Annotated in this window: 63 protein-coding genes, 1 tRNA gene and 1 other RNA gene (1 of these 65 running past the window's edge); 19 read left to right on the plus strand and 46 right to left on the minus strand. The window is 73.3% G+C overall.

Annotation, left to right across the window (positions count from 1 at the left end; genetic code table 11):
- The 3 genes from G6553_RS12625 to G6553_RS21230 form a co-directional block, all read left to right on the plus strand.
- Positions 1-749 (plus strand): hypothetical protein (locus tag G6553_RS12625; protein WP_166193260.1); only part of this gene is annotated, 749 nt, incomplete at its 5' end.
- A 205-nt stretch (positions 750-954) separates the two neighbouring features.
- Positions 955-2,187, plus strand: a complete 1,233-nt coding sequence (locus G6553_RS12630) for a hypothetical protein (RefSeq protein ID WP_166193263.1) — start codon at positions 955-957, stop codon at positions 2,185-2,187.
- 25 nt (positions 2,188-2,212) lie between these two features.
- Positions 2,213-2,833 (plus strand): class F sortase, encoded by a 621-nt coding sequence (locus G6553_RS21230; RefSeq protein WP_166193266.1) that lies wholly within the window; start codon positions 2,213-2,215, stop codon positions 2,831-2,833.
- A 56-nt stretch (positions 2,834-2,889) separates the two neighbouring features.
- Here G6553_RS21230 and G6553_RS12640 read toward each other — a convergent pair whose 3' ends face one another.
- The 8 genes from G6553_RS12640 to G6553_RS12675 form a co-directional block, all read right to left on the minus strand.
- A complete protein-coding gene (locus tag G6553_RS12640; protein WP_166193269.1) occupies positions 2,890-3,996 on the minus strand; it encodes an SGNH/GDSL hydrolase family protein in 1,107 nt (368 codons plus the stop codon).
- 223 nt (positions 3,997-4,219) lie between these two features.
- Positions 4,220-6,658 carry a penicillin acylase family protein gene (locus tag G6553_RS12645; RefSeq protein WP_166193272.1) on the minus strand — a complete coding sequence of 813 codons (2,439 nt, stop codon included), beginning with the start codon at positions 6,656-6,658 and terminating at the stop codon, positions 4,220-4,222.
- 43 nt (positions 6,659-6,701) lie between these two features.
- A complete protein-coding gene (locus tag G6553_RS12650) occupies positions 6,702-7,001 on the minus strand; it encodes a co-chaperone GroES (RefSeq protein WP_166193439.1) in 300 nt (99 codons plus the stop codon).
- 32 nt (positions 7,002-7,033) lie between these two features.
- A complete protein-coding gene (locus G6553_RS12655) occupies positions 7,034-7,285 on the minus strand; it encodes a DUF3618 domain-containing protein (RefSeq protein WP_166193275.1) in 252 nt (83 codons plus the stop codon).
- Entirely contained in the window at positions 7,282-8,127 is an 846-nt protein-coding gene (locus G6553_RS12660; protein ID WP_242680390.1) for an ABC transporter ATP-binding protein, read from the minus strand. The genes G6553_RS12655 and G6553_RS12660 overlap by 4 nt, the downstream gene beginning before the upstream one ends.
- Positions 8,124-8,816, minus strand: coding sequence for a cobalt ECF transporter T component CbiQ (gene cbiQ / locus G6553_RS12665; protein WP_166193278.1), 693 nt, complete (start codon positions 8,814-8,816; stop codon positions 8,124-8,126). The genes G6553_RS12660 and cbiQ overlap by 4 nt, the downstream gene beginning before the upstream one ends.
- Positions 8,817-9,224 carry a PDGLE domain-containing protein gene (locus G6553_RS12670; protein ID WP_166193281.1) on the minus strand — a complete coding sequence of 136 codons (408 nt, stop codon included), beginning with the start codon at positions 9,222-9,224 and terminating at the stop codon, positions 8,817-8,819.
- On the minus strand, positions 9,221-9,907 hold the full coding sequence (locus G6553_RS12675; RefSeq protein ID WP_166193284.1) for an energy-coupling factor ABC transporter permease: 687 nt from the start codon (positions 9,905-9,907) through the stop codon (positions 9,221-9,223). Before G6553_RS12675 ends, G6553_RS12670 begins: the two co-directional genes overlap by 4 nt.
- A 103-nt stretch (positions 9,908-10,010) precedes the next feature.
- On the opposite strand from G6553_RS12675, the gene bcp reads away from it, so the two are divergent.
- Both bcp and G6553_RS12685 read left to right on the plus strand, forming a co-directional pair.
- Positions 10,011-10,487 carry a thioredoxin-dependent thiol peroxidase gene (bcp, locus tag G6553_RS12680; RefSeq protein WP_166193442.1) on the plus strand — a complete coding sequence of 159 codons (477 nt, stop codon included), beginning with the start codon at positions 10,011-10,013 and terminating at the stop codon, positions 10,485-10,487.
- A gap of 47 nt (positions 10,488-10,534) precedes the next feature.
- Positions 10,535-10,616 (plus strand) — tRNA-Leu (locus tag G6553_RS12685).
- Positions 10,617-10,646: 30 nt separating this feature from the next.
- Here G6553_RS12685 and G6553_RS12690 read toward each other — a convergent pair.
- Entirely contained in the window at positions 10,647-11,045 is a 399-nt protein-coding gene (locus G6553_RS12690; protein ID WP_166193287.1) for a hypothetical protein, read from the minus strand.
- Between the two features lie 256 nt (positions 11,046-11,301).
- Here G6553_RS12690 and G6553_RS12695 point away from each other — a divergent pair, with 256 nt between their 5' ends.
- Together G6553_RS12695 and G6553_RS12700 are read left to right on the plus strand one after the other, a co-directional pair.
- Positions 11,302-12,099 carry an SDR family NAD(P)-dependent oxidoreductase gene (locus tag G6553_RS12695; protein ID WP_166193289.1) on the plus strand — a complete coding sequence of 266 codons (798 nt, stop codon included), beginning with the start codon at positions 11,302-11,304 and terminating at the stop codon, positions 12,097-12,099.
- A gap of 45 nt (positions 12,100-12,144) precedes the next feature.
- Positions 12,145-13,032, plus strand: coding sequence for a bile acid:sodium symporter family protein (locus G6553_RS12700; RefSeq protein WP_166193292.1), 888 nt, complete (start codon positions 12,145-12,147; stop codon positions 13,030-13,032).
- A 148-nt stretch (positions 13,033-13,180) separates the two neighbouring features.
- On the opposite strand, the gene rdgB is transcribed toward G6553_RS12700, so the two are convergent.
- The 4 genes from rdgB to G6553_RS12720 all read right to left on the minus strand — a co-directional run bounded on the left by rdgB (position 13,181) and on the right by G6553_RS12720 (position 16,331).
- The gene (gene rdgB / locus G6553_RS12705; RefSeq protein ID WP_278249582.1) at positions 13,181-13,810 is read right to left on the minus strand and encodes an RdgB/HAM1 family non-canonical purine NTP pyrophosphatase; all 630 of its coding nucleotides are present in this window, start codon (positions 13,808-13,810) and stop codon (positions 13,181-13,183) included.
- A complete protein-coding gene (gene rph / locus G6553_RS12710; RefSeq protein ID WP_166193295.1) occupies positions 13,803-14,531 on the minus strand; it encodes a ribonuclease PH in 729 nt (242 codons plus the stop codon). Before rph ends, rdgB begins: the two co-directional genes overlap by 8 nt.
- Positions 14,532-14,595: 64 nt before the next feature.
- Positions 14,596-15,399 (minus strand): ABC transporter permease, encoded by an 804-nt coding sequence (locus G6553_RS12715; protein WP_166193298.1) that lies wholly within the window; start codon positions 15,397-15,399, stop codon positions 14,596-14,598.
- Entirely contained in the window at positions 15,396-16,331 is a 936-nt protein-coding gene (locus G6553_RS12720) for an ATP-binding cassette domain-containing protein (protein WP_166193301.1), read from the minus strand. Before G6553_RS12720 ends, G6553_RS12715 begins: the two co-directional genes overlap by 4 nt.
- Before the next feature lie 131 nt (positions 16,332-16,462).
- Between G6553_RS12720 and G6553_RS21775 the strand changes: the two genes are divergently transcribed.
- The gene (locus tag G6553_RS21775) at positions 16,463-17,629 is read left to right on the plus strand and encodes a histidine kinase (RefSeq protein ID WP_166193304.1); all 1,167 of its coding nucleotides are present in this window, start codon (positions 16,463-16,465) and stop codon (positions 17,627-17,629) included.
- Positions 17,626-18,309, plus strand: coding sequence for a response regulator transcription factor (locus G6553_RS12730; protein WP_166193307.1), 684 nt, complete (start codon positions 17,626-17,628; stop codon positions 18,307-18,309). The genes G6553_RS21775 and G6553_RS12730 overlap by 4 nt, the downstream gene beginning before the upstream one ends.
- A gap of 60 nt (positions 18,310-18,369) precedes the next feature.
- Here G6553_RS12730 and G6553_RS12735 read toward each other — a convergent pair whose 3' ends face one another.
- Positions 18,370-19,143: an MBL fold metallo-hydrolase gene (locus tag G6553_RS12735; RefSeq protein ID WP_166193310.1), complete on the minus strand. Its 774-nt coding sequence runs from the start codon at positions 19,141-19,143 to the stop codon at positions 18,370-18,372.
- Between the two features lie 173 nt (positions 19,144-19,316).
- On the opposite strand from G6553_RS12735, the gene G6553_RS12740 reads away from it, so the two are divergent.
- A complete protein-coding gene (locus G6553_RS12740) occupies positions 19,317-20,369 on the plus strand; it encodes an alkaline phosphatase family protein (protein WP_166193313.1) in 1,053 nt (350 codons plus the stop codon).
- 21 nt (positions 20,370-20,390) lie between these two features.
- Here G6553_RS12740 and G6553_RS12745 read toward each other — a convergent pair whose 3' ends face one another.
- From G6553_RS12745 to G6553_RS12765, 5 genes are all read right to left on the minus strand, one after another.
- A complete protein-coding gene (locus G6553_RS12745) occupies positions 20,391-21,503 on the minus strand; it encodes a DUF3152 domain-containing protein (protein WP_166193316.1) in 1,113 nt (370 codons plus the stop codon).
- Positions 21,494-22,441: a pyridoxal-phosphate dependent enzyme gene (locus G6553_RS12750; RefSeq protein ID WP_166193319.1), complete on the minus strand. Its 948-nt coding sequence runs from the start codon at positions 22,439-22,441 to the stop codon at positions 21,494-21,496. Before G6553_RS12750 ends, G6553_RS12745 begins: the two co-directional genes overlap by 10 nt.
- A 32-nt stretch (positions 22,442-22,473) precedes the next feature.
- The gene (locus G6553_RS12755) at positions 22,474-23,037 is read right to left on the minus strand and encodes an NYN domain-containing protein (RefSeq protein ID WP_166193322.1); all 564 of its coding nucleotides are present in this window, start codon (positions 23,035-23,037) and stop codon (positions 22,474-22,476) included.
- A 60-nt stretch (positions 23,038-23,097) separates the two neighbouring features.
- Positions 23,098-23,373 carry a MoaD/ThiS family protein gene (locus G6553_RS12760; RefSeq protein WP_166193325.1) on the minus strand — a complete coding sequence of 92 codons (276 nt, stop codon included), beginning with the start codon at positions 23,371-23,373 and terminating at the stop codon, positions 23,098-23,100.
- A gap of 76 nt (positions 23,374-23,449) precedes the next feature.
- On the minus strand, positions 23,450-23,884 hold the full coding sequence (locus G6553_RS12765; protein WP_166193328.1) for a M67 family metallopeptidase: 435 nt from the start codon (positions 23,882-23,884) through the stop codon (positions 23,450-23,452).
- Positions 23,885-23,977: 93 nt separating this feature from the next.
- Between G6553_RS12765 and gdhA the strand changes: the two genes are divergently transcribed.
- Positions 23,978-25,315, plus strand: a complete 1,338-nt coding sequence (gene gdhA, locus G6553_RS12770; protein ID WP_207619725.1) for an NADP-specific glutamate dehydrogenase — start codon at positions 23,978-23,980, stop codon at positions 25,313-25,315.
- Positions 25,316-25,422: 107 nt separating this feature from the next.
- On the opposite strand, the gene G6553_RS12775 is transcribed toward gdhA, so the two are convergent.
- The 3 genes from G6553_RS12775 to clpS are packed head-to-tail and all read right to left on the minus strand — an operon-like array spanning position 25,423 to position 26,757.
- Complete coding sequence (locus G6553_RS12775) at positions 25,423-25,890, minus strand: NUDIX domain-containing protein (RefSeq protein ID WP_166193334.1); 468 nt, start codon at positions 25,888-25,890, stop codon at positions 25,423-25,425.
- A 34-nt stretch (positions 25,891-25,924) separates the two neighbouring features.
- Positions 25,925-26,515, minus strand: coding sequence for a DUF2017 domain-containing protein (locus G6553_RS12780; RefSeq protein WP_166193337.1), 591 nt, complete (start codon positions 26,513-26,515; stop codon positions 25,925-25,927).
- Positions 26,512-26,757, minus strand: a complete 246-nt coding sequence (gene clpS, locus G6553_RS12785) for an ATP-dependent Clp protease adapter ClpS (protein WP_347565692.1) — start codon at positions 26,755-26,757, stop codon at positions 26,512-26,514. Before clpS ends, G6553_RS12780 begins: the two co-directional genes overlap by 4 nt.
- A gap of 91 nt (positions 26,758-26,848) precedes the next feature.
- Here clpS and G6553_RS12790 point away from each other — a divergent pair, with 91 nt between their 5' ends.
- From G6553_RS12790 to G6553_RS12810, 5 genes are all read left to right on the plus strand, one after another.
- Positions 26,849-28,171 (plus strand): nicotinate phosphoribosyltransferase, encoded by a 1,323-nt coding sequence (locus G6553_RS12790; RefSeq protein WP_166193343.1) that lies wholly within the window; start codon positions 26,849-26,851, stop codon positions 28,169-28,171.
- A gap of 22 nt (positions 28,172-28,193) precedes the next feature.
- Complete coding sequence (locus G6553_RS12795; protein WP_166193346.1) at positions 28,194-28,751, plus strand: isochorismatase family protein; 558 nt, start codon at positions 28,194-28,196, stop codon at positions 28,749-28,751.
- A complete protein-coding gene (locus tag G6553_RS12800) occupies positions 28,744-29,529 on the plus strand; it encodes an enoyl-CoA hydratase-related protein (protein ID WP_242680392.1) in 786 nt (261 codons plus the stop codon). The genes G6553_RS12795 and G6553_RS12800 overlap by 8 nt, the downstream gene beginning before the upstream one ends.
- A gap of 186 nt (positions 29,530-29,715) precedes the next feature.
- Entirely contained in the window at positions 29,716-30,213 is a 498-nt protein-coding gene (locus G6553_RS12805; protein ID WP_166193349.1) for a helix-turn-helix domain-containing protein, read from the plus strand.
- The gene (locus G6553_RS12810) at positions 30,210-31,472 is read left to right on the plus strand and encodes an MFS transporter (protein WP_347565688.1); all 1,263 of its coding nucleotides are present in this window, start codon (positions 30,210-30,212) and stop codon (positions 31,470-31,472) included. Before G6553_RS12805 ends, G6553_RS12810 begins: the two co-directional genes overlap by 4 nt.
- 15 nt (positions 31,473-31,487) lie before the next feature.
- Here the strand turns inward: G6553_RS12810 and G6553_RS12815 are convergent, their stop codons facing one another.
- Positions 31,488-32,015 carry a DUF1697 domain-containing protein gene (locus G6553_RS12815; protein WP_166193352.1) on the minus strand — a complete coding sequence of 176 codons (528 nt, stop codon included), beginning with the start codon at positions 32,013-32,015 and terminating at the stop codon, positions 31,488-31,490.
- Between the two features lie 19 nt (positions 32,016-32,034).
- Entirely contained in the window at positions 32,035-33,273 is a 1,239-nt protein-coding gene (hppD, locus tag G6553_RS12820; RefSeq protein ID WP_166193354.1) for a 4-hydroxyphenylpyruvate dioxygenase, read from the minus strand.
- Between the two features lie 82 nt (positions 33,274-33,355).
- Between hppD and G6553_RS12825 the strand changes: the two genes are divergently transcribed.
- Positions 33,356-33,841: an Lrp/AsnC family transcriptional regulator gene (locus G6553_RS12825; RefSeq protein ID WP_166193357.1), complete on the plus strand. Its 486-nt coding sequence runs from the start codon at positions 33,356-33,358 to the stop codon at positions 33,839-33,841.
- 92 nt (positions 33,842-33,933) lie between these two features.
- Here G6553_RS12825 and G6553_RS12830 read toward each other — a convergent pair whose 3' ends face one another.
- The 5 genes from G6553_RS12830 to G6553_RS12850 form a co-directional block, all read right to left on the minus strand.
- Positions 33,934-34,581 (minus strand): helix-turn-helix domain-containing protein, encoded by a 648-nt coding sequence (locus G6553_RS12830; protein WP_166193360.1) that lies wholly within the window; start codon positions 34,579-34,581, stop codon positions 33,934-33,936.
- A gap of 224 nt (positions 34,582-34,805) precedes the next feature.
- On the minus strand, positions 34,806-36,578 hold the full coding sequence (locus tag G6553_RS12835) for a DEAD/DEAH box helicase family protein (protein ID WP_207619733.1): 1,773 nt from the start codon (positions 36,576-36,578) through the stop codon (positions 34,806-34,808).
- A 65-nt stretch (positions 36,579-36,643) separates the two neighbouring features.
- Positions 36,644-36,916: a DUF3039 domain-containing protein gene (locus tag G6553_RS12840; protein ID WP_166193366.1), complete on the minus strand. Its 273-nt coding sequence runs from the start codon at positions 36,914-36,916 to the stop codon at positions 36,644-36,646.
- Between the two features lie 79 nt (positions 36,917-36,995).
- Positions 36,996-37,553, minus strand: coding sequence for a YqgE/AlgH family protein (locus G6553_RS12845; protein ID WP_347565689.1), 558 nt, complete (start codon positions 37,551-37,553; stop codon positions 36,996-36,998).
- A gap of 159 nt (positions 37,554-37,712) precedes the next feature.
- The gene (locus G6553_RS12850) at positions 37,713-38,276 is read right to left on the minus strand and encodes a hypothetical protein (protein WP_166193372.1); all 564 of its coding nucleotides are present in this window, start codon (positions 38,274-38,276) and stop codon (positions 37,713-37,715) included.
- 132 nt (positions 38,277-38,408) lie between these two features.
- Between G6553_RS12850 and G6553_RS12855 the strand changes: the two genes are divergently transcribed.
- A complete protein-coding gene (locus G6553_RS12855) occupies positions 38,409-39,122 on the plus strand; it encodes a TetR/AcrR family transcriptional regulator (RefSeq protein ID WP_166193375.1) in 714 nt (237 codons plus the stop codon).
- 35 nt (positions 39,123-39,157) lie between these two features.
- On the opposite strand, the gene G6553_RS12860 is transcribed toward G6553_RS12855, so the two are convergent.
- The 11 genes from G6553_RS12860 to G6553_RS12910 all read right to left on the minus strand — a co-directional run bounded on the left by G6553_RS12860 (position 39,158) and on the right by G6553_RS12910 (position 50,476).
- Entirely contained in the window at positions 39,158-40,174 is a 1,017-nt protein-coding gene (locus G6553_RS12860; RefSeq protein ID WP_166193378.1) for a DUF3048 domain-containing protein, read from the minus strand.
- Between the two features lie 157 nt (positions 40,175-40,331).
- Positions 40,332-41,099, minus strand: coding sequence for a 3-oxoacyl-ACP reductase FabG (gene fabG / locus G6553_RS12865; RefSeq protein ID WP_166193381.1), 768 nt, complete (start codon positions 41,097-41,099; stop codon positions 40,332-40,334).
- 69 nt (positions 41,100-41,168) lie between these two features.
- On the minus strand, positions 41,169-41,600 hold the full coding sequence (locus G6553_RS12870; RefSeq protein ID WP_166193384.1) for an HIT family protein: 432 nt from the start codon (positions 41,598-41,600) through the stop codon (positions 41,169-41,171).
- Positions 41,600-43,030 (minus strand): M15 family metallopeptidase, encoded by a 1,431-nt coding sequence (locus tag G6553_RS12875; RefSeq protein ID WP_166193387.1) that lies wholly within the window; start codon positions 43,028-43,030, stop codon positions 41,600-41,602. Before G6553_RS12875 ends, G6553_RS12870 begins: the two co-directional genes overlap by 1 nt.
- 120 nt (positions 43,031-43,150) lie before the next feature.
- Positions 43,151-43,855, minus strand: a complete 705-nt coding sequence (locus G6553_RS12880; RefSeq protein WP_166193390.1) for a winged helix-turn-helix domain-containing protein — start codon at positions 43,853-43,855, stop codon at positions 43,151-43,153.
- A gap of 2 nt (positions 43,856-43,857) precedes the next feature.
- On the minus strand, positions 43,858-44,637 hold the full coding sequence (gene pstB, locus G6553_RS12885) for a phosphate ABC transporter ATP-binding protein PstB (RefSeq protein ID WP_166193393.1): 780 nt from the start codon (positions 44,635-44,637) through the stop codon (positions 43,858-43,860).
- Between the two features lie 21 nt (positions 44,638-44,658).
- Positions 44,659-45,729: a phosphate ABC transporter permease PstA gene (gene pstA, locus G6553_RS12890; protein WP_166193454.1), complete on the minus strand. Its 1,071-nt coding sequence runs from the start codon at positions 45,727-45,729 to the stop codon at positions 44,659-44,661.
- Between the two features lie 16 nt (positions 45,730-45,745).
- Positions 45,746-46,678 carry a phosphate ABC transporter permease subunit PstC gene (gene pstC / locus G6553_RS12895; RefSeq protein ID WP_347565691.1) on the minus strand — a complete coding sequence of 311 codons (933 nt, stop codon included), beginning with the start codon at positions 46,676-46,678 and terminating at the stop codon, positions 45,746-45,748.
- 130 nt (positions 46,679-46,808) lie between these two features.
- Complete coding sequence (locus G6553_RS12900) at positions 46,809-47,918, minus strand: phosphate ABC transporter substrate-binding protein PstS (RefSeq protein ID WP_166193399.1); 1,110 nt, start codon at positions 47,916-47,918, stop codon at positions 46,809-46,811.
- A gap of 144 nt (positions 47,919-48,062) precedes the next feature.
- A complete protein-coding gene (locus tag G6553_RS12905; RefSeq protein ID WP_166193402.1) occupies positions 48,063-49,100 on the minus strand; it encodes a hemolysin family protein in 1,038 nt (345 codons plus the stop codon).
- Positions 49,100-50,476 (minus strand): hemolysin family protein, encoded by a 1,377-nt coding sequence (locus G6553_RS12910; RefSeq protein ID WP_166193405.1) that lies wholly within the window; start codon positions 50,474-50,476, stop codon positions 49,100-49,102. Before G6553_RS12910 ends, G6553_RS12905 begins: the two co-directional genes overlap by 1 nt.
- 249 nt (positions 50,477-50,725) lie before the next feature.
- On the opposite strand from G6553_RS12910, the gene G6553_RS12915 reads away from it, so the two are divergent.
- Complete coding sequence (locus tag G6553_RS12915) at positions 50,726-50,965, plus strand: hypothetical protein (RefSeq protein ID WP_166193408.1); 240 nt, start codon at positions 50,726-50,728, stop codon at positions 50,963-50,965.
- 131 nt (positions 50,966-51,096) lie between these two features.
- Here G6553_RS12915 and G6553_RS12920 read toward each other — a convergent pair whose 3' ends face one another.
- The 6 genes from G6553_RS12920 to G6553_RS12945 form a co-directional block, all read right to left on the minus strand.
- Entirely contained in the window at positions 51,097-51,963 is an 867-nt protein-coding gene (locus tag G6553_RS12920) for a sigma-70 family RNA polymerase sigma factor (RefSeq protein WP_166193411.1), read from the minus strand.
- A gap of 141 nt (positions 51,964-52,104) precedes the next feature.
- On the minus strand, positions 52,105-52,674 hold the full coding sequence (locus tag G6553_RS12925; RefSeq protein WP_166193414.1) for a hypothetical protein: 570 nt from the start codon (positions 52,672-52,674) through the stop codon (positions 52,105-52,107).
- Between the two features lie 195 nt (positions 52,675-52,869).
- Positions 52,870-53,240, minus strand: a transfer-messenger RNA (tmRNA) gene (gene ssrA, locus G6553_RS12930).
- Positions 53,241-53,330: 90 nt separating this feature from the next.
- The gene (locus G6553_RS12935; RefSeq protein WP_166193416.1) at positions 53,331-53,972 is read right to left on the minus strand and encodes a maleylpyruvate isomerase family mycothiol-dependent enzyme; all 642 of its coding nucleotides are present in this window, start codon (positions 53,970-53,972) and stop codon (positions 53,331-53,333) included.
- Positions 53,973-54,050: 78 nt separating this feature from the next.
- Positions 54,051-54,551 (minus strand): hypothetical protein, encoded by a 501-nt coding sequence (locus tag G6553_RS12940; RefSeq protein ID WP_166193418.1) that lies wholly within the window; start codon positions 54,549-54,551, stop codon positions 54,051-54,053.
- On the minus strand, positions 54,548-55,145 hold the 3' portion of the coding sequence (locus tag G6553_RS12945) for an amidohydrolase family protein (RefSeq protein ID WP_166193421.1). It continues 323 nt past the right edge of the window; only the last 598 of its 921 coding nucleotides appear in the window; its start codon lies beyond the right edge, outside the window — the gene reads right to left on this strand; its stop codon occupies positions 54,548-54,550. The genes G6553_RS12940 and G6553_RS12945 overlap by 4 nt, the downstream gene beginning before the upstream one ends.

Raw genomic sequence — 55,145 nt, forward strand, 5'->3', positions numbered from 1 at the left:
CCTCGACGACGACCGGCCCCGACCCCGTCGTCGTGCCCGACCCGGTCGTCGTCGAGGACACCGAGAACGACCCGGCCGTCGACCCGCACGGCAACTTCGACTGGAACTGGCGCTACGCCGACCCGTCCTGCTACGGCCTCTTCGTCCCCTACCCGTCGAACATCCCCGACGGGCAGTCGAACGACGTCAACGTCCGCGTGTGGACCGACACCGCCGGCGAGGTGACGCTGAACTACCACAACAACGAGGCCACCTGGGCGGGGAACCAGGAGTTCGTCTACAGCCAGCACAAGAACTGGCCGGCCGGCGTCGGTGAGTACGCCGTCGTCTGGACCCAGGTCGGCGGCAGCAACTACCACTACGGCGAGAAGTTCCACCAGGAGCCGGCCAAGGCGCCGCTGACCTGCCGGATCAACGACGACGGCGACCCGGAGACCTACGACGTGCCGCTCGCCGTCAGCGACATCGAGGGCTGGCGCGCCAGCGCGATGACCGTCCGCAAGGGCGCCACCGCTCCGGCCGCCCGCGTCACCGTCCAGCAGCCGGGTCTCGAGACCCTCGCCCTGCAGCGCTACCAGGCGGGCCGCAGCTGGAGCACCGTCAGGACCATCACGCCGGGCAGCCGCACGACCACGGTCGTCTTCCCGCGCGAGAGGAAGAAGGGCACCTACCGCTACCGCCTGGTGCTCCCCGGCTCGGAGGCGACGACCGGCGCGACCACGAAGGCGTTCACCGTCCGGGTCCGCTGACCGTCCGTTGACTGCCACCGCGAGGTGGCCCACGAGCCACGAGGGCCGGTTCCCCGGGGGGAGGACCGGCCCTCGTGCCGTGCCCGGGGACGTCGGCACGAGGGCGGACCCGTAACCCCGCCGACGTGCGGCCGTTGGAGGACTGGACCACTGTCGATATCGGGGCCGCGACCCGGGTGGGCGCGCGGCGAGGGAGCCACACACCGTGATCACACGTCGTACCGCCGCGCGGATCGCCGCCGCGACCACCGCCAGCTCGCTCGTGCTGCTGACCGGCGCACCCGCGCTGGCCGCCGAGGACCCGGTCGCGCAAGCCAGCGCCACCGCCCTGCGACTCACGATCGGGGGCACGCCCGCCGACTCCGGGACCTACCGGGTCACCAACGACAGCAAGCGGCAGCGCACGACGGGTAGCGACAGCCCCGCGATCTCGGTACTGACGGGCCAGGACTTCATCCAAGCCGGCACGTTGGCGCAGAAGGCGCGCACCCAGGTCGAGGACGGCCGAGGCGCGTCCGCGGCCTGCTCCGGCCTGGCTGGCGACGGCGCGGTGCTGCTCGAGGTCGACGAGGGCAGCTGCCTGCGCCCGGGCGAGAACCTCGAGCTGAACGCCGGGAACCTCGACCTCTCGAACCTCCAGATCATCCGGTCCGACTTCCTCGCTGGGTTCGACCAGCAGCTCCAGGACGCCCTCGCGCCGGTCCTCGACCCGCTGCTCGCCGGCCTCCAGACGGCGCTCGAGCAGGTGCTCACCGCCGCCGACGCCGCGATCGTCCTCGACCTCGGCGCGATCCAGAGCTTCTGCGTCGCCCGCCCGGGCGAGGTCAGCGGCGGCACCACGCTCGCCGGTGCGGGCGCCTCGCTCCGCCTCGCCGGCCAGGAGGTCGACCTCGTCGACCTGCCGGCCGACCCCGCCCCGAACACCAAGCTCGTCACCGACCTCGGCGAGGTCGTCGACCTCCTCCTTCAGGCGCTGCGCACGCAGTTCACCGAGGCCATCGACGGCGCCCTCGGCCCGCTCGCCCAGGTCATCGACCAGGCCGAGGTGCTCACCTCCGCGCTCGGCACGGTCGGCGAGCAGCTCGCGCCGCTGGAGGACAACGTCCTCGACGTCACGCTCAACAAGCAGGAGCGCGGGCGCGACCGGATCGACGTCACCGCGCTGGACCTGCGGCTGCTGCCCGCCGCCGCCAGCTTCGGCGTCGAGCTGCTGAACGTCGAGATCGGCCACAGCAGCTGTGGTCCGAACGGGCGCGTCCAGCCCGACGAGCCGGACGAGCCGAACACCCCGGCCCCGCAGCCGGAGGAGCCGCAGGTGCCGACCTCGGTGCCGGCCGGCAGCGACGGCTCCGCGCTGGGCACCGGCGGGCTGGTCGCGCTGCTCGTGGCCGCGCTGGGCGCCGGCGTCGCCGCCACGCGTCGTACGCTCCGCTCCTGAGCCGCCCGGACCGACCGAGCCGACCGTGACCAGCGCCGACGACACCGAGCCCGGGCCGGGCGCGCGCCGGGAGGCGGTACGCCGCCGGGTCGCCGCGATCGCCCACGGCGTCTGGGCCGGGGTGCTGGTGCTCGCCCTCGGGCTCACCGTCACCGGCGCGGTGCTGCCGGAGGGCGAGTCCGCGGCGCGGTCGTACGTCGCGCCGGCGCCCGCGCAGCCGATCCGGCTGAAGATCCCCGCGCTCGACATGGTCGCGCCCGTCGTGCCCATCGGCATGCGGCCCGGCCGCGTGCTCCAGCCGCCGGCCGACCCCGACCAGGTCGGCTGGTGGGACGTCAGCGCCCGCGCCGGCGCGCGCCGTGGGCAGACCGTGGTCACCGGCCACACCGTGCACACCGGCGGCGGGGCGCTCGCCCGGGTGCCGTCCTTGGAGCGTGGTCAGCGCGTGCTCGTGGTGAGCCGCAAGGGCACGGTCCGCTACCGCGTGACCGCCGTGCAGGTCATGAGCCGGGCCACGCTCGCCGAGCGCGCCGAGGCGCTCTTCGGCCAGGACCACGGCCGGGGCCGGCTGGTGCTCGTGACCTGCTCGGACTGGAACGGCTCGTACTTCGAGAACAACGTGGTCGTCCTCGCCCGGCCCCTCTGAGCGTCAGCCGCTCCGAGGGGACGGGCGCCGACGGGCGGTGGGTCCGTGCCCCGGCCTCAGTCGTGGGCCGCGGACCAGCGACGCCAGGCGTCGACGACCTCGGCGCGACGCTGCGGCGTGAGGGGGCGGGTGACGGCGTCGTCCGCGCGCAGCGGGGTGGCCCGGCGGCTCGCGGTCCGGCCGTCCGTCAGCTGGCGGTACACCTCCTGCGCCATCGCCCGCATGCCGCGGCCGAACGGGTGGAAGTTCGCCGCCCGCAGCGGGTTGAGGGTCTTGCCGTTGATCCAGGCCTGGCCGCCGGCGCACGCGTCGTGGCCGCGGGAGGCCGGGTAGAGGTCGACGTACGTCGCGCCGTTGCTCGCCGCGGCGAGCCGCAGCGAGCGGTTGAGCCGACGCTCCACCTTGTTGCCCCAGGCGTAGTCGCCCTTGGCGAAACCGACCGCGGAGCAAGCGCCCTTCGCCGGGAGCAGGCGCGGGTAGCCGACGACCACGAGCGCCGCGGTGGGCGCCCGGCGCGCGACCGTGCGCAGCACCTTCTCCACGTCCTTGCGGATGCGGTCCGCGTCGCGGACCTTGGTGTCCACGCCCTTGGCGTTGGTGAAGTGGCGGCGGCAGGGCGCACCGTTCGGGGCGAGCGCGGCGACCTCGCCGCACACCTCGATCATCGAGCCGAACAGTCCGTAGTCGTTGCCCCCGATGCCGATCGTGACCAGGTCGGTCTCGTCGGTCAGCACGTCGACCTGCGGCGCCGGCGCCGGGCCGGGGATGATCGTCTCCTGCCGACGGGTGGTCAGGTCGGCGGTCTCGGCGCCGGAGCACGTCACGTCGAGGTACGACGCGGCGCCGAGGTGGCGAGCGAGGTACGCCGGGTAGTTCGCGGTCGAGCGGATGCAGCCCAGCGGGTCCAGCCGCAGCAGCGGGACGAGCGGGCCGGCGCTGTAGGAGTCCCCGAGCGCCACGTAGTCCAGCGGCTCCTCCGCGTCGACGTCGACCACGGCGCGGGTGCCTGCCGCGGCGGACGCGGCGGGTGCCGACGCGGCCGGGGCCGGGCCGGCGACGGTCAGGGTGCCCGCGGCGGTGGCGGCGAGGACGGCGGTGCTGGCGAGCGCGGCGCGCAGGCGGCGTACGCGTGGGCTGCGGATGGTGGCAGGTGCAGACGGCATGGACTTCCCTCCCGAGGAACCGCCCGGAGTCACGACCGGGCGGAGTTGACGAGTGTCAACCTAGTGGTCCCCGTCACCTTTGTTACCGGCAGGTTCGCCAGGCGGGAGCCCGATCTTCCGGGCCTCTGCACCTCCTTCTGGGCCTCTGCACCTCCTTCTGGGCCGATGCATCGGCCCAGAAGGGTGCGCGTACCACCTCTTGGTGGTACGCGCACCCCACCTCTCAGCCGCCCGAGACGACCTTCCGCCGGACAAGGTCGCGCCGGACCTGGGCGTCGGTCCAACGGAAGCGGACCCACTTCTCCTGGGCGAAGAGGCGGGTCTGGTCGGAGGACCACGGGGAGGTGGGGTCCTCGGACTGGCCGTAGGTGAGGATCGTGCGCGCGTCGAGGCGGCCGCCCGGCAGGTAGCTGATCGCCTGGATGTGCGAGGAGCCGTAGGTGATCGGCTTGTACCGCCCCGCCTGGGTCACGTTGCGCGAGGAGAGCACGTTGGCGTTGCCGAGGTCGTCGCCGTCGCCGCCGCCCAGGCCGATGGCGGGGGCGCCGCGGTCGCCGGCGACCTGGAGCGAGCCCCACCGCGCGTCGAAGGGAACGCCGGCCTTCCGCACCGCGGCGATGGCGTCGGCCATCGCCTGCACGACGCCGGGGTTGGCCCAGTTGAGGCCGCGCGGGGTGTTGAGCGGGTCGGCGGCGCTGAACGGCACCGTCCAGACCGTGTCGACCAGGTCCAGCGGCAGCGCGGGCAGCCGCTCCACGAAGGCCTCGAAGAGGTGGACGCCGCGGGAGTCGCGGTCCGAGCGGCCGTCCCACGTCCGCAGCGCCGCGCACGCCTCGGTCTCCCCCGTCAGCGAGCAGACGCGGTCGAGGGCACCGTCGGCACGCATCACCTCGGCGGCCATCACCCGGTTCTCGTGCTGGTGACCGCGGAAGCTGGCCGGCGTCTCCTTGCGGCCCTTGGCGAGCCGACGGGCGACGTAGTCGGCGACGACCCGGGTGCGCATGGTCCGCTCGCACCGCTCGCAGCCGATGATGCTCGGGAAGCCCTCGAGGCGCGAGGCCGGGTTGGGCAGCCAGTAGGAGTCGTTGGCGTTCATCACCCAGTCGCGGCGCACGACCGACGGCAGGTTCCGCGGGCCGAGGATGCCGGGCCGCTGGGCGTCGGCGTCCGTGCCCCACGCGCAGTCGCTCTCCGCGCGGGTGCCGTCGAGCCCGGGCAGGCCGGCGACGGTGTCGATGATCCGGCCGACCACGGTGAGGCAGCGCTGCTCCATGGCGTTGGTGACGTGCGGGACGACCGAGTGGTCGGCGTACAGCACGTCGCCCGTGCGGTCAGCCGCCGTCGTGTTGACCCACGGCATGCCGCCGCCGCGGTCCTGGCGGCGCAGCAGGTCGCGGACGTTGCGGGCCTTGCCCATGTTGAGGAACGTGTCGAGGGTGCGCAGGTGCTCGCCGTTGGCGTCGCGGATCGCCCAGACGCTCAGCGGGCTCCACGGCATCAGCTGGGCGGGGTCGTCGATGACGTAGCCCTGGGCGGTGCGCCACACGTCCTCGGTGACGGTGCGGACCGTGCCGCCCTGGCGGACCCTGACCCGCACCTCGCGGCGCTGGAGCTGCTTCGGCCCGCTCTCGGTGAGGTACGACGTGGGGCCCAGGAGGCGGTACTCGTAGGGCGTGAAGCGGTACGCCGTGGAGACGGTGTGGCTCCACGCGACGTCCTTGTTCCAGCCGATGTTGATCGCGGGCGAGCCGATCAGCGAGGCGCCGGCGACGTCGTAGCGGCCCGGGATCGTCTGGTGCTGCTGGGTGAACTTGTAGCGCCCCTTCCACGGGAAGTGCGGGTTGCCGAGCAGCATCCCCTTGCCGGTGCTCGTGGCGCGGCCGCCCGCCGCGGTCGCGTTCGAGCCGAACGGGGCGTCGGGGCCACGGCCGAAGCCCTTGAGCAGCGCGTCCTTGTCGACGTCGGCGGCCCGCAGCGGCAGCTGGGGCAGGCCGGGGTCGGTGAGCGTCGGCGGCGCGGCGTCGGCGATCTGCGGGATGAACACGCCGGTGGAGGCGAGCAGGTTGGCGAGGTACACGCCGTACCAGAGGTCGAGCGGGGTGACGTCGGGCTCGAGGTAGCCCGCTCCCTTGCAGGCCGGGTCGGTGACCCCGGCGCGGCCCCGCTCGCGCAGGTAGGTGTTGAGGCCGGCGGTGTAGCCCCGGACCATCGCCCTGGCCTGCTTGCCAGGGCCGGCGACCGGGTCGCGCAGCAGCTTCTCGACGACGCGGCGGTTGCGCAGGTCGCCGACGACGGTGTCGACCTGGAGGTTGCTGGCGTCGAGGGTGACCTGGTCGTTGTAGCGCCCCTGCGGGCCGAACCAGAGCGACCGCTCGCCGCGGCCGGTGACCAGGGTGTCGGCCAGCGTGCACAGCGACGCGCCCGCGGCGGCGTACCCGCTGCCGAAGCCGAGCGAGCCGAAGTCGTCGGCGGTGATGTGCGGGATGCCGTGCTTGGTCCACTCGATCGTCGCGCGGTAGCGCGACGGCTTCCCGACGCCCGCCGGGGCGGCGGACGCGGGACCAGCCTCCGGCGCGCCGGAGGCGGTCGAGGGGACGGACACCGCGAGGCCGGCCGGCACCAGGGCGGCCGCGGCGAGCGAGCAGATCAGGCGTCTGAGCACGCCCGCTCAACGGCGGCTGACCTGCGGGGTTACGTCAGGCGGGTCAGAGGTAGAGCCCGGTCGCCTCGTCGGCGAGGCGCTCGGCGGCGACCGCGTGGACGTCGCGCTCGCGCATGACGACGTACAGCTCCCCGTGCACCTCGACCTCGGCCTTGTCCCCGGCCTCGAAGAGCACGCGGTCGCCGACCTCGACGGCCCGGGCGTGCGGCCCGACGGCGACGACCTTCGACCACGACAGCCGGGTGGCGCCCATCGCGGCGGTGGCGGGGATGACGATCCCGCCGGAGGAGCGCCGTTCACCGGCGTCCGCGTCGACCTCGCACAGGATGCGGTCGTGCAGCATCTTGATCGGGGTCTTGTCGGAGGCGGCCACGATCAGCCGGTGACCTTCCGGACCACGACGATCAGGGCGACGGCGCCCACGACCGCGCCGACGGTCTTGAGGATGTTGTCGGTGCGGGGGTTGCCGGCCGCGTCGACGTAGTGCGCCTTGATGGTCGCGACCTCGCGGCCGACGATCGTCTTCGGGCTCGAGCGGTACAGGAGCTGGTCGATGGTGGTCGCCAGGCGCTCGCGGGTCTCCTCGATCTCGCGCTCGAGGGAGGAGGTGTCGTTGCCCTTGCTCACGTGAGGTCTCCTGGGTTCGTGTGCGTGCCGGGTGATGCTACCGATCCCCCGGTCTCCGGCGTGCGGCGCGGTGCGGTCCCCTGCCCGGTGCCCACTCCCGGCCCGAGCGTGCGGGGGTCGAAGCCGAAGGGCAGCTCGAGGCGGTGCGCGCGCATGAGCGCGTCGTCGGTGAGGACGTCGTACGTCGACCCGTCGGCCACGACCGTGCCCCCGGAGAGCACGACCGCGCGGGGGCAGAGCTCGAGGGCGTAGGGCAGGTCGTGGGTGACCATCAGCACCGTCACGTCCAGCGCGCGCAGGATGTCGGCGAGCTCGCGACGGGACGCCGGGTCGAGGTTGGAGGACGGCTCGTCGAGCACCAGCACCTCCGGCTCCATCGCGAGCACGGTGGCGACCGCGACGCGGCGGCGCTGGCCGAAGGACAGGTGGTGCGGCGGGCGGTCGACGTGCTCGGCCATGCCGACCTGCTCGAGCGCGGCCATGACCCGACGGTCGAGCTCGGCGCCGCGGACGCCCAGGTTGGCGGGGCCGAAGGCGACGTCTTGGCGGACCGTGCCCATGAAGAGCTGGTCGTCGGGGTCCTGGAAGACGATGCCGACGCGGCGGCGGACCTCCTGGAGGTGCTTCTTCTCCACCGGCAGCCCGCTTACCGTGACGCTCCCGGCGCCGGCGGTGAGGATGCCGTTGAGGTGCAGCACGAGCGTGGTCTTGCCGGCGCCGTTCGGACCGAGCAGCGCCACCCGCTCCCCGCGGTGGACGTGGAGGTCGACGCCGAAGAGCGCCTGGTGGCCGTCGGGGTAGGCGTAGGCCAGGCCGCGGACGTCGAGGACGGGGACACTCATCGGTGCCCGTCCCCACCGGTCGCCGTCGGCAGCGTGCCCGTGTAGCCGCGGGACAGCATCGCGAGGTGGACCCGCTCGCCCCGCTCGTAGCTGCGGATGAAGAGCGCGCCCAGCGAGCGGGCCAGCGCGGGCCAGTGCCGGGGCGAGCGCGGCTCGCAGCCGCGCGAGCGCATGGCGGTCAGCGTCCGGCCGAGGTCGGCGGTGACCACGTCGAGGTAGCGCAGCATGAACGACATGATCTCGACCAGCAGCGGCGGCATGCGCAGCCGCCGCAGGCCGACCAGCACGTCGGTCGGCTCCGTGGTCGCGGCGAGCGTCAGGGAAGCCATCACGCCCAGGGTGCCCTTGACGGCCAGGCCCCAGGCGGCGACCAGGCCGGGCTCGGAGACGGTGAGGCCGAGGACCTCGGTGCGGGGACCCTCGGCGACGAACGGCACGAGGGCCGCGAAGACGAGGAACGGCACCTCGACGACCATCCGCCGCAGCACCCAGCCGAGCGGCACCCGCGCGACCAGCACGGTGCCGACCACGACGGCGGCGTAGGCCGCGAACACGGCGTACCAGTCGCGGGGCGTGGCGACGACGAGCAGGACGAAGCCGACCAGCACCAGGATCTTCACGTGAGCCGGCGCGCGGTGGACGGCGCTGTGGCCGTGGTGGTGCAGACGGTGGCCGTGGGCGGCGCCCACTCAGGCCCGCTCGGCTGCGGAGGCGCGCTCGTCCGGGGTGTCCTGCTCGGTGGGCCCGCGCCGACGCAGGGCGAGCGCGAGCCCGCCGGCCAGGACGAGCACGACGAGCGTCCCGAGCACGCCGGCGATGCCGACGCTGAGCCGCTCGTCGTCCACACCCTTCGTGGCGTAGTCCGCGAAGGGGCTGTCGGCGGTCGGTGAGTCCTCGGCGGTGTCGAGGAAGCCGGTCTCCCCCGCGACGTGCTCGAGGCCGTCGGGGTGGGAGCTCGCGTAGTAGCTGGCGATGCCGGCAACGAGGAGCGCGACGACCAGGCCGGTGACGAGGAGGGCGCGGGTGCTGACCCGGCGGCGGACCGGCTGCTGGGTCTGGTCGTCGGTCGTGTTGCCGCTGCTGGCGTCGGTGCTCATGCCGCCACCGTCCGGATCTCGAGCTCGCGGGCGGCCACCAGCGGCCGCGCACCCCGGACGAGGTCGGGCCGCACGGCGACCACGGCGCCCACGACCAGCCCGGTGACGACCGCCTCGCCGATGCCGATGAGGACGTGCCAGCCGAGCATCGCGGTGAGCACCTTCCCGGCGTCGACCGGGGCGGTGCCGCCGATCGCGAAGAGCAGGCTGAATACCGCCGCCGCGGCCGGGACCGACACGAACGCCGCGACCGCCGCGGTCGGCGCGACGGTGCCGAGGCGGCGCGGCAGCACGGCCTGGAGCGCGCGGAAGACGACGTACCCGGCCAGCGCGGTGACCACGCCGATCAGCACGACGTTGGTGCCGAGCGCGGTGATGCCGCCGTCGGCCATGAACAGCGCCTGGACGACCAGCACCACCGACACGCACAGCAGGCCGGTCCAGGGGCCGACCAGGACGGCGGCCAGCGCTCCGCCCAGCAGGTGGCCGCTGGTGCCGGCGCCGACCGGGAAGTTGATCATCTGCGCCGCGAACACGAACGCCGCCACGAGCCCCGCCATCGGGGCGGTGCGGTCGTCCAGCTCGGTGCGCGCCCTGCGGAGCGCGACGCCGACCGCGGCCGCGGCGACCACCCCGGTCGCGACGGACGTCGGTGCGTCCAGGAACCCGTCGGGCACGTGCATGGTGCGGCTCCTCGGCTGTCGGAGGTCGTCGGTACCGTCGACGGCGCCGGCGGACCCCGCCCAGCCTATGTTGTTGCACATCGTTCGCAAGAAGGAGAACTTCGTGGCCGAGACGCCCCGCCTGTCCCCCGGTGACGCCGCACCGGACTTCACCCTGCCGGACGACACCGGTCAGCAGGTGACCCTCTCGGACCTGCGCGGGCAGAAGGTGATCGTCTACTTCTACCCCTCCGCGATGACCCCGGGCTGCACCAAGCAGGCCTGCGACTTCAGCGACTCCCTCGACTCGCTGCAGGCGGCCGGCTACGAGGTGCTCGGCATCTCCCCCGACAAGCCGGAGAAGCTCGCGAAGTTCCGCGAGAAGGAGGGGCTGACCATCCGGCTGCTTTCCGACGCCGACAAGGCGGTGATGACCGCCTGGGGCGCGTTCGGCGAGAAGAAGCTCTACGGCAAGGTCGTCCAGGGCGTCATCCGCTCGACCGTCGTCGTCGGCGAGGACGGCACCGTCGAGGTGGCGCAGTACAACGTCAAGGCCACCGGCCACGTCGCCAAGCTCCGCAAGGACCTCGCGCTCGCGTGACCAGGGCCCCGACCACCGGCGGGCGGCTCCCTAGACTGGCGCCGCTCGCCGGAGTGGTGGAACTGGCAGACACGCAGGTTTTAGGTACCTGTGCCTTCGGGCGTGGGGGTTCGAGTCCCCCCTTCGGCACGCGAGCGGCTGCGGCGGCGACCCGCCGGCTCAGCCCAACGGCTCGGGATCGGTCACGGCGACACCGGCGTCCTCGAGGGCGGTGCGGTACGACGCCACCTGCCTGCGCGTCACCGCGCCGTCGAGCCGGACGAGCACCGGACCCGCCAGCAGGTGCGTCTCCGTACCGAGGCCCGCCGTCCCCAGCTGCAGCGTCCGCACCTCGTCCGAGCGCCGGGCTGCGGACTCCGCCGACCCCCACGCCTCGACGAGTGCGCCGCACTCGATGCCGGGCTGCGCGCACCGCTGGCGCCGGTCGCGCACGACCCAGCCCTGGACGAAGTCGGTCGGGGCGCCCGGCAGGCTCGTGACGTCGGAGCGGCGCAACGGCGAGAGTCCCGTCACGACCGGCAACGTCTCGAGCGCCCGGGCGACGTCGGCGGCGGTCACCTCGCTCCCGCCCGTGCCCCCACCCGTGCCTCCACCTGCTCCCCGGGGTCCGTCATCGTCGGCGTCACCGCAGGCGCTCGCGCCCAGGAGCAGGGCGGTGGCGACCGCTGCGACGGCCGTTTGGCGCGGGGACGGACGTCGGGCGACGGGACGGGACGGCACGGGCGCGACCGTACCCAGTCCGGGGCGCCTGGACCCAGGTCCGGTCCGGCTGCGGCCCGGTCTCGGACGAGCGACCGCGGGGTACCCGACCGCCATGGACTCCACGAAGCAGGCAGGGCTCGCGCTGGTGACCGGTGCGTCGACGGGGATCGGCCTGTCGGTCGCGCGCGAGCTGGCCGGGCGCGGGTACGACGTGGTGATGGCGGCCGAGGAGCCGCAGATCCACGTCGCCGCGGCCGAGGTGAAGACCGCGCACGGCACCGACGTCCGTGCCGTCCAGGTCGACCTGACCCGTCCCGAGGAGGTCGAGCACCTGTGGCGCGAGGCGGCCGGCACCGGCCGGCCCGTCGACGTGGCGGTGCTCAACGCGGGCGTGGGGGTCGGCGGGACCTTCGCCGACACCCACCTCGACCGCCACCTCGGGCTGGTCGACCTCAACGTCCGCTCGACCGTGCACCTGGCCAAGCTCGCCGTCGACGACATGGTGCGGCGCGGCTCGGGCCGGATCCTGGTGACGGCGTCGATCGCCGCGGTGGCGCCGAGCCCGTTCCAGGCGACGTACGCCGCGTCCAAGGCGTTCGTGCACTCCTTCGCCGAGGGCATCCGTCACGAGCTGCAGGACACCGGCGTCACCGTCACGTCGTTGATGCCCGGCCCGACCGACACCGAGTTCTTCCGCCGCGCCGACCTGCTCGACACCCCGTTGGGCCAGGGCCCCAAGGACGACCCGGACGACGTGGCGCGCGACGGGCTCGACGCGCTGTTCGCGGGCAAGCCGCACGTGGTCGCGGGCTCGATGAAGAACCGCGCCATGGCCGAGATCGCGACCCACCTGCCCGACCGGCTGACGACGAAGGCGTTCGCGGCGCAGACCAAGAAGAAGGACGACTGAGCGGTTCTGCGCCCGTGCTGTGATGGCGGTCACTAGAGTCCGCCCATGGACTCCGCCCTGACTACCGTCGGTCTGCCCATCGCCCTGGGCATCATCATGCTCGGCCTCGGGCTGTCGCTCGTGCCCGACGACTTCCGTCGGGTCGCGCGGCACCCCAAGGCGGTCGCCGTGGCGCTCGCCTGCCAGCTGGTGCTGCTGCCGCTGTTCTGCTTCGGGCTGGTCAAGGTGCTCGACCTGTCCCCCCTGCTCGCCATCGGCATGTTGCTGCTCGCGGCCTCGCCGGGCGGCACGAGCGCCAACCTCTACAGCCACCTGTTTCGCGGCGACGTCGCCCTCAACGTCACGCTGACGGCGATCAACTCGATCGTCGCGATCGTCACCCTGCCGGTGATCACCAACCTCGCGATCAGCCACTACGGGCTGGAGGACGAGGTTTCCCTGCAGTTCACCAAGGTGGTCGAGGTCTTCGCGGTCGTGCTGGTGCCGGTGGCGATCGGCATGCTCATCCGGCAGCGGGCCGCGGGGTTCGCGGCGCGCATGGACAAGCCGGTGCGGATCGGTTCGGCGGTCATCCTGGGCGTGCTGGTGCTGGGGATCCTGCTCGACCAGCGCGAGGACGTCGGCGACTACATCGCGGACGTCGGACTGGCGGCCGCCCTCTTCTGCGCGGTCTCGCTGGTCGTCGGGTACGTCGTGCCCCGCGCGGCCGGGATCCGCGAGAGCGAGGCGATCGCCTCCTCGATGGAGATCGGCGTGCACAACGGCACGCTGGCGATCTTCGTCGCGGTCGAGGTCCTCGACAGCACGCGGATGTCGGTGCCGGCCGCCGTCTACTCGGTCTTCATGTTCATCTTCGCCGCGCTGTGGGGGCTACTGCTGACCCGGTACCTCGCCCGCGACACCGCGTCCGCGCGGTCCACGCCGGTGGGCTGAGCGGCGGGCGACCGGCGAGCTGCTTGTAACGCGCTGTCCGGACAGCTACCGCGCCGTTCGAACGGCGCGGTAGCTGCACGGACAGCGCGGTAGACGGTCGGACGGCGCGTTACCTGCGTGGACGGCGCGGCAGTCGGGCGGACAGCGCTCACCTGCCCAGGGCGCGGGCGACGAGCGGGGCGATCTCGCGCAGGGCGCGGCCGCGGTGGGAGACGGCGTCCTTGGCGGCCGGGTCGAGCTCGGCGGAGGTCAGCCCGGAGGCGGCGTGCTCGTCGGCGACGAAGAGGACGTCGTACCCGAAGCCGCCGCTCCCCCGCTGCTCGCGGATGACGTGCCCGTCCATCCGGCCGTGCACGACCAGCTCGGTGCCGTCGGGGTGGACGAAGGCGATCGCGCAGGCGAAGTGGGCGGTACGCCGCTCGTCGGGGACGTCCTCGAGCTGCTCGAGCAGCAGCCGGTTGTTGCGGGCGTCGTCCTTCGGCTTGCCCGACCACCGCGCGGACAGCACGCCGGGCATGCCGTTGAGCGCGTCGACGCAGAGGCCCGAGTCGTCGGCCAGCGCGGGCAGCCCGGTGGCCGCTGCGCCCGCGCGGGCCTTGAGCAGCGCGTTGCCCTCGAAGGTCGGCTGGTCCTCGACCGGCTCGTCGTACGACGTGACGTCGTCGAGGCCGACCACCTCGATGTCAGGGGCGTGCTCGCGCAGGATCCGCTCCATCTCGGCGAGCTTCTTGGCGTTGCGCGAGGCGAGGAACACTTTGGTGGCGACAGTCTCAATCAACGCGGAGCGCCTCCTGCTGCATCCGGGTGAGGTCGGCGCAGCCCTTCTCGGCCAGGCCGAGCAGGGCGTCGAGCTCGGACCGGTCGAAGGCGGCTCCCTCGGCGGTGCCCTGCACCTCGACGAACTTGCCGTCGCCGGTCATGACCACGTTCATGTCGGTCTCGGCGCGGACGTCCTCGACGTAGGGCAGGTCGAGGCGCGGGACGCCGTCGATGATGCCGACGCTGACCGCGGCGACCGAGCCGGTGAGCGGCTGGGCGGAGGCGGCGAGCGCCCCGGAGGCCTTGAGGCTGGCGACGGCGTCGGCGAGGGCGACGTACGCACCCGTGATCGCGGCGGTGCGCGTGCCGCCGTCGGCCTGGAGGACGTCGCAGTCGAGGACGATGGTGTTCTCGCCGAGCGCCCGGTAGTCGATGACGGCCCGCAGCGAGCGGCCGATGAGCCGGCTGATCTCGTGGGTGCGGCCGCCGATGCGGCCCTTGACCGACTCGCGGTCCGAGCGGGTGTTGGTGGCGGCGGGGAGCATGGCGTACTCCGCGGTCACCCAGCCCAGGCCTGAGCCCTTGCGCCAGCGCGGCACGCCCTCCGAGGCCGACGCGGCGCACAGCACCCGGGTCTTCCCGAACTCCACCAGCACCGAGCCGGCGGCGTGGTCCAGCCACCCGCGGGTGATCCTGATCGGGCGCAGCTCGTCGTCGGCCCGGCCGTCTTCGCGTGTCATGGGGACCACGCTAGAGGGCCGGGCCGACGTCGAGGATCCGGGGCGGGCCCCGGGCGGCCGGGTGCTACTTGACCTCGGCCCGCAGCACGCGCAGCCAACCGAGCACGAACGGGATGACGATCCAGATCAGCGTGGTGGTGCCGAGCTGGGCGTACTGCTCGCCGGTCAGCCCGGCGCCCCCGAAGCTCTCGAAGAGCGGGGCCTGGGCCGTGCTGAGGTCGAGCCACGGCGCGAGGTCGCGCAGCGCCGAGACCAGGTTGAACACGATGGTCGAGGCGATCGGGGCGACGAACAGCGTGACGATCGCGGCCGGGGTGTTGAGCAGGAGCAGGCCGTAGGCCACGCCCTGGAGGATCGTGAACAGCTGCAGGGCCAGGAACAGGCCGAACAGCGTGCCCTCGATGCCGTCGAAGCCGCCCTCGGCGCCACCGAGCAGGGTGCACAGCGCGGCGACCGCGAGCGCGGCGACGAACGCCGCGATGCCGAAGAGGAGCGCGGCGATGGTCTTCGCGGCGATCACCTTGCCGCGCGAGGGCTCCAGTGCGAAGGTCACCATCGCCGTGCGCTGGCTCCACTCGCTGGTGACGAGCAGGACGCCGAGCACCGGCAGCAGGAAGCCCTGCGGGGTGGCCGAGATGCCGATGAAGTTGCCGAAGGTGCGGTCGGGTGCGTCGGTGGCGAAGAAGAAGATCGTCATGATCGCCGCGGTGATCAGCACGATCGCGCCGAGCAGCCAGCGACCGGCGCGGGTGTCGTAGATCTTGCGCAGCTCGACCCCGACCAGGCGCGTGAACGGCACCTTCGGCGTGCCGGAGACGTCGAGGGTCATCGAGGGTCCGGAGGCGGACGAGGGGGTGGTGGTGCTCATGCCTGGGCTCCTTCCTGGAGCTGGGTCGCGGCCTCGGGGTGGCCCTCGCGCTGGGTGCCGGCGGTGAGCTCGAGGAAGAGGTCCTCGAGCCCGCGGGCGCCGCTGCGCAGGTCGGTCAGCACGACGCCGGCCTCGAGCGCGGCACGGCCGACCTCGGCGGGCTCCGCGTCGACGCGCAGCCCGGAACCGGCCGGCGCGGCGGCGTACCCCTTGGCCCGGAGGGCGCCGGCCAGGCGCTCGTTGTCGAGGGAGGTGACCAGCGACGCCGCGGGGCCCGACTGCGCCAGCAGCGACGCCTTGTCGCCCTGCGCGACGATCTTGCCGCGTCCGATGAGGATCATCTCGTCGGCGACCAGCTCGACCTCGTTGAGCAGGTGGCTGGAGAGCAGGACGGTGCCGCCGCGGTTGGCGTAGCCCTTCAGCAGGTCGCGCATCCAGCGGATGCCGGCCGGGTCGAGGCCGTTGGCGGGCTCGTCGAGGATCAGCACCGACGGGTCGCCGAGCAGCGCGTGGGCGATGCCGAGGCGCTGCTTCATGCCGAGGGAGTAGTTGCGCATCCGGCGCTTGGCCTCGGCGTCGGTCAGCGACACCAGCGCCAGCATCTCGTCGACGCGCGACATGGGCAGGCCCATCGTCTTCGCGCCGAGGGTGAGGATCTCGCGGCCGGTGCGGCCGGCGTGCTGGGCGCCGGCGTCGAGGAGCACGCCCACGTGCCGGCCCGGGTTCGGGATGTCGTGGTAGTCCAGCCCCCCGATCGTCGCGGTCCCCCGCGTCGCCGGGGTCAGACCCACCATGATCCGCATCGTGGTGGTCTTCCCGGCGCCGTTCGGCCCGAGGAAGCCCGTCACGCGGCCGGGTTGGCAGGTGAAGCTCACGTCGTCGACGGCGGTGAACCCGCCGTACGTCCTGGTCAGTCGGTCGACCTTGATCATGCCCCCACCCTGCCCGACGCGAGCCGCTCCGCGCACCGGACGCGCGGCGGTGCCGGGGTGACCTAAGTAGGGGTCGGCGCCGACCGGCGCAGGCTGGGGGTACGTCGGCGGGCGGCCCTAGCCTGTCGGGCGTGGACCGGCCGACCCAGGACGACGTCGCGCCGCCGCTGACGCCCTGGGGGCGGACGTGGCGGCTGCTGGCGATGCTGGGGCTGAGCGCGGTCGTGTGGCTCCCGGTCGCCGAGGAGCAGCTGCGGGAGTCGCCGTGGCTGGGCCGGCTCGACGTGGGCCTGGGCGTGCTGTCGTACCTCCTCGTCACCCAGCGCCGGCGCTGGCCGCTCGCCGTCGCGCTGCTGCTCAGCGCATTCGGGGCCATCTCCGGCGTCGCCGCAGGGCCGGCCACGCTGGCGGCGGTCTCGGTGGCGACCCGCCGCCGGTGGCCCGAGCTGGTCGCGGTCTTCGTCGTCGGCTTCGCCGGCGCCCAGGTCTTCACGGTCACCCAGGACGACCGCGGCAGCGACCCGCTGTGGCTGCTCACCACGCTGAACGTGGTGGTGCTGGCGGCGTGCATCGGGTGGGGCATGTACGTCGGGTCGCGCCGCGAGCTGCTGTGGACCCTGCGGGTCCGGGCCGAGCGCGCCGAGGCCGAGCAGGAGCTGCGCGCCGACCGGGCCCGGGCCACCGAGCGGGCGCGGATCGCCCGCGAGATGCACGACGTCCTCGCGCACCGGATCTCCCAGATCTCGCTGCACGCCGGCGCGCTCGGCTTCCGCGAGGACCTCACCGCCGAGCAGATGCGGGCCAGCGCCGCGGTCATCCAGGCCAAGGCCCACGAGGCGCTCACCGACCTGCGCGGGGTGCTCGGCGTGCTCCGCGACGAGGACACCGGCGAGGTGGTGCACGCGCCCCAGCCGACGTACGACGACGTCCCGCGGCTGGTGGCCGAGGCGCGGGAGGCGGGGCTCCACGTCGAGCACGTCGACCGGGTGGACGACAGCGCCGGGCCCGTGCCGGACGTCGTCGGCCGCACCGTCTACCGCATCGTCCAGGAAGGGATCACCAACGCCCGCAAGCACGCGCCGGGGGCGCTGCTCACCATCGAGCTGGCCGGGTCACCGGAGGAGGGTGTCGACGTGACGCTGTGCAACCCGCTCGGCTTCGGGGTCTCCGTCACCCCCGGCGCCGGCCTCGGGCTGGTCGGCCTGTCGGAGCGGGCCGCGCTGCGCGGTGGCCGGCTCGAGCACCGGCGCGACGGCGGTGCGTTCGTGCTGCACGGGTGGTTGCCGTGGACGGCATGACCACGGGTGTCGCTCCTGCTCCCGTGCGGGTGCTGGTCGTCGACGACGACCCGATCGTCCGGTCGGCGCTGTCGCTGATGCTCGGCGGGCAGGTCGACCTCCAGGTGGTCGGCGAGGCCGGTGACGGCCAGGAGGGCGTGGCGCTCGTCGAGCGGCTGCGCCCCGACGTCGTGCTCATGGACATCCGGATGCCGGTGCTCGACGGGCTCGAGGCGACCCGGCGGCTGCACCGGCTCCCCGAGCCGCCGCGGGTAATCGTGCTGACGACGTTCGACGCCGACGAGCACGTGGTGCAGGCGTTGGCCGCGGGTGCGGACGGGTTCCTGCTCAAGGACACTCCCCCGGCGCGGATCGTCGAGGCGCTGCGCAAGGTCGCCGAGGGCGAGCCGATGCTCTCGCCCTCGGTCACCCGGACCCTCATCGACCGGCTGCGCGCCGACCACGCCGAGCCGGCGGACGACCGGGCGGCGCGCGCGGAGCGCCGGCTCTCGTCGCTGACCGACCGCGAGCGCGAGGTGGCGCTCGCCGTCGGACGCGGCCTCAGCAACGCCGAGATCGCCCGCGAGCTGCACCTGTCCGTGCCGACCGTCAAGGCGCACGTGTCCCGGCTGTTCGAGAAGCTCGTCGTCACCAACCGCGTGCAGATCGCGATCTGCGTCCACGACGCCGGTCTGGGCTAGCGAAGACCGCCGACCTGCCCCGGACCCGGTCGGCGCAGGTGCTCTCGCGCCGGCCCGACGTCAGGAGCCGAGGTCGTAAACGGCGCCGGGGCGGGCGAGCTCGACGGGGCCGTCGTACACCGCGGTGGCCTCGGCCAGCACGACGGCGGGGTCGTGCCAGGGCGGGACGTGGGTGAGGACGAGCCGGCGGACGCGGGCGCGCGTGGCGGTGCTGCCGCAGTCGGCGCCGGTGAGGTGGAGGTCCTCGGGGTTGTCCTGGCCCTCCTCGAAGGACGCCTCGGCGAGGAACAGGTCGGCGTCGGCGGCCAGCCGGTCGAGACCGTCGCACGGGCCGGTGTCGCCGCTGTAGGCGAGGACGGCGCCGTCGGCCTCGATCCGCAGCCCGAAGGCCGGCACCGGGTGGGCGACCGGGACGGGGTCGACGGCGAACGGCCCGATCCGGACCGGCCCGTCCCAGACCACGAAGTCGAACTCCTCGCGCATGCCGGGGTCCAGCGGCAGGTCGTAGGCGCGGGCCATCCGGTCGGCGGTGCCCTCGGGGCCGTGCACCGGGATCCGGCGCTGCGGACCGTCGGGGTGGTAGCGCCGCAGCACGTGGTAGCCGCACAGGTCGAGGCAGTGGTCGGCGTGCAGGTGGCTGAGCAGCACCGCGTCGATCGCGAGCGGGTCGGCGACGCTGTGCAGCGGGCCGAGCGCGCCGCTGCCGAGGTCCACGAGCACCCGCCAGGTGCGGGAGCCGGTGCCGTCGTCGTGCTCGGCCTCGAGCAGGTAGCAGCTGGCCGGCGACGTGGGCCCCGGGTAGGACCCGGAGCAGCCGATGACCGTGAGCCTCACGCGCGTCCTCCCCCGAGACGTCCGCCCGCGGTGACCCGGGTGCCGGGGACGGCGACGGGAGCGGACACGAGCGGCACGGACGCAACGGTAAGCGCATCGCCCCCGATTGGCACGGACTCTTGAGCAGCGTCACGTCGCGCCGAGCCACGTCACACGCGGGTTAGCGTGGGCGGGTGCGCCGTACCCCCCTCGTTGCCGCCGCGCTGACCGCGCTGGTCTCGCTCGCCTGCACGTCCACCCCCGCCGGTACGTCGCCGGGCGACGCGTCGGCGGACGCATCGGCCACCGCGGTCCGGGCGTCCGCGGGTGCCCGCGAGGTCCCGGACGACCGGCGCGTGCTCGCGATCTCCGTGGACGGACTCAACCCGGCCGCGCTCGACCGGCTGGGCCGCGGCCGCACGCCGGTGCTCCACCGGCTGCTCGCCGAGGGCGCGTCGACCCGGAACGCCCGCACCGCGCGGGAGCTGACCCTGACGCTGCCCAACCACACCGGCATGGTCACCGGCCGCCGCGTGGACGCGAGCAGGGGCGGCCACGGCGTCACCTGGAACGACCACCGCCCGCGCACGACCGTCCAGCGCGCGGCCGGCCACGGGGTGGCGTCTGTCTTCAGCGTCGTCCACGCCGCGGGGGGCGAGTCGTCGGTGTTCACCGGCAAGGACAAGTTCACGCTCTTCGACCGCTCCTGGCCGGCGGGCGTCACCGACCTGACCTACGACGAGGACCCGCTCGCGCTGGTCAAGGCGGCCCGCCGCGACCTGCGCCGCGAGGGCCGGGCGCTGACCTTCGTCCACCTCGCCACTCCCGACGTCGCCGGGCACGAGCACGGCTTCATGTCCCGGCCCTACCTCGAGGCCGTGGCGACCACCGACGCCCTCGTCGGCAGGCTGGTGCGCGCCATCGAGGCCGACGGAGAGCTCCGGGGCGAGGTGGTCGTCGTGCTGACCGCCGACCACGGCGGCAAGGGCCGCGGCCACTACGACGCAGGGCGGCTCGCCGACTTCCGGGTGCCGTTCCTCGTCTGGGGGCCGGGCATCGCGCCCGCCGACCTCTACGGTCTCAACCCCGACCGCCGGGCCCCCGGCCGCTCCCGCACGTCGTACGCCGGCAGCCAGCCGGTCCGCAACGGCGACCTCGCCAACGTCGTCACGGGGCTGCTGGGGCTCGACCCGGTGCCGGGCAGCGAGTTCGGCGTCGACGACCCGCTGGACGTCGCTGCGGACTGACCGCTGACGCGGTCCGCCCGTCTAGCGCAGCTCGTGGACCGTCGGCCAGGGGTTGAACCGGCAGCCGCCGAGCCCCTTGGACTGCTGCTGCATGACCGGGGCGAGCTGGCCGGCGCCCCCGCAGGACGCGTGACCCCGACCCAGCCAGTGGCCGGTCTCGTGGTTGACGACCATGTGCCGGTAGTCGCGCAGCGCGCCGCGGGCGGCGTTCCAGGCCGGCGAGGCGTGCTTCCACCGCTCCTGGTTGATGACGACGTAGCGGCCGACCCGGCAGCTCCACTGGGCGCTGCAGATCGGGTGGAACCTCGGCACCTCGTTCGCGGCGGCGAGCACCAGGGTGAACGACCCGCCGCGGTGGACGGGCACGAACCGGACACCCCCGCCGCGCCAACCGCGCGCGTCGGCGTAGGTCTCCTGCGCCTGCCGGCGGAACGTCGCCAGGCTGGTGGTGATCCGGCCGCGCGTCTGCACGGAGTAGGTCACCGTCCGGCGGACCGGGACGCGGTGCTCGGCCCGCCGCGGGCCGGTGCGCAGCCGCACGGTCGTGTGGCCGGGCGCCGTCACAACGACGTCGGCGCGGACGTTGCGGCCGACGTCGCCCGGGCGCAGCCGGTAGGTGCGACCGCGCTCCCCCGCGACCGGCTTCCCCGCGACGCGCCAGCGGACGCGCTGCACCCGCGGCTCGGGCCGCACGTCGCCGAGCGTGACGCGGAGCGCGCGCCCGAAGCGCGCCACCCCGGCGACCCGCGGTGCGGTGCGCACCTGCAGCGCGGCACGGCGTACGCGCTCGGTGGGCTCGGAGCGCACGGTGGTCGAGTCCCCGGCGCTGTCGGTGGCGGTCACCTCGACGCTGAGCCGCCGGCCGAGGTCGTCGAGGCCCAGGTCGTAGGTGCGGCCGGTCGCGCCGGGGACCGGCTCGGCGGCGCGCAGCCACTGGTAGCCGAACGTGAGGTCGGTGGTGTCCCACCGGCCCGCGCCCGCGACGAGCCGCTCGCCGAAGACCGGCTCACCCTTGACCAGCGGCGATTGTGTCGGCACCGGCTCGGCGGTGGCCGTGGCCGGCGCCGCCACGAGCAGCGCGAGACCGAGCAGCAGGGCGGCGAGCGCCCGGCTCGCGCGTCCGGTCAGGCCCACAGCTGGCCCTCGAGCCGGTCCTCGGCCTCGTCGACGGTGCCCTCGTAGGCGCCGGTGGAGAGGTACTTCCAGCCCCCGTCGCACACGACGAACGCGATGTCGGCGGACTCGCCGGCCTTGACGGCCTTCGCGGCCTGGCCGAGCGCGGCGTGCAGGATCGCGCCGGTCGAGACGCCGGCGAAGATGCCCTCGAGCTCGAGCAGCTCACGCACGCGGCGTACGGCGTCGCGCGGACCGACCGAGAAGCGGGAGTCGATCAGGTCGGCGTCGTACAGCTCCGGCACGAACCCCTCGTCGAGGTTGCGCAGCCCGTAGACCAGCTCGCCGTACCGCGGCTCGGCCGCCACGATCCGCACCTCCGGCTTGGCCTTCCGGAAGAACCGGCTGACGCCCATGAGGGTGCCGGTGGTGCCGAGCCCCGCGACGAAGTGGCTGATCTCCGGCAGGTCGGCGAGCAGCTCGGGGCCGGTGCCCTCCTCGTGGGCGAGGGCGTTCGCGGCGTTGCCGTACTGGTAGAGCATCACCCAGTCCGGGTGCTCGTCGGCGACCCGCTTGGCGACGCGGACGGCCTCGTTGGACCCGCCGGCGGCCGGCGACGACACGATCTCCGCGCCCCACATCCGCAGCAGCTGGCGACGCTCCTCGGAGGTGTTCTCCGGCATCACGCAGACGATCCGGTAGCCCTTGAGCTTGGCGGCCATCGCCAGCGAGATGCCGGTGTTGCCCGAGGTCGGCTCGAGGATCGTGCAGCCGGGACGCAGCGTGCCGTCGGCCTCGGCCTGCTCGATCATCCGCAGCGCCGGGCGGTCCTTGATCGACCCGGTCGGGTTGCGGTCCTCGAGCTTCGCCCACAGCCGGACGTCCGGGCTCGGGCTGAGCCGGGGCAGACCGACGAGCGGCGTGCCGCCGACGGAGGCGAGCAGGTTGTCGTAGCGCATGGTCTTCCGGTTGCCCTTCGGGTCGCAGCGGCTCAGCGCAGGAAGCGCTCGGGGTCGAACTCGTCGAGCGGGATGATCCGCACGCGCGGCAGCGGCACGTTGAACGCCTGCACGTCGTCCTCGAGGTCGTGGACCTGGATGCCGAGCTGGTCGAACTGCGCGCTGGCGTACTCCCGCAGCGCCACGAGGCCGACGCGGCGCTTGTAGGCGCTCTCGTCGAGCAGCCGGTCCAGGTGCTCGGCGAAGTCCGCGTCGTGGCTGACGAGCAGCACGTCGTCGGCGCGCTGCGCGAGCGCGTCCAGCGTGCGCTGGATGCCGATGTCGACGACCTTCTCGTCGGCCCGGCCGGCCAGCGGGACGGGGCGGTAGTCCAGCGCGAGCAGCGCCTGGACGAAGCTGCTCGGGAGCGTCCCGTTCGAGGCGTTGAGGAAGAACAGCCCGGTGACGGGCTGCCCCCACAGCTGCTCGGCGTACGCCGTCACGCGCTCCCAGCGGGGGCGCTCCTCCGGCAGCGGACGTCGGCCGAGGAGCGAGTTGCCGAGCGTGGCGTCGATGTTCTCGCCGTCGACGAGGACGAACGTGCGGCGGTCGGTCATCGGGCGCTCACCATCGCAGCACCGTACCGCCGGCGCACGTCCGCTGGCGCGGCCCCGCTCTCAGCAACCGCCGGCGACGGCCGGCAGGACGACGACCTGGTCGCCGTCGGAGAGCTGTGCCTCGAGACCGCCGATGAAGCGGACGTCCTCGTCGTTGATGTAGACGTTGACGAAGCGGCGCAGGTCGCCGTTGTCGATGAGGCGGTCCTTGATGCCGGGGTGGTTCGCCTCCAGGTCGTCGATCAGCGCGCTCAGGCTGGCACCCTCGCCGGCCACGGCCTTCTCGCCGTCGGTGTAGGTGCGCAGGATGGTCGGGATACGGACCTCGATGGCCATGGCTTCTCGGACTCCTCGTCGGGGCTGGTGCTGGTCTGGGCTGTGGTGCGGGGACCGGGCGCCGGTCAGGCTCAGGTCAGGCGCCGGGCAGTGCGGGGACGACGACGACCTCTTCCTCGGTAACCTCGCCGTCGACGATCCTGTAGGACCTGAACTCCACCGGGCCCTCGTTATTCCCGTGCTCGCGCGTGCTGACCAGCACGTAGTGCGCGCCGGGCTCGCTGGCCAGGCCGATGTCGGTGCGGCTCGGGTAGGCCTCGGTGGCGGTGTGGGAGTGGTAGATCACGACCGGCTCCTCGTCGCGGTCCCACATCTGCTTGTAGAGCTCGAGCAGCTCGGTGGAGTCGAACTCGTAGAACGTCGGGCTCCCCGCCGCGTTCACCATCTCCACGACCCGCTCGGGCCGGTCGCTGCCCTCGGGGCCGGCGACGATGCCGCAGGCCTCGTCGGGGTGGTCGCGCTTGGCGTGCCGGACGATGGCGTCGTACGTCGCCTGGTCGATGGTGAGCACGCGTCCAGCCTAGGCGGGCCGTCCGCATGCCGGACACCGTGCCCGGTACCCGGACCGCGCGAGGACCTCCTTAGGCTTCTCCTCATGGAAACCCTGGACCCGATCCTCCAGCCGCACTTCGAGACGGTCCTCGCCCGCAACCCCGGCGAGGGCGAGTTCCACCAGGCGGTGCTGGAGGTGCTGGAGTCGCTCGGGCCGGTCGTGCGCAAGCACCAGCACTACGTCGACGAGGCCGTCATCGAGCGGCTCTGCGAGCCGGAGCGGCAGCTGATCTTCCGCGTGCCGTGGACCGACGACCAGGGCCGCGTGCAGATCAACCGTGCCTTCCGCGTCGAGTTCAACTCCGCGCTCGGCCCCTACAAGGGCGGCCTGCGGTTCCACCCGTCGGTCTACCTCGGCATCGTGAAGTTCCTCGGCTTCGAGCAGATCTTCAAGAACGCCCTGACCGGCATGCCCATCGGCGGCGGCAAGGGCGGCTCGGACTTCGACCCCAAGGGCCGCAGCGACGCCGAGGTCATGCGCTTCTGCCAGTCGCTGATGACCGAGCTCTACCGCCACCTCGGCGAGTACACCGACGTCCCTGCCGGCGACATCGGCGTCGGCGGCCGCGAGATCGGCTACCTCTTCGGGCAGTACAAGCGGATCACCAACCGCTACGAGTCCGGCGTGCTCACCGGCAAGGGCCTCTCCTACGGCGGCTCGCAGGTGCGCACCGAGGCCACCGGCTACGGCACCGTCTTCTTCACCGAGGAGATGCTGCGCCTGACCGGCCGCTCGCTCTCGGGCCGCCGGGTCATCGTCTCCGGCTCGGGCAACGTCGCGATCTACGCGGCGCAGAAGGCCGCCGAGCTCGGCGCCCAGGTCGTCGCCTGCTCGGACTCCTCCGGGTACGTCGTCGACGAGGCCGGCCTCGACATCGCCCTGCTCAAGCAGGTGAAGGAGGTCGACCGCGCGCGGCTCTCGGCGTACGCCGAGCAGCGACCCGACGCGTCGTACGTCGCCGGCGGCCGCGTCTGGGACGTGCCGTGCGAGGTCGCGCTCCCCTGCGCGACCCAGAACGAGCTCGACGCCGACGCCGCGCAGGCGCTCGTCACCAACGGCGTGCTCGCCGTCGCGGAGGGCGCGAACATGCCCTGCACCCCCGACGCCACCCGCGTCTTCCAGGAGAAGGGCGTCCTCTTCGCCCCCGGCAAGGCGGCCAACGCCGGCGGCGTCGCCACCAGCGCGCTGGAGATGCAGCAGAACGCCTCCCGCGACTCCTGGTCCTTCGCCCACACCGAGGAGCGGCTGCGCGACATCATGGTCGGCGTCCACGAGCGCTGCGCCTCCGCGGCCGACGAGTACGGCACCCCCGGCAACTACGTCGCCGGCGCCAACATCTCCTCGTTCCTCCAGGTCGCCGACGCCATGCTGTCGCTCGGCGTCGTCTGAGCGGCTCGCGCCCCTCCTCGTACCGACTCCGGGGTAGTAGCGGACGTTCTTGTCCTTCGTCGGGGTAGTCACGGACGTTTCCGCCCGTTACTACCCCGACGAAGGCCTCAGGTGAGGAACCGCGCGGCCACCTCGTCGGCGAGGCCGGCATCGATCCGGGCGAGCATGTGCTCCTCCATGGGCGGGAGGTCGGCGAGCGGCCACCAGCGGACGTCGGTGTTCTCGTCGTCGGCGGCGTGCGGCTCGCCGGCGACCCACGAGCAGGCGAACGTTAGGTCGAGGTACACCCCGCGGTCACCGTTGGGGTGGGTGATCCGCGGGCTCACGCTCACCGCGGCCAGCCGGTCCACCGAGATCTCGACCCCGGCCTCCTCCAGCGCCTCGCGCCGGGCCGCGACGGCCGGCTCCTCGCCGGGGTCGACGATCCCGGTGACCGGCGCCCAGCGGCCGTTGTCGACGCGCTCGGTCAGCAGGACCTCGTCCCCGCGGCGTACGACCGCCGTCACCGCGGGCAGCCACAGCTCCCGGGTGCCGACCAGCTCACGGAGCTCGGCGACGAACGGCGGGATCGGCACGGCGCGAGTCTCCCACCTCGCGCCGGCGCGGTGCTCAGCGCCGCGCGCTCAACGCCTCGACGAGCGTCTCCTGGAGGTAGCCGACCCACTCGTAGATGTCGTGCGCCTGGGCGCGGGGGTCGTCGTCGGGGAGGCCGTGCCAGTAGTCCTCGTCGCCGTCCTCGACGCCGAGCCGGGTGGCCAGCGCGAGCCGGACGTCGGTGAAGGAGCGCATCCAGGTCTCGGCGGTCGGCTCGTCGAGCTCGACGTCGATCATCAGCCCGTCCTCGGTCAGCTCGGCGGGCAGCCCGGCCTCCTCCAGGCCGTCGATGACCGTCGCCGCGGCGCGGGCCTTGCCGTCGCGCAGGGCGCCCTCGGTGTAGCGGCGGAACTCCGAGGCGGCCTCGGCGTCGTCGCGGTACGCCGTGGGGAACAGGCGCGCGAGCACCGGGTCGTCCGGCTCGGTCGTCGGGCCGCTGAAGTCCATCATCGCCTCGAACGGGTCCAGGCCGTCGGTCGGTGCGGCCGCCTCGTTGCGCAGCAGCTCGACCAGCTGCGAGGCGAGCGAGCGCAGCAGGTCGGCCTCGAAGCCGGTGAAGTTGGCGATGACCCGCCCGCTGCGGCGGTGCCGCGCGAACCCGCTCACTCGGCGCGGTCCATCGTCGCCCAGAGGCCGTACTCGTGCATCGCCTGCACGTCGCGCTCCATCTCCTCGCGCGTCCCCGAGCTGACGACGGACTTGCCGTCCTCGTGGACCTCCATCATCAGCTGCTCGGCCTTGCGCTTGTCGTAGCCGAAGTACTTCTGGAAGACGTAGGTCACGTACGACATCAGGTTGACCGGGTCGTTCCAGACGATCGTCACCCACGGCTTGGCCAGGAACGTGATCTCGTCGGGGGTGGTGGTCGGCTCGACCTCGACAGGACTGGCAGCGGACACGCCTCCATGGTGTCACAGCGATGTGGGCACTCTTGTCCCTGTGACCCCCACGACGGCACCCGCGACGGCACCCTCCACCACGGCATCGACCGCGCTCCTCACCGACCACTACGAGCTGACCATGCTGCAGGCGGCGCTGGCCGCCGGCACGGCCGGACGCCGGTCGGTCTTCGAGCTGTTCCCGCGCCGGCTGCCGGAGGGCCGGCGGTACGGCGTGGTGGCCGGCGTGGGCCGCGCACTGGACGCGATCGAGGCGTTCCGCTTCGACGACGAGGTGCTGGCGGTGCTCGATGACGTCGTGGACGAGCCGACCCGCGAGTGGCTGGCGTCGTACCGCTTCTCCGGCGACGTGTGGGGCTACCCGGAGGGCGAGGTGTACTTCCCGCACTCGCCGCTGGTGGTGGTCGAGTCGACCTTCGCCGAGGCGGTGCTGCTGGAGACCGTGCTGCTGTCGATCTACAACCACGACTCCGCGATCGCGTCGGCCGCCTCGCGGATGACGATGGTCTCCTGCGAGCGGCCGTGCGTGGAGATGGGCTCGCGGCGCACCCACGAGGAGGCGGCCGTGGCCGCGGCGCGGGCGGCGTACGTGGCCGGCTTCGCGGGGACCTCGAACCTCGCCGCGCGGCAGCGGTACGGCGTGCCCACCTCGGGCACGTCGGCGCACAGCTTCACCCTCCTGCACGACACCGAGACCGACGCGTTCCGCGCGCAGGTCGCCTCGCTCGGCGAGGGCACGACCCTGCTGGTCGACACCTACGACATCGCCGAGGCGGTGCGGGTCGGCGTCGAGGTGGCCGGGACCGGCCTCGGGGCGGTGCGGCTGGACTCCGGCGACCTCGGGTCGCTGGCGTCGGAGGTGCGTGGCCAGCTCGACTCGCTCGGCGCGACGGGCACGCGGATCGTCGTGACGAGCGACCTGGACGAGTACGCCATCGCGGCGCTGGCCGCGGCGCCGGTCGACGGGTACGGCGTCGGCACCCAGCTGGTGACCGGCTCGGGCCACCCGACCAGCGGCTTCGTCTACAAGCTCGTGGCCCGCGAGGGCGAGGGCGGCTCCATGGTGCCGGTGGCGAAGAAGAGCGCGGACAAGGCGTCGTACGGCGGTCGCAAGTACGCCCTGCGCCGGCTCGACCACCGCGGCACGGCCGAGGCGGAGGTGGTCGGCACCGGCCGCGTGCCCGAGAACGACGGAGACGACCGCGAGCTGCTCGTCCCGCTCGTGCGCGACGGCGAGGTGGTCGGCCGCGAGCCGCTCGAGGCCGCGCGCGCGCGGCACCTGCGCTCGCGGGGCGAGCTGCCGCTGGCCGCCCAGCAGATGTCGCGCGGCGAGCCGGTCATCCCGACGATCCGCCTGGACTGACCCTCTGGACTAGCCTCGCCGCATGGCTCGCGCACTCGTCGTCGTCGACGTCCAGAACGACTTCTGCGAGGGCGGCTCGCTGCCCGTGACCGGCGGGGCGCAGGTCGCCCGCGACGTCACCGCGCTGCTCCGCGACCGGGCCGCCGGCTGGGCCCATGTCGTCGCCACGAAGGACCACCACCGCGACCCCGGTGACCACTGGTCCGACGACCCCGACTTCGTGCACTCCTGGCCCAAGCACTGCGAGGTCGGCACCGCCGGCGAGGACTTCCACCCGGACCTGGACCCGGCGCCGTTCGAGGCGGTCTTCCGCAAGGGCGAGCACGCCGCGGCGTACTCCGGCTTCGAGGGGCTCGCCGAGGACGGCTCCGCGCTCACCGACTGGCTGCGCGCCCGCGGCGTGACCGAGGTCGACGTCTGCGGCATCGCCACCGACCACTGCGTGCGCGCCACGGCGCTCGACGCCGCCGCGGCCGGGTTCGCCACGCGGGTGCTGCTCGACCTGTGCGCGGGGGTCGCGCCCGCCACCACCGAGGCAGCGCTCGTCGAGCTGCGCGAGGCGGGTGTCGAGGTTGCCTGAGGCGCCTGGGCAGACGTCGCCCGAGGTGCACGTCGACCTCACCGACGGCGTCCTGCGGCTGACCATGGACCGGCCGCGCGCGCTCAACGCGCTGACGCCCGACATGCCGGCGCTGATGGCGACGGAGATCGAGCGTGCGACCGCCCGCGACGACGTGCGGGTCGTGATGCTCGCCGGCACCGGGCGGGCGTTCAGCACCGGGGCGGACATCTCCGGCACGTACACGATCGACGACACCTCGATGGACACCGCGAACCGGTGGATCCGCGCGATCACCTCCTGCGACAAGCCGGTCGTCGCTGCCGTCAACGGGGTCGCCGCCGGCGTCAGCTGCTCCGCGGCGCTCGCCTGCGACCTCGTCGTCGCTGCGGAGTCGGCGTCGTTCCTGCTGCCGTTCGCCAACGTCGGGCTGATGGTCGACGGCGGCGCCTCCGCGACCGTCGCGGCCGCGATCGGCCGGCCCCGGGCGATGCGGATGGCGCTGCTCGCCGAGCCGCTGCCGGCCCGCACGGCGTACGACGTCGGGCTGGTCAGCCACCTCGCGCCCGACGCGTCGTTCGCCGCGGAGGTCGACGCCCTCGTCGCCCGGCTCGCCGCCGGTCCGCCGCTCGCGCTGGCCGCCAGCAAGAAGGCCGTCAACGCCGCCACCCTCACCCAGCTCGACCCCGCCCTCGAGCGCGAGAAGTCCGGCCAGTCCGTGCTGCTCCGCACCGCCGACGTCGTCGAGGGTGTCGTCGCCTTCGCCGAGCGTCGCCCGCCGGTCTTCCGCGGGGAGTAGCCAGGGCGGGCGGTCGCGCTGCTGCGAGCTGTAACGGACAGTTCGCTGCTCTACCCGCACGTTGCAGCGTGCGGGTAGAGCGGCGAACTGCGCGTTACAAGCGACCGCGGCCGCTACTCCCCAACAACCACTTGACGGTGCCGACCGAGCCGCGGCAGACTCCCCAATGAGTCTTTGGGAGGTCGGATGGACGAGCCGGTGCAGGCCCTGCGCGCGACCGCGCACCCCCTGCGGCTGCGGATGCTGTCGTTGCTGACGGGGGCCGAGCTGAGCGCGGCGGAGGTGGCGCGCGAGCTGGGCATCACGCACGCCAACGCGTCGTACCACCTGCGCGTGCTGGCCCGCGCCGGTGAGGTGGTCGTGGCCGGCGAGGAGCGGGTGCGCGGCGGCACGGCCAAGCGCTACCGGCACCCCTGGCGGGAGGGGCTCAAGCCTGCGGGGGCGGCCCGGGACGTCGAGGTGCGGGCGATGGGCCAGGAGCTGGTACGCCGCTGGGAGGACCGCACGAAGGACCGGGCCCAGCTCTGCGACGCCGAGCTGTGGGTCAGCGAGGAGGCGTGGGCCGAGGCGATGACGCTCGTCCAGCGGGCGGCCGAGCTGGTCCACGAGGAGGCGCGCCCGCCTCGGAGCGAAGGCACCCGCAAGATCGCGCTGACCATCGCGGCGTTCGGGGTGGAGCCGTGAGCGCCGTGGCGCGGCACAGCGCGCTGGCGCCGCTGCGGGAGCGCAACTTCCGGTGGTACTTCCTCTCCCGCCTGGTCAACCTGTCCGGCACGACGATGGCGCCGATCGCACTGGCATTCGCGGTGCTGGAGGTCAGCGACTCCGCCGGCGACCTCGGCGTCGTGCTCGCCGCGCACTCGATCCCGATGATCGTCTTCATGCTCGCCGGCGGCGTCATCGCCGACCGCGTGGGTCGGACGCTCGTCATCCAGGGCGCGAACGTCGCCTCCGGGCTCAGCCAGGGCCTGCTCGCCGCGCTCCTGCTGGCCGGCCAGGCCGAGCTGTGGCACTTCGTCGTGCTCTCCGCCGTCAACGGCACCGTCTCCGCGGTCAACCTGCCCGCCCTCGCCGGCCTCGTCCCACAGCTGGTGCCGCGCGCGCAGCTGCAGGCCGCGAACGTGCTGGTCTCGATGACGCGCAGCACGATGCTCATCCTGGGCCCGACGGTCGCTGCCGGCCTGGTCGTCACCGTCGGCCCGGGCTGGGCGCTGGCGGTGGACGCCGCGGCCTGGCTGGTCGCCGCGGTCATGCTGCTGCCGGTGCGGATCCCGGCGCGCACCCGTCAGGGCGTGACGCCGTCGGTGCTCGGCGAGCTCCGGGAGGGCTGGACGTTCTTCCGCTCGACCACCTGGCTGTGGGTGGTCGTGCTGGTCTTCTCGGTCACGAACGGGATCCACGAGGGCGCGTTCAACACCCTCGGGCCCGTGCTGGCGAAGGACAGCGACATCGGCGAGCACGGTTGGGGGCTGATCGTCTCCGCCCAGGCCGTTGGCCTGCTCGTCATGACCCTGGTGCTGATGCGGGTGACGCTGCAACGGCCGCTGCTGGTCGGCATGGTGGGCGTGGCGTTCTTCGGGCTGCCGATCCTGGTCATGGGCGCGGTGCCGCAGACGTTCCCGATCATGCTCGCAGCCGTCGTCGCCGGGATGGGTGTCGAGATCTTCGGCCTCGGGTGGAACCTCGCGATGCAGGAGAACGTGCCCGAGGAGATGCTCTCGCGCGCCTACTCCTACGACATGCTCGGCTCCTTCGTCGCGATGCCGGTGGGCCAGCTGACGTTCGGCCCGCTGGCCGAGGCCTTCGGCATGCGCGCCGTCCTGGTCACCGCGGGCACGGCGTACCTCCTGCTCTCGCTGGCGACCCTGCTGTCGCGCTCGGTGCGCTCCCTGCCGCGCGCGAGCGCACCCGAGCCCGCCGGGACCGTGGACGCCGTCACCTGACCCGCGCGGCGGCGCTCAGGAGCACCACTTCTCGACCAGCGCCCGGACCACGGTCAGGTTGCGGTTGGTGGCGACGCCGAGCCGCTTCTCGACGGTGGCGTTGGTCAGGCTCGCGCCCCGGTAGCTCTCCCCCAGCATCAGGTGCACCGCCCGGCCGCCGACCCTCGCGACCGCGTCGGCGGTGCTGCGCTCCTCGAGCGCGCGCACGGTGTCCGGCGACGGCTCGTCCTTGAGGAACGAGACGTAGTGGTTGCCCTCGTGGCCGTACGACGCCGCCTGCTCGGCCACCTCACGCAGCTCCGCCGGCGTCAGCACGATCGTCGGCACCTCGAAGCCGGTCTCCGCGCGGAACGCCTCCTCGAGCGCCGCCTCGATCTCCGCGCGTGACTCGAGCGGGCAGTCGAAGCGGACGTTGCCGGTGTTGATGTGCGTGCGCACGTCGGTCCAGCCGAGCCCCTCCACCGCGGCGACGATCCGGTCCTTCGGGAACTTGCGCTTGGCGCCCAGGTTGATGGCGCGGAGGAAGGCGAGGTACGTCGGCACGCGGCCATCCTGCCGCAGGTCAGAGGTTGCCGCGGGCCTCCTGCTCGCGCTCGATCGCCTCGAAGAGCGCCTTGAAGTTTCCCTTGCCGAACCCGAGCGAGCCGTGCCGCTCGATGAGCTCGTAGAACACCGTCGGCCGGTCGCCGACCGGCTTGGTGAAGATCTGGAGCAGGTAGCCGTCCTCGTCCCGGTCGACCAGGATCCGCCGCGCCTTGAGCTCCTCGATCGGCACCCGCACCTGGCCGATCCGGGCCCGCAGCTCGGGGTCGTCGTAGTAGGAGTCGGGGGTGTCGAGGAACTCCACGCCGCTGGCGCGCATGACGTCCACGGTGCGCAGGATGTCGTTGGTCGCGAGCGCGATGTGCTGGCAGCCGGCGCCGTCGTAGAACTCGAGGTACTCGTCGATCTGGGACTTCTTGCGCGCGACCGCCGGCTCGTTGAGCGGGAACTTCACGCGGTGGTTGCCGCTCGCGACGACCTTCGACATCAGCGCGGAGTAGTCGGTGGCGATGTCGTCGCCGATGAACTCCGCCATGTTCGAGAAGCCCATGACCCGGTGGTAGAACTCCACCCACTCGTCCATCCGGCCGAGCTCGACGTTGCCGACGCAGTGGTCGACGGCCTGGAAGAGCCGCTTCGGGTGGTCGGCGGGGCGCACGAGCGACGAGGTGCGGGCGACGTACCCGGGCAGGTAGGGGCCGGCGTACCGCGAGCGGTCGACGAGCGTGTGGCGGGTCTCGCCGTACGTCGCGATCGCGGCCGTCCGCACGGTGCCGTGCTCGTCGGACTCGTCGTGCGGCTCGACCAGCACCGTCGCGCCGGCGGACCGGGCGTGCTCGATGCACGCGTCGACGTCGGGGACCTCCAGCGCCAGGTCGACGACGCCGTCGCCGTGGCGCCGGTGGTGGTCGAGGACCGGGCTGTCGGGGGTCACCCCGCCGGTCAGCACGAAGCGCGCGCTGCCCGAGCGCAGGACGTAGGACTTGCTGTCGCGACAGCCGGTCTCGGGGCCGCGGTACGCCTCGAGGTCCATGCCGAAGGCGAGCTGGTAGAACGCCGCTGCCTGGGTGGCGTTGCCGACGACGAAGCCGATCGCGTCCATGCCGGTGACCGGGAACGGGTCACGGCTCGCGTCGTACTCCACCAGCCCGACCAGCTCGCGCAGCTGGTCCAGGGTCAGGTCGGCCTTGAGCTCGTCGGCGGTGAGGGCGCCGCCGGTCGTCCCGGTGTCACGGGTCGGGTCCTGGGTGGTCGTCATGCCCGCAGCGTGGGCCAGGTCACGCAACCTGTGCAATGGTGCTTCGACACGCTGGACAACCTGCACAGTCGAGGGAGGGCCGATGGACGAGCTGGACGGCAGGTTGCTCGCCCTGCTGCACGACGAGCCCCGGCTGGGCGTGCTCGAGGCGTCGCGCCGGCTCGGCGTCGCGCGTGGCACCGTCCAGGCCCGGCTCGACAAGCTGGTCGCCCGCGGTGTGGTGACCGGCTGGGGGCCGGAGCTGGACCCGGCGGCGCTCGGCTACCCCGTGACGGCGTTCCTGACGTTGGAGATCCGCCAGGCGACCGTCGCCGACGGGACGGGTGGCCACGACGCGGTCGCCGCCCACCTGTCGACGATCGCGGAGGTGCTCGAGGCGCACACGGTGACCGGCACCGGTGACCTGGTCGCCCGCGTCGTCGCCCGCTCCAACACCGACCTCCAGCGGGTCATCGACGCCGTGCTCGCCTCCGACGCGGTCGTCCGCTGCTCGACCACCATCGCGCTGGCCACCCAGGTGGCGTACCGGACGCTTCCGCTCGCGCTGCGGGCGGCCGGGCGCTCGTGAGGTTCATCGGGGAGCCGACGGACCTGACGGCGCCCCGCTGGAACTCCATCGGGGCAGCGTCAGCTTCACCGGGGCGCCGATGAACCTCACAGCTAGGCCGACCGCAGGCGCTCGGCGACCTCGCGCGCGGCGTCGACGACCCGCGGTCCGACCCGGTCGACGTCGAGCTCGCCGAGGGTGACGATGCCGACGCTGGCCTCGATGCCGTCGACGTCGAGCACGGGTGCGGCGAGCCCACGTGCGCCGGCCTGGAGCTCACCGGACGTGGTGCACCAGGCGGGGCGCTCGGGGTCGCGGTCGCGGCCGAGCAGGACCGCCCGGCCGGCGGCACCCTGGCCGAGCGGGTGGCGGGAGCCGACCCGGTAGCCGACGTGGAAGTCGGTCCACGACGGCTCCACCACGGCGAGCGCCAGCGCCTCCTCCCCCTCGGCGACGGTCAGGTGCGCGGTGCACCCGACGGCCTCGGCGAGCGAGCGGAGCACGGGTGCGGCGAGGTCGCGCAGCACCGGCTGCACCGCTGACGCGAGGTGCAGCACCCCGAGCCCGACGTGGAGCCGGCCGCGACCGTCACGGCGTACCAGCGCGTGCTGCTCGAGCGTGCTGACCAGGCGGTACGCCACGGTGCGCGGCACGTCCAGCGCGCCGGCGGCCTCGGTCACCGTCAGCCCGTCGGGTGCGGCGGCGAGCAGGCTCAGCAGCCGCAGCCCGCGGTCGAGCGTCTGGGAGGTCTCGGCCGGCACGGGTGCAGCCTAGGGACACCCGCCGGGCACGGGCTGCGCCCGGCCGGGCGCAGCACGGCCCGGACGGCTGAGGTGGGGGCGGGTGGCCGGGGCGTCGACGATCGTTCAATTGCGCGGCTTTGGTCGTGGGCAAGCGGTTGCGCACGTCCACTTCCGCGCAATTGCGCGGAAGTGGACCGGCCCCGCGCGCTACTCGCCCCGCCCCGACCACCGGCCGAGCCGGGTCAGGACGACTTGCGCGTGGCCGCCCACTCACGGATCCGGTCGATCCGGGCGTGCAGCTGCTCGGCGTTGGCGACAGCGGCGGCCGGGCCACCGCACTCCTTGCGCAGCGCGGCGTGGGTGATGCCGTGGGCCTGGCCGGTGCGGTGGTGCCACGCGGCGACGAGGCCGTTGAGCTCGCGGCGGAGCACCGCCAGCTGCTCGTGGGTGCTCAGCTGGGCGACCGAGTCGCCGGCGGCCTCGGCAGGAGTGGCGACGGCCTTCTGCTTGCGCGCCCGGTCGCTCTGTCGCTGGCGCAGCAGCTCGCGCATCTGGTCGGGCTCGAGCAGGCCCGGGATGCCGAGGAAGTCCATCTCCTCCTCCGAGCCCACCTGCACCTCGCCGGCGTGGCCCCACTCGCCGCCGTCGAAGAGCACGCGGTCGAAGCGAGCCTCCGAGCCGAGCGCCTCGAAGGACATCTCCAGCTCGGCCGACGCGGCCTCGCTCTCGTTGGCCCGCGCGAGCAGCTCGTCCTCGGCGGCGAAGATGTCGCCCTCGTCGGTGACCTTGCGGCCCAGCACGTGGTCGCGCTCGACCTCCATCTCCGAGGCGAACCCGAGCAGCGAGGGCACCGACGGCAGGAACACCGATGCGGTCTCCCCGCGGGCGCGCGCACGCACGAAGCGACCGACGGCCTGGGCGAAGAAGAGCGGCGTCGCGGTGGTCGTCGCGTAGACGCCGACCGCCAGCCGGGGCACGTCCACGCCTTCGGAGACCATCCGGACCGCGACCATCCACCGGTCGTCGCTGTCGGTGAAGGCCGAGATCTTCTTCGACGCCAGCTTCTCGTCGGACAGCACGACCGTCGGGGGCTCCCCGCTGATCTGCTTGAGCAGCTTGGCGTACGCGCGGGCGCTGTCCTGGTCGGTGGCGATGACCAGGCCGCCGGCGTCGGGCACGTGGCGACGTACCTCCGAGAGCCGCTTGTCGGCCGCGGCCAGCACCGACGGCATCCACGAGCCCTGCGGGTCGAGCGCGGTCCGCAGGGCCTGGTTGGTCAGGTCCTTCGTCAGCGGCTCGCCGAGCCGCGCGGAGACCTCGTCGCCGGCGCGGGTGCGCCACGTCATGTCGCCGGAGTACGCCATGAACAGCACCGGCCGCACGACGTGGTCGGCCAGCGCGTGGGCGTAGCCGTAGGTGTAGTCGGCCACCGAGCGCGGTACGCCGTCGGGCCCGGGCGCGTAGGTGACGAACGGGATCGGGTTGATGTCGGAGCGGAACGGCGTGCCGGTCAGCGCCAGGCGCCGCGCTGCGGGCTCGAACGCCTCGCGGACGCCCTCGCCCCACGACAGCGCGTCGCCCGCGTGGTGGACCTCGTCGAGGATGACCAGCGTCTTGAACCGCTCGGCGCGGATCCGCATCGCCAGCGGGTTGACCGCCACGCCGGCGTACGTCACCGCGACCCCGACGTAGTCGGCGGAGGTCTTGCCCTTGCCGGCGGCGTACGTCGGGTCGATCGGGATGCCCGCGCGGGCGGCGGCCTCGGCCCACTGGAGCTTGAGGTGCTCGGTGGGGGCGACGACGATGATCCGGTCGACGATGCGCCGGCCGAGCAGCTCGGAGGCCACCGACAGCGCGAAGGTCGTCTTGCCCGCCCCCGGGGTCGCGACCGCGAGGAAGTCGCGCGGCTGGTCGGCGAAGTACTTCGTCATCGCCGCCTGCTGCCACGCGCGCAGCGACGGAGCGGTGCCCCAGGCGGCGCGCTCGGGCCAGGCAGGGCTGAGCGCGGGTGTCAGCGAGAGGTCGAGCTCGGTCTCGTCAGAGGTGCTGCGGCGGGCGGTCGGACGGTCCTGCCGTCCGGTCACTCGGCGTCCGAGCCGTCGTCGCGCATGCTCTCCCAGGCTTCCTTGCACTCGGGGCAGACCGGGAACTTCTCCGGCGCGCGGCTCGGCACCCACACCTTGCCGCAGAGCGCGACGACGGGCGTGCCCATCACCATCGCCTCGGTGAGCTTGTCCTTCTCGACGTAGTGCGAGAACCGCTCGTGGTCACCGTCGTCGGTGGGGACGGTGCGCTGGTCCTCGCGGACCCTCTCGTCGACGGCGGTGCCGGTCCCGAATCCGATCTGGCTCACGGGCCCAGCCTACGTCAGGACACCCCCGGACGCGGCAGTCGCGGGACCGCCTGTGGACCAGCCGGGGACCAGCCGAGGGTCAGTTGAGGTCGGGGTCCGCCGGGCGGGTGGCGTGCCAGGCCAGCTCGCCGGGCTGGCGGCGCAGCACATCGCGCCACAGGCCGTCGGGGTCGAGCCGGAACGGGTCCGCGGGATCGGCGGGTACGACGTACCAGCTGCCCTCCTCGACCTCGCCCTCGAGCTGCCCGGCGCCCCATCCGGCGTACCCGGCGAAGATGCGCAGCCCCGCCAGCGTGCCCTCGACCAGCTCCAGGGGCGTGTCGAGGTCGAGGAGGCCGAGCCGGCCGTCGATCGCCTGGAAGCCGACCGGTGCGTCGTCGGCGTCGCGCAGCAGCGCCACCGCCAGCGCACCTTCCGGGCCGACCGGCCCGCCGGAGAAGAGGACCTCGGGCTCGGCGACCACCTCGCCCCAGCCGCCGAGGACCTCCGAGACGGCGACCGGCGAGGGACGGTTGACCACGACCCCGAGCGCGCCGCTGGCGTCGGCGTCGAGGAGCAGGACGACGGTGTCGGCGAAGTTCGGGTCGAGCAGGGCGGGCGTCGCCACCAGCAACATCCCTGCCTGCAGCTCGCCCACCGTTCCATCATGACCCACCGCGCCGACAACGGGTGGGCTCGGCATGCATGACGGCCCCGGCCCGACGCGAGGGAGGGTGCGGGAGGTACCGCGAGGGAGGGGTGCGTCGGTTCCGGGGCCGTCAGCTCGAGGGCAGCCGACCGGTCCTGGGAGGACGGGTCAGGCTGCGAGGGCCGCGCGCAGGCGGCCGAGGCGGTGGCGCAGCGAGGCGCGGGCACCGTCGTGGGTGGCCGTCGTGGAGCGCGCCGCCGCGATGGCGGCGCTCAGGGTGCGCGCGCGCTGCTCGATGCGGGCGCCGGTCTCGGCGGCCAGGGCGGCGCCGCGGCTGTCGTGCACGCTCGCGCGACCGGCCATGATCGCGAGCAGGATGTGCTCCTTGCGGGTCGCCTTGGCGATGGCCTCGGCCATCGCGTCGTCGACCGGCTGCTCGCGGTGGTGGTCGAGGATCGCGCGGACGCCCGGCATCTCGTCGGCCAGCGCCCGCCAAGCGGCGATGACCGCGGCCTCGAGGTCCAGCGGCTGGCTCGCCAGCTCGCGCTCGATGCGGCCGGCGAGCCGGGTGTGCCAGCGCAGCGACAGCGCGCCGTACAGGGCGAGCTCGTCGCCGAAGGTCTCGCGCACGCCCGGCAGGTCCATCGGGAGGACGCCGTCACGGCGCTGGTCGGCGACGCGGGTCACGGAGCGCAGGATCTCTCCGCGGTTGTGAAAGGAAGTCCAGGTCATGGTCAGCTCCTTCTCGGGGTGCTCACATACTGTGAGTACGTACCCAGAGTACGGAGGCATACCCGCGGTATGCAACGTGCCGCCGGGTGATCCGCGCCACCTGGTCCGGCGGTCGGTGCCTAAACTGCCGGGATGCCACCGAAGCCGAGCGTCTCGAAGCTGGTGCCGAAGGTCCCCGGGGTGCCCGGCGTGACCGGCGCGAGCCGTCGCCAGCAGTACTCCGCCTCCACCAAGCGGGCGCTGGTCGACGTGGCCGAGGAGCTCTTCACCGACCTGGGGTACGCCGCGGCGTCCCTCGACTCGATCGTCGCCGGCGCGCGGGTGACCAAGGGCGCGCTCTACCACCACTTCAGCGGCAAGCAGGCGCTCTTCGAGGCGGTCTTCGAGCGGGTCGAGGCCGACGCCTCCCGCGCGATCCAGAAGGCGCTCAAGGGCAAGAAGGACCCGTGGGAGAAGGCGCTCGCCGGGCTCCAGGCGTTCCTCGCCGTGGTCCAGGAGCCGCGCTACCGCCGCATCGTCATCCAGGAGGGCCCGTCGGTCCTCGGCTACGAGCGTTTCCGCGAGCAGGAGGAGCGCTCGACGTTCGCCAACGTCCTCGAGATCGTGCGCGCGGTGCTCAGCGCCGGCACGTGGGAGCTCGAGGAGGAGATGCTGCAGACCTTCGCCCGCATCTTCTTCGGCGCGATGTCCTCGGCCGGCGAGTCCGTCTCCAGCGCCGACGACCCCATCGCCGCCGCCGAGCGGGTCGAGACCGCCATCGCGTTCATCCTCCAGGGCTTCCAGGCCCTCGCCGCCGACGGCGTGCCTCTTCCCGGCGCCTCTGGCGACGACGCCCCCGCTGGCTGAGCAGTGCAGGCCTGTTCGACCAGCGGACACCGGTGTCAGCGGCTGAAGGTGACGTTCCCGGCCTCGCGGGGGACGAGCTCGATCCAGGTGTGGCCGGCGGGGACCTTCAGCTCGCCCTGCTTGGTGGCGAGCTCGATGGGGGCGCCGAGGCCGTCCTTGGACCAGGTGCCGCGGACGACGCGGCCGTCGTGGAAGAGCATCGCCTCGCCCTTGCCCTCGAGCTTGGTCTCGGGCACGGGGTTCCCGGCCGGGTCGCGGTAGCCGGCGTCGCCGACCTCCACGCGCAGCACCAGCACCGAGTCGGCGGGGAACTCGTCGCCGGCCGCGGCGTACCCGTTGTCGATGGCGTAGCGCCCGTCGCGGAAGCTCCAGCTGGTCGTGTGGCCGCCGCCGAAGCTCGCGGCGAGGCTGGTGGCGGGCTTGCCCTTCGGCAGGTCGGCGGCGTCGCCCCAGGTGAGGTAGTCGGCGGGCCGCTCGCCGCCGCGGGTGAGGGTGGCGGTCTCGTCCATGCGCGCGAACAGGTTGTACGGCGCGCTGCGGCCGCCGGCGCGGTAGAAGCCCTTCGCGCCCTCGCCGAAGAACTCGATCCCCGCGCCGTTGATGCGCTTGATGGTGATCGGCGCCGCGCCGCTGGTGACCATCGAGGCGTCGACCGGGCTGACGATGCCGATGTCGCTGGCCCGCATCGAGCGGACCGGACCGGCGTCGTCGGGCACCTGCGAGTAGTAGAACGCCGCGAGACGGGTCATCCCGCCCTCAACGAGCTCCTCGACGACGAGGTCCGCGGAGCCGAGACCGACCTGCGGGGCGCTCGAGGAGGTGTTGTCCATCTTCAGCACGAGCACCGGGTGGTCCTGCACCGCGGAGTCGTCGCCCTCGACGGGCAGGCCGGTGAGCGGCCAGGTCGAGGCGAGCTGGGAGCCGGCGCTCGTCGCCTGCGGGTCGTTGCCCTCGTCTCCCCCGGCTCCGTCGTCCGAGCTCCCGCAGGCGGAGAGCACCAGGGCGGTGGCGGCGATGGTCGAGGCGAGGGCGCGGGTCCGGGTGCGGCGCACGGCGGGCTCCAATGCAGAGAGATTGACTAGTGGTTCGGTCGACTAAGGCCGACGAGTCCCAGTGTGCGGCGCACGGGCCGCAGCGGCGCGGAGGCGCGCCCGGACGGGAAGGTCGCCGACCGGCGGCGCCCTCCCCGTCCGACCTGGAGAGCAGGCGTCAGCCGAGCTTGGCGCCGCCGTCGACGTACAGCGTCTGGCCGGTGATGTACGACGCCTCGTCGCTGGCGAGGAACGCGACCGCGGCCGCGATGTCCTCGGGGAACCCGACCCGGCGCACCGGGTTGGCCTCGGCGTTGAGCTTGCGGAACTCCTCGACGTCCATCTTGAGCCGTGCGGCGGTGGCGTCGGTCATCTCGGTGGCGATGAAGCCGGGCGCGACGGCGTTGGCGTTGATGCCGAACGGGCCGAGCTCGATGCCGAGGGTGCGGGTGAAGCCCTGCACGCCCATCTTCGCCGCGGAGTAGTTGGCCTGGCCGCGGTTGCCCAGCGCGGAGACGCTGGAGAGGTTCACGATCTTGCCGTACTTCTGCTCCACGAAGTGCTTCTGCGCGGCCTTGGTCATCAGGAACGCACCCTTGAGGTGGACGCCCATGACCAGGTCCCAGTCCTGCTCGGTCATCTTGAACAGCAGGTTGTCGCGCGTGATGCCGGCGTTGTTGACCAGCACGTGGATGCCGCCCAGCTCGCTGACGACCCGCTCGACCGCGGCGTCGACCGACTCGGCGTTGCTGACGTCCGCGCCGATGCCCACGGCCTTCGCGCCGTCGACGACCGGCAGCCGCCCGGCGGCATCGGCCGCGGCGGACTCGTCGAGGTCGATGATCGCGACCGACGCACCCTCCTCGGCGAACCGGGTGGCGGTGCCGAACCCGATCCCGCGGGCGGCTCCGGTGACGACGGCGACGCGCCCGTCGAATCGACCCATGACTGCACTCCTGATTGCTCGGTGGCTGTGGCCCGCCGGATGCGGACGATCGCACACGCTACGACAGCGCTAGGACAGCGCGGCACGCAGTCTCGCGGCGTACGCCGCCCGCTCGGCCAAGTCGTCGTACCGGTGCCGCGGCCAGAAGAACCCCCGCAGCCCGTCGCCCTTCGTGCGCGGCACGACGTGCAGGTGCAGGTGGGGCACGGACTGGCTGACGACGTTGTTCATCGCGACGAACGACCCCTGGGCCCCGAGCGCGTCGACCACCGCGGTCGCGAGCCGCTGGGCGTGGGCGAGGAACGGGTCGCGCAGCGGGGCCGGCAGGTCGGGCAGCGTGACCACGTGCTCGCGCGGGACCAGCAGGAGGTGGCCCTTGAAGACCGGGCGCTGGTCGAGGAAGGCCACGAAGTCGTCGTCCTCGAGCACCCGGTCGGCCTCGGCGTCCCCCGCCACGATCGCGCAGAAGACGCAGCCGGCCGGGGCCGCGGCGCGCGCCATCAGTGGCACACCTCGAGGCCACAGGCGCGGGCGACCGGCCCGGGGACGACGCGCCCGCTCGTGGTGCGGGCGTCGAAGTGGTGGGCGTCGAAGGTGCCGTAGGTCCAGCGCAGGCCGTGGGCCGCCATCAGCCGCACCACGGCGTGGCTGCGCGAGCGCCAGGCGACGCGGGGGTGGCTGCGGCCGACCCACCACGAGTTCGGCGTCCACCCGTGCGAGGCGCGGTAGGGGTTCTCCCACGGGTTCACGTCCAGCGACCGGCCGTAGGAGTGCGGCGAACGGACGCCGGGCCGGCCGACCACCCAGCGGCAGTTGAAGGCGGAGGTGTTGCCCGCCGCCATCGAGCGGTAGTCGTCGGCGCCGTTGAGCCGGCCGGACCAGCCGAACCGGTCGACGCGGTACATCGAGCGGATCGGGAAGCGCCGCTCGTGCATCGCGGCCAGCGCCCGTCCGATGCGGCCGGCCGCGCTCGCCGCGGCGACCACCTCGCCGCGGTGCCGATAGCCGTCGTACCCGTAGTAGTTGACGCGCACCAAGCGCAGCCCCGCGCGCCCCACCGGGCAGCCGGGGCGCCAGCTGCGGCCGACCATCGAGCGCCACACGCCGTCGGGGACCTGCGAGATCCGCAGCTGCGGGCCGGGGCCGCTGGCGCGGGGCTGCGGCGGCAGGGGGACCCGGGGGCGCGGCGCTCCCGCGGGCAGCACGACCGGCTCCCCCGGTGGCACGTTGTCGACGCGGTGGACGCCGCTGGTCGCGCGGCCGGCCCACGGCGTGCCCGTCGCGTCGGCGCGCCACGCGGTGTCGACCCGCGGGCGCACGACGAGCTCGGCGCGACCCTGCTCGTCGGTGCGCAGCGTGCGCGCGAGGGTCCAGCTCCCGCCGCGGGTCTTGCGGAACAGCTCCACCCGGCCGGCGACCGGCTGCCCGTTGCCGGTCCGCCACGCCACCCGCACCGGAACGCGTCGCTCGTCGACGACCCGCTGCGGCCCGCGGACGCGCACCTGGCTCGTGCGCCTGAGCAGGGGTACGGCGACCGGCCCGCTCGTCGCGGGTGCGTACGTCGCGTCGCCCGCGTACGCCGCGCGGAACACGTTGTCGGCCGGCCGTCGGGCCAGCACCGGCTCGGCCGCGACCCGGCCGGTCGCGTCGGTGACCGCGGCCGCGAGCGGCGTCCACGTCCCGCCCCGCCGCCGCTCGAGCGTCACGGGCACGCCGACCACCGGCGTCCCGTCGGCGGCCGTCAGCGTCGCGACCAGGTCGGTCGGCCGGTCGGCGTACCGCGCCGGTGCCGCGAGCGTCAGCGTCGTGGCGACGGGCGGCGGCTCACCCGGGTCGCCCGGGTCGGCAGCAGCGGCCGGGACGAGCCCGACGACGAGGGCCAGGCCGGCCACGAGGGTGAGGAGCAGGGAGGTCCAGCGCCCGAGCAGCATGCAGGGATCATGCCGCCCGACCCGCCGGGGTCGTGTGCCCCACGCCGCGCCCACCCGCGTCCGCAGGCACACGACCGCCATCAGGACCGGTCCTGCGGACCCCGCCGACCCCGCCGACGCTCAGTCGAGCGCGAGCGCGTAGCCGCGGCCGCGCAGGCGACGGATCCGGGCGACGCCCTCGAGCCGGTGGCGCAGCCGGGCGACGTGGACGGCGATCGTGTTGTCCGACGGGCCCTCGCCCGCGTCGCCCCACAGCGACGCCCGCAGCTCGTCGTTGCCGACGACGCCGGGGGCTCGGCGGAGCAGGGCGTGCAGCAGCTCGAACTCCTTGCCGGGCGGGTCCGGCACCCGCTCGCCGTGGATCCAGACGGCGTAGCTGTCGACGTCGAGCACGATGGGGCCGTGCCGCAGCTGGGCCTGCGGGCGCAGCTCGGCGGCGGGCCGCGGGACCGCCGCCCACAAGGCCGCGCCGGAGAAGGGCCGGGTCAGGACGCTGCGGGCGCCGGCCAGCACCATCCGCCCCGCGAGCGCGACGTCGCCGGGGTCGACCAGCGCGACGACCAGCGGCGCGTCGTGCCGGCGGAGCGCCGTGACGACGTCCACGGCCCCGGCGTCCGCGACGGCGGAGGACACGACGACGACCTCGGGACGCGCCTCACCGAAGTGCACCAGGCCGTCGAGCGCCGAGGCGGACCCGCTGACCTCGACGCCGTCGCAGCGCAGCTCGTTCGCGACCTGCTCGACGTCCTCGGCCGGGCCGATGACGTGCACCGGCACGGCGTACGACCGCGTGCCCTCCGGCCCGATCCCCGAGATGTCCAGCACGATCAGCCGAACCGGCCGGAGATGTAGGCCTCGGTCGAGGGGTCGTCGGGGTTGGAGAAGACCTTGCTGGTGGCGTTGAACTCCACCAGGTGGCCCGGCTCCCCGGTCGCCTTGAGGTTGAAGAAGCCCGTGTCGTCCGACACCCGCGCCGCCTGCTGCATGTTGTGGGTGACGATGACGATCGTGTAGTCGGACTTCAGCTCGTGGATGAGGTCCTCGATCGCCGCGGTGGAGATCGGGTCGAGCGCCGAGCACGGCTCGTCCATGAGCAGCACCTGCGGCTCGACCGCGATCGCGCGGGCGATGCACAGCCGCTGCTGCTGGCCGCCGGAGAGGCCCATGCCCGGCTTGTTGAGCCGGTCCTTGACCTCGGTCCAGAGGTTGGCGCCGCGCAGGGACTTCTCGACGATGGCGTCCGCCTCGGACTTCTTCATCCGCTTGGAGTTCAGCTTGTTGCCCGCGAGGACGTTGTCGTAGATCGACATCGTCGGGAAGGGGTTCGGCCGCTGGAAGACCATGCCGATCTGGCGACGCACGGCCACCGGGTCGACGGAGGGGTCGTAGAGCGACTGGCCGTCCACGACGACCTTGCCCTCGACGCGGGCGCCGGGGATGACCTCGTGCATGCGGTTCAGCGACCGCAGGAAGGTCGACTTGCCACAGCCGGAGGGGCCGATGAAGGCGGTCACCGCGCGGGCACGGATCGTCATGTCGACGCCCTCGACGGCGAGGAAGTCCCCGTAGTAGATGTTCAGGTCGGAGATGTCGATGCTCTTGGCCATGGGAGGTGTCCTTGGTGGGTGTCAGCGCCCGGTCTTGGGCGCGAAGATCTTGCCGACGGCTCGGGCGAGGAGGTTCAGCCCCATCACGATGGCCACGAGGACCAGGGCGGCGCCCCAGGCCCGGGCGGTCTGCTCGGCGTCGTACTTCCCGCCGGTCGTGACCGAGGAGAAGATGAAGACCGGCAGCGTGGCCATCCGGCCGTCGAACGGGTTGAGGTTCAAGGTGGTCGTGGTGCCGACGATGATGAGCAGCGGCGCGGTCTCGCCGGCGACACGGGCGATCGCCAGCGTCACGCCGGTGACGATGCCGCCGAGCGCGGTCGGCAGCACGACCTTGACGATCGTGCGCCACTTCGGCACGCCGAGGGCGTACGACGCCTCGCGCAGCTCCTCGGGGACCAGCTTGAGCATCTCCTCGGTCGCCCGCACCACGATCGGGATCATCAGCACCGACAGCGCGACGGCGCCGCCGATGCCGAACCGGACGCCCGGCCCGAAGATGAGGGTGAACAGCGCGAAGGCGAACAGTCCGGCGACGATCGACGGGATGCCCGTCATCACGTCGACCAGGAAGGTCACGGTCCGCGCGAGGCGGTTGCCCTTGCCGTACTCGATCAGGTAGATGGCGGCCATCACGCCGATCGGGACCGAGATGGCAGTGGCCAGCGCCGTGATGATGAGCGTGCCCATCAGCGCGTGGTAGATGCCACCGCCGGCGCCGAGGACGCCGCGCATGTCGTAGGTCAGGAACGAGCCGGAGAGCACGCCGTAGCCGTTGCTGACGACCTCGTAGACCAGGCTGACCAGCGGGATCATCGCCAGCCCGAACGTCGACCAGGCGATCGTCGTGACGAGGCGGTCCACCGCGCGTCGGTTGCCCTCGACCACCGAGGACCAGGCGGGGAGCCCGATGATGAGCAGCACCCAGGCGAGCACAGCGATCGCGACGACGGACCAGCCGAGCAGGAGGCCGGGGAGGGCGGCCAGGCCGATGGCCAGCACGAGGGCGAGCCATGGTGCGTACCCCGGCATCTGCGGCGCGACCAGGGGCATCTGGGTGGGTGGGGCGGCTGCGGGCCGCTCGTCGGTCATGGACACGCGTGCCTCCTCAGGCCTTGATCTGGCCCCGAGCCGCGATCCAGCGGCCGAGGAAGTTGACGGCGAACGAGACGACGAACAGGACCAGGCCGCTGAAGATCAACACGTTGATCTTCGTCCCGGACGCGTTGCCGAAGTTCAGGGCGATGTTGGCGGCGATCGTCGACGGGTTCTCCGCCGAGATCAGGTCGAAGGTGATGATCCCGCTCGCGGAGAGCACCATCGCCACGGCCATGGTCTCGCCGAGCGCGCGACCGAGGCCGAGCATGACCGCGGAGATGACACCGGAGCGGGCGTAGGGGAAGACCGTCATCCGGATCATCTCCCAGCGGGTGGCGCCGAGCGCGAGCGCGGCCTCCTCGTGGATGCGCGGGGTCTGCAGGAAGACCTCCCGGCAGATCGCGGTGATGATCGGCAGCGCCATGACCGCCAGCACGATGGCGGCGGTCAGGATGGTGCGGCCGGTCTGCGCCGGGCCGTCGAAGAACGGCAGCCAGCCGAGGTTGTCCGCCAGCCAGACGTACACCGGCAGGATCGCCGGCGCCAGCACCGCCCGGCCCCAGAGCCCATACACGACGCTGGGGACCGCGGCGAGCAGGTCGATGAGGTACGCCAGCGGCCGGGCGACCTTGCGGGGTGCGTAGTGGGAAATCACCAGCGCCACCCCGACCGCCAGTGGTGTCGCGATGAGCAGGGCGATCACCGCGGCCAGCAGCGTGCCGAAGAGCAGCGGCCAGACGTAGACGACGATGTTGTCCTTGCCGTAGGCCTGCTCACCCGAGGCGCTGATCGCGGGGACGCCCTCGATGATCAGGAAGATCGCCACGCCCGCAAGCGCGAGCATGATGACCAGGCCCGCGCCGGTGGCGAGGCCGGCGAAGATCGAGTCTCCGCGGCGTCGGCCGCCCGGCGGCGCTTCGGCCACGGTGGTCGTGGTGGACACCTGCTGCTCCCTCGTGTCGTGCTGGTGCTCGGTGGTGGCCCTCGGCCCGGTGGGGCCGGAGGTGCGCGGGACGCGCGGGCGAGGGCCCGACCCGGTCCGGGTCGGGCCCTCGCTCATGCTCCGTAGGACGTCACTCGGCGGTGATGCCCTCGACGAGGTCCTGGACCTCGGACTGCAGGTCGTCGCTGAGCGGGGCCGAGCCGGCCTCCTCGGCGCCGAACTCCTGGCCCTCGTCGCTCACGATGTACTCGAGGTAGCCCTTGGCCAGTGCGCCGGCCTCGGCCTCGTCACCGGTGTAGGACGGGCAGGCCAGCAGGTAGGAGATCAGCGTGATCGGGTAGACGCCGCCCTCCTCGGTCTCGTAGTCGAGCTCGAAGACGACCGAGCCCTCGCCACGGCCCTCGACGCGCGGGGAGACGTCCAGGATGGCGGCCGCGGCCTCGGCGGTGGGGCCGACGAACTCGTCGCCCACGCCGACGTTGGCGACGCCCAGGCCACCGGCCTGGCTGGCGTCGGCGTAGCCGATGGAGTTGGTGCCGCTCTTGACGGCCGAGACGACGCCCGAGGTGCCCTGGGCGCCCTCGCCGCCGAACTCCTGCGGCCACACCTCGATCGCGCCGGCGGTCCACACGTCGCCCGCGACGATGTCGAGGTAGTTGGTGAAGTTCTCGGTCGTGCCCGACTCGTCGGAGCGGTGCACCGGGTTGATGCGCTCGGACGGCAGGTCCGCGTCCGGGTTGTCGGCGACGATCTCCTCCGCGTCCCAGCGGGTGATCTCACCGGCGAAGATCCCGGCGATCGTGTCGGGCGACAGGTTGAGCTCGTCGACGCCCTCGACGTTGAAGACGACCGCGATCGGGCTGACGTAGTTCGGGATCTCGATCGGGGCGTCGCCGCCGCAGCGCTCGGTGGCGTCGGTCAGCTCACCCTCGTCGTCGGTGAGGAAGGCGTCGGAGCCCGCGAACGGGAACGCGCCGGAGATGAAGTTCTCGCGGCCACCGCCGGACCCGACCGGGTCGTAGGTGACGGTGGCGTCGGGGTTGGCCTCCTGGAAGCCGACGATCCAGGCGTTCTGCGCGGCCTCCTGGGAGGAGGCGCCGCCGGCGGCGAGCTGGCCGGAGAAGTCGCCGCCCTCGGCGTCGCTGCCGCTGTCGTCGTTGCCGGCGCTGCAGGCGGAGAAGGTGAGGGCGAGGGCGACGAGGCCCGGGATGACCGCCGTACGCACGGAGGTGGTCTTCACTGGTGCTCCTGATGACTCGTGAACGTGACGATCCAGAAGCTAGGCAGCGAAGGTGTATGAACCTGTCGGCGAACGTGAACGAAGGATGAACGACAACCGGACATCCATCCGCTGGTCGTGACCGTCGTCCCACCGCCGCCACCGTCAGGCCCCGGCCGGCACCTCGCCGCGCCGGTCCTGGAGCGGGAAGAGCCGACGGAGCAGGTCGGCGACCGTGACCAGGCCGCGCATCGCGGCCGGGTCGGCGGGGTCGGTGACGACCGCGAGCTGGTTGCGGCTCTCGCGCATGCGGCCGAGCGCGGCGTACACCTCGAGGTCCGCGGGGAGCCGGAGCACGGACCGGGTCACGGTGTCGAGGGACGCGTCCGCATCGAGCTGGAGGGTGTCGCGCACGTGCACGACCCCGTCCACGCGACCGGCGTCACCGACCAGGATGCGCAGGTGACCGCTGCGGCGGCTCGCGTCCTGCACGTCGGCGACCCGGGCACCCTGCGGGACCGCGGTGGGCGGCGTGGGGCGCAGCAGGTCGCCGAGCGTCAGGGTCTCCAGCTCCAGGGCGCCGGACAGCTGGGCGGAGTACGACGCGTCGAGGGCGCCGACGTTGGCCGAGTGCTCGACCAGCTGGCGCAGCGCGTCGACGTCCTGCCCGTTGCCGACCTCGTCGACGGGCTCCACCCCGACCCGGCGCAGGCACCAGTTCGCGGCGTCGTTCAGCACGTTCAGCAGCGGACGGGTCAGCCACATGTAGGCGCGCATCGGGATCGCGAGCATCGTCGCGGACCGCTCCGGGTGGGCGATGGCCCACGACTTCGGCGCCATCTCCCCCACCACCAGGTGCAGGAACGTCACCACGACCAGGGCCAGCACGAAGCCGGCGACGTCCGCGACCCAGTACGCCGCACCCCAGGCCTCGAAGACCGGCGTGAGCCAGTGGTGCACGGCCGGCTTGGTGATGGCGCCCAGGGCGAGCACCGACACGGTGATGCCCAGCTGGGACCCGGCGAGCAGCACGCTCAGCTCGGTGGAGCTGCGGAGCGCGGCCCGCGCGGCGCGGCTGTCCGCGGCGGCGTCCTCGAGCCGGTGCTTCCGAGCCGCGATGAGCGCGAACTCGATCGCCACGAAGAACGCGCTCGCGGCGATGATGACGACGGTGGCGACGGCCACCACGACGGGGTTCTCCATCAGGACTGCTCCTCCGGTCCGGGACCGGCCAGGTCGAGGGTGATGCGGACGGCCGCGGGGACGTGCTGCTCGACCTCGACGACCTCCATGCGGGCGTAGCGCACGACGGGATCGCCGTCGTGGGCGAGGTCACCGAGGTCGTCGGGCAGGCGCACCTCGACCACCGTCCCGACCTGGGGCAGGCGGCCGTGCTCGGCGATCACCAGGCCGGCGATCGTCTGGTAGTCGCCCACGGGCAGGTCCTGCGCGATGGTGCGCTCCACCTCGTCGACCGGGAGGTCGCCGGGGACCAACCACGAGCCGGGGTCATCGTCCACCGACGGCGCGCGCTCGTCCTCGGGGTCGTCGTGCTCGTCGGTCAGCTCGCCGACCAGCTCCTCGGCCAGGTCCTCGAGGGTGAGGAGACCGACGAAGCCGCCGTGCTCGTCGACGACCGCGGCGAGCTCGTTGCGCGTGCGCGCCAGGTCCTCGAGCGCGTCCGGCAGCGCCATCCGGGTGGGCACCACGAGCGGGGGGCGGGTGATGTCGGCCAGGGTGGCGGTCGGCGCGGCGTCGAGCACGTCGCTCAGGTGCACCACCCCGACCACGCCGCCCTGCTCGGGGTCGACGACCGGGTAGCGCGAGTGGCCCGTCGCCATCAGCGCGCGCACGGCGCTCACCGCGGTCCCGGCGGGCACCACGTCGACGCGGGGGCGAGGCACCATGGCGTGCTCGACGTCGCGGGTCGGGAAGTCGAGCACGCGGTCGAGCAGCACCGACAGCTCCGCCGGCAGGTCGCCCGACTCCCGGGAGTCGGCGACGATGTGCTCGAGGTCGCGAGCGGTCGCCGAGTGCTCGACGTCGTGCACCGGCTCGATCTTGACCGCCTTGAGCAGCAGGTTCGAGGCCTGGTCGAAGACCCAGATGAAGGGCCCGGCCACGCGGAGGTAGCCGAGCGTGGATCGCGCCAACCGGTCCGAGACCGGCTCGGGCCGCGCGATCGCGAGGTTCTTGGGGAACAGCTCCCCGAAGAGCATCTGGATGATCGTCGAGAACGCGAGCGCGAGCACCGTCCCGACACCGACGCCGACCGCGGTCGGCACGCCGACGCCGCCCAGCAGCTCGCCGAGGGAGTCGCCGATCAGCGGCTCGGCGACGTACCCGACCAGGAGGCCGGTCACGGTGATGCCGAGCTGGGCGCCGGACAGCATGAACGACGTCCGGCGCGTGACCCGCAGGGCGCGTTGCGCGGTGGCGTCACCGCCCGCCGCACGCGCCTTGAGGCGGGAGCGGTCGACCGCCATGTAGGCGAACTCCTGAGCGACGAAGTAGCCGGTGGCCGCCGTGATGGCGAGCACGACCAGCACGCCCAGGAGCAGGGAGAGCACCGGAGTCATCGGCCACCCTCCTTCACGGCGTCACGCACGGTGCCGCTCGACAGGGTGGCCTGGGCTGGTCGGGGTTTCTTCCTGCGCATGGTGGTGGGTTGAACGGTCGTGCCGGGTCGCGAGTTCCCGATCCCCCGTCGTGCGACCTCCGTCCGTGATCTCGTCCGGGTCAGTCACACTCCGTCCTCCTCGTCCGTCAAGGAGGTGGAGGTACCCCTTCGCAGCACCGCCCGCCCCATCACACCGAGGAGAGACGCGATGAAGACGATGACCTGCCGCCAGCTCGGCGGTCCCTGCGAGCACCCGCACACCGGCGAGACGGCCGACGACGTCATCAAGGCGCAGGACCGGCACCTGCGTGAGGCGGTGCGGGCCGGCGACACCAGCCACCAGCAGGCGCACGAGGACATGAAGGGCCGGTGGCGCCGTCCGGTCAGGGCGCTCGGGTGGTACCGCGACGCCAAGAAGGCCTTCGCCGACCTCCCCTCCGCCGGTTGAGCAGGGAACGCTGCCCCTCCGCTGGTTGAGCAAGGGAGGCCGTCAAGGCCTGACCGTCGTCGAAACCGGTGAGGTGCCCACCACCGCAACCACCGCGACCCGGACGACGACGTACGCCGCCGGGCACCGCCTCAGCCGCGCGTCCCTCCGCCGGCCGGAGCCGCGCCCCGTCGCGGTCGGACGCTCGCGAGCAGCTCCGGCTCGGCGCGGAAGTCGATCCGGGCGACCCTGCCGTCGACGACGCTGAAGTCGAACGCCACCCGCGCCTCGCCCCGGTGCACCCACGCCGCGCCGGGCCGCCCGTCGACGTACACCGGCAGCGCCGCCTCGGCCGCGCCGTCGAACATCGCGGCGACCCCCTCCCGGCCGGCGATCCGCCCGGGCGTGCCGGCGGCGACGGCGGCCCGGTCGCCGACGACCACCGCGTCGGGCGCGAGCAGGTCGAGCAGCCGGCGCAGGTCGCCGCCGCGCGCCGCCGCGAGGAAGGCGTCGACGACCTCCCAGTCCGCGAGCGTGTCGTCGAGCGATGGCTGAGCCACCTTCGCGCGGGCCCGGGAGGCGAGCTTGCGGGCCGCGGTCGGCGAGGTGTCGAGGATCGTGGCGATCGTAGGGAAGTCGTGGCCGAAGCTGTCGTGCAGCACGAACGCCACCCGCTCCCCAGGGCTCAGCCGGTCCAGCACCACCTGCAGGGCCACGCCCACCGTGTCGGCGAGCGTCACGTGATCGGCAGGGTCCTCGGCGTCGCTGCCCGGGTCGTCGTCGAGGAGGTCGAGCGGGTCCTCGGGCACGGGCACCTTCGCCCGCAACCGGTCGAGGCACAGCCGGGTGGTGACGGTGGTCAGCCAGGCCGGCAGGTCGCGCACCTCCCGGGAGGTGCCGTGCAGGCGCAGCCACGTCTGCTGCACGACGTCCTCGGCCTCGACGTCGTCGCCCAGCACACGCGCGGCCAGACGCACGAGCCGCGGTCGCTCGTTCTCGAAGGCCGCCGTCTGCTCCACCAGGTCCGTCCTTCCCCGTCCGCTCCGACGCGGACGAGCACCTCCCTCGGACGATAGAGGACCCTCGCTGCGACGTGGTGGGACCTGCGTGGCGCCACGGGCGGTCGGGGGCGGCCGCCAGGGCGGTTCACCGAGGCGCGGTCAGCACCGACGGGTCCGCACCACGTCGACCGACCGTGGTCCGGTCCCCGCGCGGACCAGCGTGCCGGTCCCCGCGAGGAGCCGGCGGTGGTGCGCGGCGAGGACCTGGCCGACCGCCCGACCGCTGGTGACGAGTCGGGGCTCGATCGCACCGAAGGTGTCCGGCTCGGCCGAGAGCAGCGTCAGTGTCACCGCGGCGTCACCGAACGGGGGCAGCCCCACGGCCCATGCCGAGCGGACGCCGAGCTGGGTCGCCACCCGGCTCCACGCCCGGTGGTGCTGGTCGAGCCGGATGTCCGGCACGACCGTGCTGACCCCGTCCGCGAGCGGGTCGCCGGCGAATCCGCTGCCGTGCCGGTGGGTGACCTCGTCCAGGAGCAGGAGCGCCCTGCTCGACGCGGCCAGGCGTCGCGGAGCGAGGTGCCGGGGGTGCCAGGCGAGACCGACGTGGGCGGCTTCCAGCTGACCGACGACGAAGTCGACAGCGATGGCAGCGGCCTCGCAGAGCCCGGTTGCCGTCGCCACGTCGTCGGCGAACCTGACGAGGTCCTTGTTGCGGACGGTCACCATCTCGGCCTCCCAGGAGCAGTGGTGCCGGGTCGAGCACCGCCGCCCGACCGTCGCACAGCAGCCGGGGGACGAGCCGCCGGCGCCGCGGCTCTACCCAGATTTCGGCAACGGCTCTCCTCGGACCGAGCGGCCGGGACGACGAGAGCCGCCCCGACCGAAGTCGGAGCGGCTCTCGCACAAGAGGGCTGGGCTGGCTGGTGGAGCTGGCGGGAATCGAACCCGCGTCCTCGAGCGTCGAACCAGGTCTTCTCCGGGTGCAGTCCGTGATGTCGCTTTTCTCGGCCCCGGGGCTCGCACGGACACGTCCCCGACAGGCTCAGTCACGGAATAGTCCCGCTCACCCTCCGTGACCCGGAGTGAGCAGCAAGTCTCCTAGATGACGTCAGGGTCCGGGACGGAGACGGATGCCCGGTCTGACGCTTCGATCACCGCTCAGGCGGCGAGAGCGAAGGAACTGCGCTTAGCGTTGGCAGTTATTGGTTTCCAGCGATCGTTTACGAGATGACGCTGGCTCCTCGACCCGCTTCCCCTGGGACTAACGTCCCAAGTCGAAACCGATCAGCCCCTCTTGAGTTGTCCTGCACGGAGCAGTCTACGGGTCCAACCACGGCGGTCGCATCCTTGTTCCCTCCCTGTCGCCCGTCCCCGGCGCGCGCTCAGGCCTCCACCCAGGTGCGCACGGCGTCGACGCCTGGACCGCCGAGCCACCCGGCGAGGGCCGGGCGTCCGGCGAGGACCGAGCCCAGGGCTGCGGCGGGGCCGTGCACCTCGGGACCGCTGCCGTGCTGCCAGCCGAGGTCGGTGGCGCGGTACGTCGCCTGCGGGAAGCCGCGCCGCAGCACGCCGAGCATCGGCGTGCGGCTCACCAGGAAGTCGAGCACCGGGCCCCACGCGTCCGGGGGCCGGTCGACCACGAGGCCGAGCGGCACCGCCACGTCGAGGCGATGGACCATGACGTCGGTCAGCGGGGCGCGTGGACCCATGCCGGGCGGCGCGAAGCGCGCGTCGGCGAGCGCGCGGAACCGGGAGACGAGCTCGGCGGCCGAGCGCACGGCGTACTGCTCGGCCAGCACCTCCGTGACGCGGCTGGGGACGCCGCGGCCGCGGACGGCGGCGGCCAGCTTGGCGCCGACGCCGGCGTCCTGTGCGCTGACCAGGTGGGCGACGACCGCGTGCACGGTCCAGGCCGGGCAGAGGCTGGGGGTCGCCCACTGCGCTGGCGTCAACGTGTCGAGCAGGTCGGCGAACGCCGTCCGCTCGGCGGCGATGGTCGTCCACAGCCGGGCCGTCCCGTCCATGCCCCCACCGTGCCGCCGGGTGCCGGCCGGCGCATCCCCCATCCTGCTCATCTCCCCCGGCGGGCGCGGGACGGGCGGTCAGCCCGCCCGGACCCCGTGGGCCTGGGCGGCCGCGACGAACTGCGTGGCGTACCCCGCCTCGCGGAAGTCCTTCATCGAGTTCCTCGTGTAGCGGTTGATGTGCTCGCGGCTGACGTTGCAGGCCACCTCGCCCATCGGCCCGTGGAGGCGCAGCGCCGCGACCGCGAACGGACCGACCCCCTGGCGCCGCACCCAGACCTCGGCGCAGGCCACGTCCCACTGCGGCACCGTCGCGCCGTCGGGCGTGTAGGCCAGCCGCCCGTCGGCGAGGGTGAGGGTGCCGAACGTCGACCCGAGGGTGCCGCCCATCCGGCCGAACACGCTGGAGTCGAGCACCTGCACGTTCCAGGTGCTCGGGAGCGCCACCCACCCGTCCGGTCCCTGCGCGATGACCGGCGCGGCTCGGCGCGCCCGGCTGAGGACGACGACGGTCACGACGACGATGCCCACCACGAGGACCATCGGCAGGGCGAGGACCAGCAGGAACAGCAGCGTCATCGTCGCTCCGTGCCGAGGAGCCGGGCGCCGTTGTGCCAGCAGACGTCGCGCAGCCAGTCGTCGCCCAGGTCGAGGTCGGCGAGACCGTCGAGCTGGTGGCGGTAGGGGTACGGGATGGTCGGGAAGTCGCTGCCGAGCAGCACCTTCGGCTGCAGGTCGCGCAGGCGCGGGACGAGGTCGTCCGGGTAGGTCGCCGGGAAGAAGTCGGTGAAGACCATCGTCGTGTCGAGGCACACCCGCTCGTGGGTCTCGGCCAGCTCGAGGAAGTCGCCGAACTCCGGCGCCCCCATGTGGGCGACCACCAGCGCCAGCCGCGGGTGCCGGGTGAGCACGCGTCGGGTGGACTCGGGACCGGTGTACGCGTTCGGGACCGGCCCGGACCCCGCGTGCACCACCACCGGCGTGCCCGCGTCCTCCAGCACGCCCCAGACCGGTGCGAGCAGCGGGTCGTCGAGGTGGAACTCCCCCACCTGCAGGTGCAGCTTGAAGATCTCGGTGCCCGCCTCGATCGCGCCGGCGACGTACGCCGCGGCGCCCTCCTCGGGGTAGAACGTCGCCGACCTCAGGCTCTCCGGCACGCGGTCGGCGAAGCCC

The sequence above is a fragment of the Nocardioides sp. IC4_145 genome (assembly GCF_011250565.1).
Lineage (GTDB): Bacteria > Actinomycetota > Actinomycetes > Propionibacteriales > Nocardioidaceae > Nocardioides.

Bases quoted from the DNA above. Each gene is read 5' to 3' on its own strand.
- G6553_RS12640 (WP_166193269.1), bottom strand. From the start codon at position 3,996: ATGCCGTCTGCACCTGCCACCATCCGCAGCCCACGCGTACGCCGCCTG.
- G6553_RS12650 (WP_166193439.1), bottom strand. From the start codon at position 7,001: ATGCTGCACGACCGCATCCTGTGCGAGGTCGACGCGGACGCCGGTGAA.
- G6553_RS12660 (WP_242680390.1), bottom strand. From the start codon at position 8,127: ATGAGTGTCCCCGTCCTCGACGTCCGCGGCCTGGCCTACGCCTACCCC.
- G6553_RS12670 (WP_166193281.1), bottom strand. From the start codon at position 9,224: ATGAGCACCGACGCCAGCAGCGGCAACACGACCGACGACCAGACCCAG.
- G6553_RS12675 (WP_166193284.1), bottom strand. From the start codon at position 9,907: ATGCACGTGCCCGACGGGTTCCTGGACGCACCGACGTCCGTCGCGACC.
- G6553_RS12695 (WP_166193289.1), top strand. From the start codon at position 11,302: ATGGACTCCACGAAGCAGGCAGGGCTCGCGCTGGTGACCGGTGCGTCG.
- G6553_RS12700 (WP_166193292.1), top strand. From the start codon at position 12,145: ATGGACTCCGCCCTGACTACCGTCGGTCTGCCCATCGCCCTGGGCATC.
- rph (WP_166193295.1), bottom strand. From the start codon at position 14,531: ATGACACGCGAAGACGGCCGGGCCGACGACGAGCTGCGCCCGATCAGG.
- G6553_RS12715 (WP_166193298.1), bottom strand. From the start codon at position 15,399: ATGAGCACCACCACCCCCTCGTCCGCCTCCGGACCCTCGATGACCCTC.
- G6553_RS12720 (WP_166193301.1), bottom strand. From the start codon at position 16,331: ATGATCAAGGTCGACCGACTGACCAGGACGTACGGCGGGTTCACCGCC.
- G6553_RS12730 (WP_166193307.1), top strand. From the start codon at position 17,626: ATGACCACGGGTGTCGCTCCTGCTCCCGTGCGGGTGCTGGTCGTCGAC.
- G6553_RS12750 (WP_166193319.1), bottom strand. From the start codon at position 22,441: ATGCGCTACGACAACCTGCTCGCCTCCGTCGGCGGCACGCCGCTCGTC.
- G6553_RS12755 (WP_166193322.1), bottom strand. From the start codon at position 23,037: ATGACCGACCGCCGCACGTTCGTCCTCGTCGACGGCGAGAACATCGAC.
- G6553_RS12760 (WP_166193325.1), bottom strand. From the start codon at position 23,373: ATGGCCATCGAGGTCCGTATCCCGACCATCCTGCGCACCTACACCGAC.
- G6553_RS12795 (WP_166193346.1), top strand. From the start codon at position 28,194: ATGGCTCGCGCACTCGTCGTCGTCGACGTCCAGAACGACTTCTGCGAG.
- G6553_RS12805 (WP_166193349.1), top strand. From the start codon at position 29,716: ATGGACGAGCCGGTGCAGGCCCTGCGCGCGACCGCGCACCCCCTGCGG.
- hppD (WP_166193354.1), bottom strand. From the start codon at position 33,273: ATGACGACCACCCAGGACCCGACCCGTGACACCGGGACGACCGGCGGC.
- G6553_RS12825 (WP_166193357.1), top strand. From the start codon at position 33,356: ATGGACGAGCTGGACGGCAGGTTGCTCGCCCTGCTGCACGACGAGCCC.
- G6553_RS12850 (WP_166193372.1), bottom strand. From the start codon at position 38,276: ATGACCTGGACTTCCTTTCACAACCGCGGAGAGATCCTGCGCTCCGTG.
- G6553_RS12855 (WP_166193375.1), top strand. From the start codon at position 38,409: ATGCCACCGAAGCCGAGCGTCTCGAAGCTGGTGCCGAAGGTCCCCGGG.
- fabG (WP_166193381.1), bottom strand. From the start codon at position 41,099: ATGGGTCGATTCGACGGGCGCGTCGCCGTCGTCACCGGAGCCGCCCGC.
- G6553_RS12870 (WP_166193384.1), bottom strand. From the start codon at position 41,600: ATGGCGCGCGCCGCGGCCCCGGCCGGCTGCGTCTTCTGCGCGATCGTG.
- G6553_RS12875 (WP_166193387.1), bottom strand. From the start codon at position 43,030: ATGCTGCTCGGGCGCTGGACCTCCCTGCTCCTCACCCTCGTGGCCGGC.
- pstB (WP_166193393.1), bottom strand. From the start codon at position 44,637: ATGGCCAAGAGCATCGACATCTCCGACCTGAACATCTACTACGGGGAC.
- pstA (WP_166193454.1), bottom strand. From the start codon at position 45,729: ATGACCGACGAGCGGCCCGCAGCCGCCCCACCCACCCAGATGCCCCTG.
- G6553_RS12905 (WP_166193402.1), bottom strand. From the start codon at position 49,100: ATGGAGAACCCCGTCGTGGTGGCCGTCGCCACCGTCGTCATCATCGCC.
- G6553_RS12910 (WP_166193405.1), bottom strand. From the start codon at position 50,476: ATGACTCCGGTGCTCTCCCTGCTCCTGGGCGTGCTGGTCGTGCTCGCC.
- G6553_RS12915 (WP_166193408.1), top strand. From the start codon at position 50,726: ATGAAGACGATGACCTGCCGCCAGCTCGGCGGTCCCTGCGAGCACCCG.
- G6553_RS12925 (WP_166193414.1), bottom strand. From the start codon at position 52,674: ATGGTGACCGTCCGCAACAAGGACCTCGTCAGGTTCGCCGACGACGTG.
- G6553_RS12935 (WP_166193416.1), bottom strand. From the start codon at position 53,972: ATGGACGGGACGGCCCGGCTGTGGACGACCATCGCCGCCGAGCGGACG.
- G6553_RS12940 (WP_166193418.1), bottom strand. From the start codon at position 54,551: ATGACGCTGCTGTTCCTGCTGGTCCTCGCCCTGCCGATGGTCCTCGTG.